Below are 56599 nucleotides of genomic sequence, written 5' to 3' on the forward strand. Positions count from 1 at the left end.
TTTCATCGCCATCGATCTGGTAGTGAAGCTTGACGTCTGCAAGTTCGGCAAATGGCATGGCGTGTCTCCAATCAGTTCTGCGCAATGGCCGAGCCGTGCTGCGCCAGCGCGGTGACCTTCATTTCCATATACGGATACAGCGGCAGCCCGGTCAGGATCGTGTGCAGTTCATCGGCGTCCTTCACGTCGAAGATGCTGACGTTGGCATACAGCCCTGCCACGCGCCACAGGTGGCGCCACTTGCCATCGCGCTGCAGTTGCTGCGAGTACGCCTTCTCGTCGGCCTTGATCTTGTCGGCCACTTGCGGATCGAGCGATTGGGGGATACGGACAGTCATTTCGACCATGAACAGCATGGCGGTCTCCTTGTGAATGGTGGGATTCGATTCGATTGCGTCAGACCGTGGCAACCGGCGTCACGGGCGATCCCATGGCGCCGGGCAGCCGCAGCGGCGGCGCCGACAGGAAGAAGTGGTGGCGACCCTCGGCATGCAGCCACGCCGCCAGGTCATGCAAATGCCAGAGTTCGCCGAGCGGCAGGCCGAGCTTGAACAGGCAGTGGTGGTGCAGCGGCAGCATCGCCACCGGGCCGCTATCGGCGGGCACTGCGCGTGCGGGATAGCGTTCGACGGCGTAGTTGTCCGCCGCGATGGCCGCGATGCCGCTATCGGTGATCCACTGCAGCAGCCGCTCGTCACGTCCGTCGAGCGCGCAGCAACTGTTGTGCAGCAGCGCTACGTCGGGCTGGCCCGCCATCTCCACGAGCATCTCGGCAAACCCGGTGCGCAGCACGAGGATGTCGCCCGGTTCCACCTTCACGCCGTCGGCATCGATTACCCGCATCAGGTCGTCGAAACCAACCGTGCGGCATTCCCGGCCATAGTGCCGCGCCAGATCCACCAGCACGCCGCGCGCCTGGATACCATGCTGGGCGAAGGTCTCGATGCCGAGCGCCTCGGCATGGCTGTGGTCGTGCCCGCACGGATGCGCCGCGAAATGATCCGCTTCCGCATAGTCCACGGGGCCTACCACGTCGGTGTTGGGACGGAAACCGTTGTAGTAGACACGCTCCGCCACGCCATCGCCATCCGCATCGAACAGTGCGCCGACGTGGGCGAGCGAATCCCACTGCGTCGAGTACTGCATCGAGAGCAGCACCTGGTCGTCGCTCAGCACATCCAGTGCGCGCGGATCGACCTTGGCCAGGGGAAAGTTCACGTAGGCCACATCGTCGCGGAACGTGGGCCGCAGCACCGGCGGATGCCTACGCGGGTTGAGCACGTTGCCACCGGGCAGATCCAGCGGCAGTGACAGGCAAAACGTGCGGCCAGTGCGGATTTCCTGCGCGGCCGCGCGCACGCGTTCGGCAGTGATCAGGTTCAGCCGGCCGAGTTGGTCGTCATCGCCGAAGTCGCCCCAGTTGGCGCCTTCGGGCCGTTGCTTCCATCGCTTCATGAGTGGGGCTACCTTCAGATGTGGCGCACGCCGTCCAGGTAAGCCTTGCGCCAGCGCACGATGTTCACGTCGCGGAACAGTCCAACCTTGAAGAACGGATCGGCTTCGATGAACGCCTGCGCGGCCTCGCGCGTGTCCACATCGACGATGTAGAGTCCGCCGCCGCCATCGCCGCCGTCATCGCTGAGCTTGGCACCGCATGCCAGCAGCAGCGCCTTGTTCTCTTCCAGGAATTCCAGGTGCGCGGGCCGGTTGGCCTGGCGCACGTGCTGGTGGTCGGGCTTGTCGAAGGTTTCGATCATGTACGGCATGCGATGTCTCCAGTCGGTTCAACGGTGGGTACGGCGGGTGTGGTCAGTGCGTCATGATGCCCCAGGCCAGCAGCGACACGATGTAGATCGCGCCCACCCAGAACATCATGATCACGGTGTAGCCCATCACGTCCTTGAGCTTGAGCTTCGAGAGCGCCAGCGCCGGCAGGATCCAGAACGGCTGCACCAGGTCATTCCACGCATTGCCGAGCATCACCGACATCGACGTCTGCGCCACCGAGCTGCCGATGGCCTTTGCCGCATCGATCATGAACGGACCCTGGATCACCCAGTGGCCGCCACCCGAAGGCGCGAAGAAGTTGATCACGAAGCTGCTCAGCAGACCCCAGAACGGCAGCGTCTGCGGCGTGGCGATTTCGACGAACGCGCGCGAGATGGTATCCACCAGCCCCGAGCCCGCCATGACCGCCATGATGCCTGCGTAGAACGGATACTGCAGGATGATGCCCGAAATCGTCTTGATACCTTCGTTCAGGCGCGCCACGTAATTGGCCGGCGTGCCCAGCAGCAGCACCCCGATGAACAGGATCAGGAAGTTGATCAGGTTCAGGTCCAGCGTACCGCCCTGCACAAAGTACAGCACGGCATAGGCCATGCCGCACAGGCCAATCACCAGGCTCAGCAGACGGCTGTTGTTCATGCGCGTGGCCAGCGTGTTCTCGATGCCCATGCTGTGACCGCCACCGGAAGCGCCTTCCGACGCCATGTTTTCTTCGCGGATCTCGACCACGTCCTTGGCATCGCGCGGATGCAGCATGGCGTTGAGCAGCGGCAGCGTGATGATCACGGCCAGGCTCGTCAGCAGCATCGGCACGGAGAAGATGGTGTCCTTCAGCGCGATGACACCCATCAGCTTTTCCATCGGATGCCCCGGCGTGGAGATCAGCACCGGGATGCTGGCCGACAGGCCCAGCCCGTACATCGTGAAGCCGCTATAGGCCGAAGCGATGATCAGCGGGTAGTGCACGCCCTTGACCTTGACCGCCAGCTTGCGCGCGATGATGCCGCCCACCACCAGACCGAAACCCCAGTTCAGGTAGCTGCCGATACCGCCCACCAGCGTGGCGACGATGATCGCGCCGCGCGGCGTGGCCACGCGCGCCACGATGCTGTTGAGGAAGCGGTCCACCAGCGGCGCGGTGGCCAGCACGTAGCCCATGGCCAGGATCACGGCCATCTGCGTGGTGAACGAGAGCAGGTTCCAGAACCCCTTGCCCCAATTGAGAATCACGGCGCTGGGGCCCTGCCCCTCTACGAGCATCGCCATCAGCATGCTGAGCAGCGTGAGGCCAATGGCGAATACAAACGGGTCCGGCAAATACCGGCGCATCAGTTCCGTAAAGAACCCGGCGACCTTGTTCAAGGCTTGTCTCCTGAAATCCGAAATGACCGCATATCGAACCAGCGTTCTATATGCGAACGTCTTCTACGTAAGCCGGCAGCGTATGACGCCGTCAGACGCAATGTCAAGGCAATGAAAGGATCGATTCAGACCGGGATGCGCAATGGTTCGATGTTGCGGCGCAGCGCAAAGATTACAGGGCCGTCATCTTCCAGGGCGTGCCGCAGCGCGGGCGGCTGGGAGATTTTGCAACGCACAAAACTGCGCGGGATACGCCGAAAATGTCGTCCGGTATCCGCACACTATGCGTGCCGTTGAAAGGTTGCCGCAGGAGTAGTATCGCGGCGTTGGCGTCTCTCGATGCCAGGCCACCCATTGGAAGGAGCTGTGATGACACGCGTGCGCGTTGAGGGATTCACCATTTCGCTCGACGGCTATGGAGCAGGTCCGGACCAGGATATCGACAATCCGCTCGGCATTTGCGGGACCGATCTGCACCAGTGGCTGATCCCCACCCGCACGTTCCAGCAAACCCTGTTCGGCAAGGATGGTGGCACCACCGGCATTGACGATGATTTCGCCGCGCGGGGTTTCAGAAATGTCGGCGCCTGGATTCTCGGGCGGAACATGTTCGGACCCATCCGTGGCGAGTGGCCGGACATGAACTGGCATGGCTGGTGGGGAGATCGTCCCCCGTATCAGGTGCCGGTCTTCATCCTGACGCACCATGCGCGACCTTCCATCGACATGGAGGGCGGCACCACGTTCCACTTCGTGACCGGCGGCATTCACGAGGCACTGGACCGGGCACGCGATGCGGCTGCGGGGAAGGACGTAAGAATCGGCGGCGGGGCGGCCACCATTCGGCAGTACCTGCGCGAAGGACTCATCGATGAGTTGCACATTGCCATCTCGCTAGTGCTACTCGGTCGGGGGGAATCACTGTTCAAGGACCTCGACTTGCGGTCCCTGGGTTATGAATGCGTGGAATCTGTCGCGTCGGAGAAGGCGACGCATGTGGTACTGAGGCGCGGGGCCATGTAGGCAGTTAACGCCCACGGTCGGAGACCTGTCGCAGCAATCCAGTCACTCGACTTCGCCCTTCCGCAATTGTTCGAGCGAACGCGCAAGATGCTCGGCATTGGCCGGTGAGTTGAGCAAATAGATGGTCTCCGCCCAACTGGTGTATTGCTCTTCGGACATGACTACAGCATTGGGAGCCCCCCACCGGGTTATAAGAACCGCCTCCTAATTTTCGACCATCTGGTCGATCACAGCCTCAAGGCTGTTACACGCATCAGAGTAATGAATAGTACGCATGGTAGAACCCGAGAATTCGTTCCACCAGTTGTACAACGGCAGCAATTTATAACGCCATCCCAAAATCTTTAACTTGCCCACGTTGCAATGCAGCACAAATAATGAATCGTTTGTGCCGCTTCTGACGCGCGCACTTTGCCGCACTCTCCTGGAGACGTGACCCATGGGCCTGCCCGGCATCGTCATTGCCCTTGGGGCGATGATCTGGATGGCATTTCGTGGCTGGAGCATCCTGCTGATTGCCCCGGCGGCGGCGCTTCTGGCGGCGGCCACGGCGGGCCAGCCGCTGCTCGCCAACTGGACGCAGGTTTTCATGGGCAGCGCGGCCGGCTTCGTCGCGCAGTTTTTCCCGCTGTTCCTGCTGGGGGCGCTGTTCGGCAAGCTGATGGATGACAGCGGTTCCGTCACCGCGATTGCCGACTGGATGACGCGCACGCTTGGCCCCCGCCGCGCGATGCTGGCCGTGGTGCTGGCCGGTGCGCTGCTGACCTACGGCGGTGTCAGCCTGTTCGTGGCGTTCTTCGTGCTCGCGCCGATGGCCCATGCGCTGTTCCGCGCCGCCGATATCCCCCATCGCCTGATGCCGGCGGCCATCGTGCTGGGTACGTCGACCTTTACGATGTCCGCGCTGCCGGGCACACCGGCCATCCAGAATGCGATCCCGATGCCGTTCTTCAGCACCACGCCCTTTGCGGCGCCTGGGCTCGGCATTGTGGCCAGCGCCATCATGCTGGCCTTCGGCATGTGGTGGCTCACGCGCTGCGAGGGCGCCGCGCGGCGTGCCGGTGAAGGCTATGGCGTGGGCACCGCGGATGCCCATGTGGACGAGGTAGCCGAGCGGCCCCTGATCCGTGAACGCGCCAGTACCGCGCGGGAATTCGATCCGGCCGAAACGTTGCACGGCCAACGCAGCATCGAAGCACCCCGCATTGTGGTGGCGCTGCTGCCACTGGCCGTGGTCATCGGCGTGAACCTTGTCATGAGTCTGGTGGTATTGCCGCGAATCGACGCGGCCTATCTAGGGCTGCCTGAGTGGGGCGCCACAAGTCTGCAGGCCGTGGGCGGCGTGTGGTCGGTCATCGTCGCGCTGACCGCCGCCATCGTCTGTCTGGCGCTGCTGAACCTGCGCCGGCTGCCAGCACTGCGCGACTCCATGGGCGCGGGCGTACACGCTGCCGCACTGCCCGTGCTCAGCGTAGCCAGTCTGGTGGGATTCGGTTCGGTGGTGGCGGCCCTGCCCGGCTTCGCGCTGGTGCGCGACTGGGTGCTGTCGATCGAGGGCGGGCCGCTGGTCTCGCTGGCCGTGGCGACCAACGTGCTCTCGGCGCTGACGGGCTCGGCATCGGGCGGCCTCACCATCGCGCTCGACGCACTCGGCGGCACCTACCTGACCCGCGCGCTGGAAATCGGACTCGATCCCGCCGTGCTGCACCGGGTTGCCGTGATGAGCGCCGGCACGCTCGACACGCTGCCGCACAACGGCGCGGTGGTCACGCTGCTGGCCGTCTGCGGCGCTACACATCGCCAAAGCTACGGCGGCATCGTGGTCGTCGGCATCATCGGACCGCTGCTGGCGCTGGCGGCCGTTATCGCGCTCGGCACGCTGGCGGGGTCGTTCTAACTCCGCCAGCGTATCGGACGATGGACCTTACGCCGACTGCACGCGATAGCGCTCCAGCCAGTGCGCGTACGGCGCAGGCAGCACCCACGACGGACGCTCCAGGCCCAGCTTCATCGCGGTCTGGTACGGCCAGTGCGGGTTCGCCAGCATGGCGCGACCCACCATCACCAGATCCATCTGACCGTCTTCGACCACGCGATTGGCCGCCACGGGATCATCGATGCCCCACGACGATGCCACCGGCAGGCCGGCTTCGCGACGCACGCGCTCGGACACCGGCGCCAGGAACGCCGACCCCCAGGGAATCTGCGCGTTCGGCGTAGAGAAGCCGACGCTGACATTGAGCATGTCGAGACCGCCCTCGCGCATCGCACGGGTCAGCTCGATGGCTTCGGCCAGCGTCTCTTCGTCACGGCCGTCGTACTCGATCACGCCGAAGCGCGCCGTCAGCGGCAGGTTGGCGGGCCACACTTCGCGCACGGCGGCCAGCGTTTCCAGCAGGAAGCGGCCACGGTTGGCAGCGTTGCCGCCATAGCCATCGGTCCGCGTATTGCCATGGACCGAGAAGAAGCTCTGCGCCAGATAGCCGTGCGCAAAATGCAGTTCGAGCCATTGGAAACCGGCATCACGGGCGCGGATTGCCGCAGCCACGAAATCGGCCTGTACGCGGTCGATGTCGGCCTGCGTCATCGCCTTGGGCATCTTGTTCAGGTTGGCACCGAACGGCACGGCCGACGGGGAAATCGTTTCCCAGCCGCGCGGATCATCCTCGGCAATATGGTCGTCGCCTTCCCACGGACGGTTGGCGCTGGCCTTGCGGCCCGCATGGGCGATCTGGATGCCGGGCACGGCACCGCCAGCCTTGATGGCTTCCGCGATGCGCGCCATGCCCACCGCCTGCTCGTCATTCCACAGGCCCGTGTCTCCCGGGGAAATGCGGCCCTCGGGGGAAACCGCCGTCGCCTCGACGATCACCAGCCCCGCACCCCCACGCGCCAGACCAGCGTAGTGGGAAAGATGCCAGTCCGTGGTGAAACCATCGACTGCGCTGTACTGGCACATCGGCGGCACGGCAATGCGGTTGCGCAGCGTGACATCCTTCAGCGTGAACGGAGTGAAAAGTGCAGGCGTAGTCATGATTGAAATCGGTTTCTGTTGCGATGCAGCGAATATAGTGGCGCGCGCCTATAATGAAAACCGCTTTCACGTTATCCCCTCGATAAGACTTTGTTATGTTGAATCCCCAATGGCTGCGGTCCTTCGCCATGCTGTCGCAATCCGGCAGTTTTACCGGCGCCGCGGACGAACTCGGATTGACCCAGGCCGCCGTCAGCCAGCACATCCGGCATCTGGAGGATGCGCTCGGTCCGCTGCTGATCCGTCGCCCCCGCGCGCTGGAACTCACGCCTGCGGGCAAGGCATTGCTCGAGTACTGTGCCGAGATGGAACGAGCCAACGAGCGCCTGCACGCCCGGCTGGCCGATGACGGCGAAGTCGGCACCGTCGGCCTGATCACGCCCGGCAGCATCGGCCTGTTTCTCTACCCCCGACTGCTTGACCTCCAGGGCCAACACCCGGGACTGGTAATCCGCCACCGCTTCGCACCCGATGCCGAAGTGCTCGAAGCCGTGCTGAACAACCGCTTCGAGATTGGCCTGGTCATGCTCAAGCCCGACGATTCCCGCCTGACCGCCACCGCGTTCAGCGAGGAGCCGCTCGAACTCGTCTATCCGGCCGGCGAAAAGGTAGGCAGTTGGGAAGATCTGGCGCGAATGGGCTTCATGGATCATCCCGACGGCAAGGCCATGGCCAGCCGCCTGCTGAGCCGCCACTTCCCCGGCAACCCCGGCGTGCAGACGCTGCCGTGCCGGGGTTTCAGCAACCAGGTAGGCCTGATGCTCGAACCCGTGGCGCGCGGCTTCGGCTTCACCGTCATCCCGCGCTACGCGCGGCAGGCATTCGCGGATCAGAAAGCCATCGAAGTGGTGCAATGCGAAGTGCCCGTGGTGGACACGCTCTGGCTGATCCACCGCGCCGAATGGCCGCTGTCACCGCGTGCGGCGCGGGTGGTGGAGTATTTGAGGCGGCAGGTGAAGGCGGTTTGAGGGGGCGTTGCAGGAATCGCCAAGACACCCGCACCTCGCCCCGGTAGCCTTCCGCTCCAACCTCCACCAGTCCGCCCAAGATTCGCCGCCCCATGTCCCGCCCCCTCCCCGCCTGGCTGCCCGTCGTAGCCTTTGTTCTGATCTGGTCCACTGGCTTCATCGTCGGCAAGGCCGTCGTGCCCGTGGCCGATACCAGCTTGTTCCTGCTGGCCCGCTTCGCGCTGGCAGCGCTGCTGTTCACTGCCACTGCGCTGGCGGCGAAGGTGGCGTGGCCGCCGCTGGCACAGGTGCCGAGGCATCTGCTGGCGGGGGCGCTCATGCAGGGCATTTACCTCTGCGCGGGATATGGCGCCGTGGCGCACGGGTTGTCGCCGTCGATCATGGCACTGCTGGGGGCGCTGCAGCCGCTGCTGACCGCGCTGTTCGCCATTCCGTTGCTGGGCGAGCGGCCTTCGGCACGTACCTGGCGCGGACTCGCGCTGGGCGCGCTGGGGGTGGGTCTGGTAGTCTTGCCCGCAATGCAGACCGGCGCGCCGCACGCGGTGTCGCCATGGATCATGTTGATCGGGCTGCTGGCGATACTCTCCATCACGATGGGCACCCTGCTCCAGAAGACCTCGATTGCGCGCGCGGATATCCGCGCCAGTTCGGCCTGGCAAAACGCCGGGGCGATGCTGGTGGCTGCTGTGGTCGTGGGTGCCACGTCGGTGACATCGGAAACGTCCGGCGCGCTGCGCTGGACGCCAGGCCCGACGCTGTGGATCAGCCTGGCCTGGGCCGCGCTGGTGCTCTCTGGGCTCGGCACCTGGCTGCTGCTCGGGCTGGTCCGGCGCGGACAAGCAGCGAACGCCGCCGCGCTGATGTTCCTCGCCCCGCCGCTTGCCGCCATACAGGCCGCGCTGCTATTTGGCGACCGGCTCGGTCCGGTGCAGTGGCTCGGCATGGCCGTGGCCGGCATCGGCGTGTGGCTGTGCCAGACTCGCGGCAACGCGCGCCATGCCGAAGCTCGTTGAACACGCCTCGCCGCTGGTCGAGCCGCGCCGCTATCCGCGCCAGCCGTTCGGTCACGCGCACGACTATCATCAGTTGCTGTTCGGCGTGGATGGCCAGATCGAACTCGAAATCGAAGGCCATGCCTACCGCGTGGATGCGGAAGTGGGACTCGTCATTCCGGCTGGCGCCCATCACCTCTGCGCCGGATTGACGGACAACCTGCAACTGGTGGCCGACTTCCCTGCGAGTTCGGTGGCCTTGCCCGCACGGCTGATGGCGCGGCCACGTACGTTCTCCATGGACGGCAACTTCGCGACGCGCGTCCGGGCGCTGGCCACGGCACGGGACGCAGATCGCGGCACTAACGTATCGAACCAGCACGCGTGGCAGCAGGCCACAGGACTGGCCAACGGCCTGTCCGCGATGCTCGGATTGCGCGATGCACCTGTTGACGCGGCACGCTTTCCCGTCACCGACATCGACCGCTATCTGCGGGCACACCTCGACTCGCCGCTACGCGTGGATGCCCTCGCCGCGCATGTGGGATGGGGCGCACGCCGTTTCCACACGCTGTTCTGCGAAGCCTTCGGCGACACACCCCACGGCTACCAGACCCGCCTACGTCTCGATCAGGCCGTGCAGTGGCTCATGGCCGGCACGATGCCGCTGGCCGATATCGCGCATGGCGTGGGCTACCCCGATCAAACCACATTTACGCGAGCCTTCGCGCGCCGCTTCGGCATGCCTCCCGGCGCCTGGCGTACGGCGGCCCGCTGACTGCAATATTTACAAAGGCAAGTAAGCAGCACACAGGGCAAACCACTTGCGGGACGGTCTGACGCGGCCAGGCGCCTCGGTACGAAAATTGCGCGGCGTACCCTTCGCCATGTCAAACACTGCCGACGCCCCCCTGCTTCGCCCTGGTCACAATTGCTGGCGCGTGGAGCCCTGCCACCGCTTCGCGATGCTGGTCGACGGCGACGCCTATTTCAGCGCGCTGCGCGAGGCCCTCACGCGCGCCGAGCACACGGTCTACATCCTCGGATGGGATATCGACAGCCGCATGCGGCTGCTGCCCGATGCCCCCAACGACGGCCTGCCGGCTGAATTGCGCGACTTCCTGAATGCGCTGTGCCGACGCCGCCGCAAACTGCGCGTATACGTGCTGAGTTGGGATTTCGCGATGGTGTTCGCGCTGGAGCGGGAGTTCCTGCCTTCGGCCCGTCAACACTGGCAGACCCACCGGCGCCTGTCCTTTCACCTCGACGGGAATCACCCGGCTGGCGCGTCGCATCATCAGAAGGTAGTGGTCATCGACAATCAACTGGCGTTCTGCGGCGGGCTCGACCTGACGATCCGGCGATGGGATTCGCATCACCATCTGGCCAACGAGCCGCGCCGCGTGGACCCCGAGGGCAAGCCGTATCCGCCGTTCCATGACGTGCAGTGCGTGGTCGATGGTGCCGCCGCCGCCGCGCTGGGCGATCTGGCCGCCGACCGATGGTTCTGCGCCACGGGCCGCCATCCGCGCACACCGAAGGCCAGCCAGATGCAGGGCGCCGACCGATGGCCGCAGCAAGTCATCCCCGATGTCACGGACCTGCGCGTGGGCATCAGCCGCACCTTCCCGCAACGCGACGACGCACCCGGCATCAACGAGATCCGCGCGCTCTACGTGGATGCCATCGCTGCCGCGCGCGAAAACATCTACCTTGAAAACCAGTACTTCAGTTCGGGCCTGATCGCCGAGGCATTCGAGACACGGCTGCGCGAACCGGATGGCCCCGACATCGCGCTGGTATCGCGCCGCACCGAAAGCGGCTGGCTGGAAGAAGCGAGCATGGGCGTGCTGCGTGCCCGGCTCTGCCGCGAGTTGCGCGACGCCGACCCCGAGGGCCGTTTCCAGCTGTACTGTCCGCACGTGCCGGACCTTGGCGACGCCTGCATGAACGTGCACAGCAAGGTGATGGCCGTGGACGACCATCTGCTGACTATCGGTTCCGCCAACCTGAGCAACCGCTCGTTCGGGCTCGACACCGAATGCAACGTGACCATCGAAGCCAACGGCGACGCGCGCATCGCGGCTGCCATCCGCTCGATGCGCGACCGCCTGCTCTGCGAACACCTCGCCGTCACCACGGAAGAACTGACGCAGGCGCTGGAGGGCAAACCACGTCTGAACCAGGCGCTGGCAATGCTGCACCGTCCTGAAGGCCGCACGTTGCAGCCCTTCACGCCCACGGTGCCGGAAGACGTCGACGCGGCCGTGCCCGATGCCGCGCTGCTCGACCCCATCGAGCCGATCGACACGGACCAGATCATGGCCGAGTTCGTGAGCAACGAGGTACGCCCGCAGGTGGCAAACCGTGTGGCGGTGCTGATGGCACTGGTGCTGGTGGTGGCTGGCGTGGCCTTCGCGTGGCGCTATACGCCACTGCGCGAATGGGCCGATTTCCGCTACGTGCTGGGCGTTGTGCAGGACATCGGCCGGATGCCGCTGGCCCCGCTGGCGATGGTGGCGATCTTCGTAGTGGGCGGGCTCATGATGATGCCGGTCACGGTGCTGATCGTGGTCACCATTGTCGTATTCGGGCCGCTGTATGGAGGCGCGGTGGCGCTGGCCGGCACCGTGATGAGCGCAGCCGCCACCTGCACGGCGGGACGGCTGCTTGGCCGGAATGCCGTGCAACGCTTCGGTGGCCAGCGGCTTAACCGCATCAGCCAGCAGGTGAGCCAGCACGGCCTGCTGGCGATGGTGGTGCTGCGGCTTGTGCCCGTGGCGCCGTTCACGCTGGTGAACCTTGTGGTGGGTGCCTCGCGCATCCGGCTGCGGGATTGCCTGCTCGGCACGGCCATTGGCATCACGCCGGGCATCGTGCTATCGGCATCGCTGGTGAATCGCATTGCGGCGGCGGCGCGCGATCCGAATGTCATGACCTTCGCCTTGCTGGCGCTGGTCCTGCTGATCCCGGCAGCCATCTGGTGGGGTCTGCGACGGCGGCGCCAGCGACGCAACCATCCGCCGATGGGCGGAATGCACGCCACGGGAGCCGCGCGGTGAACGCACCCCATGTGCCAAACGGCGCGCTGCATGCCGATATCGCCGTGGCGAGCTACAACATCCATGGCGGCGTCGGCACCGATGGGCACTTCGTGCCAAACCGCATCTGCGACGTGCTATGCGAACTGCGCGCCGACCTCATCGCGCTACAGGAGGTAGAGACGCGCGGCACCGGCTTCGACATGCTGCAGTTCCTCTCGCAACGTACCGGCCTGCATGCGATTCCCGGCCCGACACTCGTGCGCGACGATGGCGACTACGGCAACGCATTGCTCACGCGCTATCGGCCCCTGAGCGTGCGCCACATCGACCTCAGTGTGCGGCGGCGCGAGCCGCGCGGCGCCATCGACGCCCAGCTTGAATGCAATGCGATCGAATCGGGCACCTTTGCACTGCGCGTGATTGCCACGCACCTGGGGCTGCTGCCGAGCGAGCGGCGCTGGCAGGTGCGACGTCTGCTCACCGCGCTGGCCGAGGCGCCGGAGCAACCGACGATCCTGCTTGGCGATGTCAACGAGTGGTTCCTGTGGGGCCGTCCGTTGCGCTGGCTGCATGCCTATTTCGAGCGCACGCCGCATGTGTCCACATTCCCGTCACGCTGGCCGTTCCTGGCACTCGACCGCATCTGGACCTCGCCGCGCGCGCACCTGCTGGCGGTGGCCAGCCACCGTAGCGCGATGGCGAAACTGGCATCGGACCACCTGCCATTGCGCGCGCGGATGCGGCTGACTTCCGATCCATTGCATGCCTGAAGCACGGAACATGGCGCGGTGCGTCGCTGCTGCGTCGCAATACGCATCGCCCGCGCGCTGGCATCCACCTTGGCCCATACGGAATGCGGCGCAGCGGCAATACGGGTATTTCGCTAGGCGGATGCGCTAGATCGGGGCATCTTGGGTGCCTATACTGACTTCGCGCACCGTGCATCCCGTCGAGCGTGTACGTGTGCGTCCAATAACAAGGGACAGGCCAATGGCGTCCACGGGAGGACGCCGCACCATGGCTCGACAGCGCCTGCCCGTAAACAGGAAAGTGGAGATGGGCATGCCCAGCGAACAGTTCCTCGCCATCCAGGAAACCCGCCGCTCGGGGCTACGTGCCTTGCGCGCGGCGCTGCTCGAGGTGCACAAGGAAGTCATTGGCTACGATCGCGGCCAGTACGAACGGCTGCATGGTCCGATTCCCGCAGGCCAGTTTGTTCAGCTCATCACGGAGGAAGCATTTTTCCGCTGGCTCGATCCGCTGTCACGGCTGATCGTCGAGATCGACGAGGAACTCGATGGCGATGAACACCATGATGAGACCTGCCGCGCCGTGGCGGGCGCCACGCAGAAGATGTTCAGCGAACGCGGGGACGAAGCGTTTCGCAAGCGCTATCAGGAAGCCCTGCAGGATGAGGCGTCAGTCACCGTGGCGCATGGCCGGCTGATGTCCGTCATCGGCCAGCTGCGGCAATTGCCGTGACGCCTGTGTAGTGCCGGGCGGCTAGCGCCGACCCCGGCCGCCGCCACGGGAGCCTCCGTACCCGCCGCGATACCCTCCGACATATCCGCCGCGATACCCACCGTGGTAGCCGCCGCGATAGCCCCCGCCATATCCACCGTGGTATCCACCGCGATAACCGTAGTAGCCGCGATACCCATAGCCCCGGTAGCCGTAGTAGCCCCGATATCCGCAGCAACCGCTGCCGATCCATACACTGCCGTAGATGGGCGCGCCGTAATAGGCGTAGGGATAGCCGTACGGGTAGCCGCCATAGTAGTAGCTCGACGACCCCGCATATCCCCCATACCCGGTGTATCCCGAAGATCCCGAAGATCCCGAATATCCCGCGTAACCCGAATAGCTGCCATAGCCATATCCGGGGGCCACGTCGTAACCAGGGTAGGCCACGCATCCCGCCAGCAGGGCGGCGAGCGAAAACACTAGGCCCTTTCCGATCCCCGGCATCCTTCCTCGCATGCCTCGCATGTCCCGCTCCCCTCGTTGGCGGACCACACACGTGGCGCTCCGCAAACGTTAGACAGGTATCTGCGAAAGAAGTCCTCATTTAAGGGTTTTCCGATTTTTTTCTCAGAATCGTCTTAATAGACTCCACTTCGCCCATGCCATACGGGCATCCGAGATGGATTGCGGGGAACCCTTCCCCTGCAACTCCTGATTCCAATGCCACGTTGCTCCCCGCGCGTGGCATCTTTTTTTCGCTCCCTACTTTTCGCTCCCTTTTTTTCGCTCCCGTTTTTTCGCTCCCTTTCCTTCACACGGCCAGCAGCCCTTTCTCCACCATTTCCAGCAGGCGTGGGCCGAACTTTGCGGCGTTCTCGTTCGCGCCCTCGCGTAATGGCCCGTCGATCAGCATGATGGCCAGGCCGTGCACAGCCGCCCAGGCGATGTATTCGGCGCCGGGGCGGCGCGCAGCCGGGAGGATTCCGGCATCGACCCAACGGTCCAGCGACGCACCAAGCAATTCGAATGGATTCATGCCGCTGTTGCCGGCCTTGTCCGGATCGGTATCGTTCTCCACCTCGTCCGGCACCGAGAAGGCGGTCCGGAACAGTCCGGTTTCGGACAGTGCAAAGCGCAGGTACCCGGTGCCCACGGCGCGCAGGCTGCCCCGTGCACGCTCCACGGCAGATGCATCGGGCGGAATGGCGGCAAGTTCAGCTTCCATGGCCATGGCCAGGCTCGACAGCGCCGAGGCGCGTACCGCCTGCAACAGGTCCTGTCGATTGGCGAAGTGGCGATAGGCGGCGTTGGGCACCACGCCGGCGCGGCGCGTGGCCTCGCGCAACACGATGGCATCGGGACCACCGTGCCGGGCCAGGTCCACGCCCGCTTCCAGCAGCGCACGGCGCAGGTCGCCATGCCGATAAGTGGTTCGCGACGGCGGAATGCTGGCGGCTGCGCGGTTCATGCTTCCCCTCATGTGGACAGCGTCCATCTTGTTGGCATTAATAGTAGACAGTGTACACAAATAGTGCCAGTGCCCGATGCGACGCAGCACGCGCCGTGCGGCGCGTCAGAGAATCGGTGCAAACAGCTTGGCCACGTGCATGGCCACGCGCAACACGGCTGGGGATGCGAGAAAGTCGCTGGTATCGATCTCTCGCGCATGCGCGAAATCGGCCTCCAGCATCTTTTCCACATCTGCGGCAAAGGCGGAATCCGCCGTCATGATCATCAATTCGAAGTTCAGCCGGAACGAGCGGTTGTCCAGATTGGCCGTGCCCACCGCAGCCGCAATATCGTCGATCAGCACCACCTTCTGGTGCAGGAAGCCCGGCTCGTAGCGATAGACCTTCACGCCGGCAAGGATGGCCTGGTAGGCATATATCGTGGAAGCGCCGTAGACCACGAGGTGGTCGGGCCGGGACGGAATCAGGATGCGCACGTCCACGCCGCGCAGCACGGCGAGCCTCAGCATCGCGAACACAGCCTCATCGGGCACGAAGTACGGCGATGTCACCCACAACCGGTGTCTGGCCGACCGGATCGCTTCGACGAAGAACAGCGAGCAGGTTTCCTGCGCATCGGCCGGACCGGACGGCACCACCTGGACCGTCATCCCGCCCCCCTCCCCCTGGCCCACCTTGGGGTCCGGCGGCATCATCAGGTACGGCACCTCCTTCGCAGCCCAGTACCAGTCTTCGGCAAACGCCATCTGCAGTGTCAGCACCGCAGGACCACGGATTTCGATATGGGTGTCGCGCCATGGAGACAGCGGCGAACGTTTGCCAAGGTACTCGTTGCCAACGTTGTGGCCGCCCACGAAAGCGCGTCCGCCATCCACCACGACCAGTTTCCGATGATTGCGGAAGTTCAACTGGAAACGATTGACAAAGCCGGGATGCGTGGAAAAAGGCCGGGCCTGCACGCCCGCCGCGTGCAGCACGCGAACATACTCGCGGCCCAGCGCATGGCATCCGATACTGTCGTAGAGGAAATAGACCCTGACACCGGCCTGAGCCCGCTCGCACAATCGACGCTGCAACGCACGGCCAAGCTCGTCGTCATGCACGATGAAAAACTGCACGAGCACCTGCTCCTTCGCGGCGTCGATGGCCGCGAAGATCGCGTCGAACGTGGCATCGCCGTTGATCAGCAATCGCACATCGTTGTTGCCCATGCACGGAATGCCGGTGAGGGCCGGCAGTGCCCGCATGCATGCCTGCGCGGGCAAGTCCACCACGCTGGCCCTGAGCGCCTCGCGCTCGTGTGCGGTCATGCCCTGGCCGATCTCGCGCAGGCGGTCGTTGTTGAAACGTCGGGCGTTGACGTAACCGGCGAACCGGCTGCGCCCAAAGATCAGGTAAGGCACCAGTGTCAGGTACGGCATCATCACCAGCGATCCCGCCCACGCGATGGCGCCCGGCGCGGTACGCACCGTCATGACGGCGTGCAGGGCCGCCACGACCCCCACGGTGTGGAAGGCGACCACGATCACGGCAATCACGCTTGGACTCAGCATCGGCAACTGGCAGCCCGGAGGCTTCCCTGACCCAGAGGGCCCTATTCTGGCATGGCACGTCACATGCGCGCATCCACACCATGGTACAGGCCGGAGTTGCCCATTTTTTAATCACGCCGATGGGTTCCGCATGCGGACGGCGGGTCGACACCCGTTCGGGCGTGGTTATCCACAAGTTCTGTGGATAAGCAGCCGCCACCCGTAAACCCATACAAAACATCGGATTAGACGCCGCAGGCCAGCGTGCCTCGCCGCAAGCCGCGACACCTGTGACGCCACTGAAGCCTTTTTAAGGAAACCGCGATTGTTGCAGCGCTCCCTCGTCGATACGCTGCCACCAACGTTTTGTCCTTTTAATGTGTTTTGCAGGATCGATAGTGCCGTATGAATGAGCGTGCCAACATTGCGCTGCTGGGCAGCAGCGCCTCCCCCCTCCATCCCATGCAGGAATTGCTCTCCATTGCCGGGTTCCAGTGCAGTTACTTTCAGGCCGGCCGCGACCTGATCCACGGCCTGGGGCACGACAATTACGACATGCTCCTGATCGACCGTGAACTGCCCGATATCTCCGCCATCGATGTCATCCGCGCTGTGCGTGCCGTGCGCAACCGCGACGTGCCCATCGTGCTGATCGCCGGACAGGGCAGCGACGACGACGTCGTGGAGGCGCTCGATGCCGGCGCTGACGACTACGTGGTCCGTCCGCTCAGCGCCCGCGTGCTGCTGGCTCGGCTCAGCGCATTGCGCCGTCGCGTAGTGGATACTCGGCTGCGGACGCCCCTGCCCCTGCGCGCGGGCGGCTACGAGCTGAACAGTCCCGGCCGTTATGCCACGCTGCACGGCGTACGGATACCGATGACACCCAAGGAGTTCGACCTCGCCATGCTGATGTTCGCCAATGCCGGCCGTATCCTGGCCAGCCAGCGCATCGAGAATACGATCTGGGGCCACGACCTGCCGGGAGACTCCCGCGCGCTGGCCGGGCTGGTGTCTCGCATGCGGCGGACCCTCAATCTTTGCCCCGAGAACGGCGTTACCGTTTCCGTGGTCTATGCACAGGGCTACCGGCTCGATGTGCTCGACCACGCGGCGCGCGAAGAACTCACCGCGCATCGCGAGCACGATTCGCTGGCCCTCCACTACTGAGCCATGCGTCAGGGCGCTGCATCGGCAACGCGATGTAGCGCCCCTCTGACATCCCTCCTCCAATGACGCGGCGTCACGCCAACGTCACATGCGTCGCGGACCATCACACCGCGCCGCGGCGTCACGGGTTCCCTGGTTCCTTGCCAGACATCGAGAGACCCGGAAGCTGCCGCGCATGGGTCATGGCATGGCGGGGCATTGCCCCGGAGGAGTGTTTTTCGTGTTGCAAGCCATCAAGATCGGGCTGCCCGCCCGGCGCGGCCAATCCGTGTGGCAGGGATTGGCAAGACTGCCGCTGGTCCTGCGGCTTTCCGCCGCGTTCGCCCTCATCTACGCATTCGGTGCCATCGTCGGCCTGACCGGCATCGTCAACCTCATCGAACTCAAGCAGGACACCGACACGCTCTACCAGCGCGATATGCGCGGGGCCATTTCCGCCGAGCGCGCGCAAGCCTCGCTCGCCACGCTGGGACGCGCGCAACTGGCGTTGACGCTGGCCACATCGAGCGCGGAGCGGGACACGGCGACCAACGATATTGCCGCCGCCATGAAGAATCTGGCTACCGCCGTGGACGGCGTGCGTACCGCCGCGCCCCAGCAAGCGCAGGCGTTGCAGACGGAACGCGCCGCTGCGGGCGAATTGACGGACAAGTATGTCGATCTCATGCGCAAGCAGCCGCTCGATGCCTTGCAGTTCGATGCCTCGGTCTCCATCGAAAGCCATTTCCTGGGCCAGCAACTGCAGAAGCTCGGCGCGCTGATCGAAACCACGCGGACCGCGCTCGCCCAGCAGGCAGCCGACACGGTGGCCGGCGTGGCCGCCGCGCAGACGCGCGCGCAATGGGTCATGGCCGGCCTGCTGATGACCAGCCTGCTGGCCGCCGCGTGGCTGGCCTGGATCGCCGCACGCAGCCTGACGCGCGAGCTGGGTGGCGAACCACGCGATGCCGCAGCCGTGGCGAACAGTATCGCCGGTGGCGACCTGACCGCGCACGTCGCGCTGCGCAGCCACGACCGCAGCAGCCTGCTGTTTTTCCTGGCAGGCATGCGCGAGGAGCTGGCCGGCGTACTGGCCCGTATCCAGCAATGCGCGCATGAAATCTCCGACGCCAGCCACGGCATCACGCAGGGCAACGAGGAACTTGCCACGCGTACCGGTACGCAGGCCGCTGCGCTGGCCGATGCCGCCGCCAACGTGACGCGGCTCACCGCACTGGTCCAGCAGGCTCACCAGCAGGCGCAGGAGTCGAGCGACATGGCAAGCCGTGCGCGGCTGGCCACCGGCACCGGCATGGCTGCCGTACGGGATATGAGCGAAGCCATGGCCAACGTCCACGCCCAGTCGCGCAATATCTCGGACATCGTCGCCGTGATCGAGAGCATTGCGTTCCAGACCAATATCCTCGCGCTCAACGCTGCCGTGGAAGCGGCGCGCGCTGGCGAAGCCGGACGAGGCTTTGCCGTGGTGGCGCAGGAAGTGCGCGCGCTGGCGCAACGCAGCGCCACGGCCGCGCGGGAAATCAACACCATCATCGGCGCCGCCGCGCGCGAGATTGCACGCGGGGCGGAACTGAGCACGCACGTGGAAACTGCAATGTCCGGCATCGATTCCGCCGTGCACCACAGTCATACGCTGGCCTCTGAGCTTGGCAACCTGGCCAGCGAGCAGGCCGCCGGCATCCGCACGGTAACCGAGGCGCTGGCCCGTCTGGAACAGACCAGCGCCGACAACGCACGGCTCGTGGATAGCGTGACTGGCCAGGCAGCACGGCTGGACCTGCAGGCTGCGGCGCTCGAAAGCGATGTGGCACGCTTCCAGTTCTGAAGCTGTCCGCCAACGATATTGCCGCATCGCCGCAATGCCGCCCGGGGCCGCGCACCTTGCCGTCAGAGAAGGCGCGGCTTCAGGCTGCCCGCGTATTGCCGTAAATAGTGTTGATCCGATTTGCCGATGAAGGTGGCCGCGCTAGCATGGATGCCGGTGCCACTGCCCTTGGCGCAGTCGGCCCCGACCCATCAACGCAGACGCGCAAGTTGCGAAAAGGCAGGAACGACGCATGCTCCGCAAGGCCGCCCAGGACGATTCGTCATTCGAGGAAGACTTCGATCACGCCGGACGCGACTGGGCGCCCCGCCTCAAGCCCTGCGGCACCTGCCACGCCTGCGAGAAACCGGTTGGCGCGACGGACTTGTTCTGCGGCATTCCCTGCCAATACGCCTTCGAGCATTTCGAAATGCAATTGCTGCGCCGCCGCTAATGTCACCCATGTTGCGGCCGCGACCGATTGCCGTACATTTCCTTTCAAATTCCTGTCAACCGGCTGGCCCGACGGCCCGTTGAGGCGATCATTGGGTCAGCATCCGCAAGCCGTTTCGGGCTGCAATCCCAAGCCTGGTGCGGCAGTTGTGTCCGCAGGAAACAAATACGGGAACGGGGTAACCGGCATTTACGAGTGAACCGAGCAAGTTACACAACTGTTGCACTTATGCACATTTTGTGGCCGCTTTCTCGGCAAAAAGCCAGATACGCTAGACCCATCCCATCACGAGTGACCACGAATCATGTCTGAACGCCTCATCATGCTGGACGTACCCGGTGTCCTGTACTCGGACCGCTCCGCTGCCCGTCTGGGCGGTACGCCGAACACGGGGACTCTTCGGGATGTCAGGTTTTTCGATCCCATCGCCCTGGGTTTCCTGCGCCGGCTGTTCGGTATTGCTGGCGCCCGGGTGGTGGTCTCCGACGCATGGCGACGCGGCACGCCTGCCGCGATCTTCCAGCAACTGGACCTTCAGGTGGAAGGCATGACGCCGGCCGTGCATGGCGGCCACGCTGCGGAAATCGGCGCATGGTCTGCCCAGCACGCCATGCCGGGCGCCTGGGTGATCCTGTCCACGGCACCGGCCGCGTCGTTCAGTGCGGAGCAGCGCGCCCGCCTGGTCTGCGTGGACCCGGCCGAAGGGCTGACGGTCGACAACTTCCGACAGGCGCTCGACATTCTGGGTGTGGCCTGCCCGTCCACGGTCACCCCCGATTCGCGCGTCGAGCCGGGCCTGAAGGCCAAGCTGCGCCACCTGCAACGTCTGGCCCGTGAGGAACCGGAGCGCTTCATGCCCTCCCCGGCTGCCGATGGCGCGCGTGAGCAAGCCGTGGCCGTTGCCGTGGCCAGCCTGACCGGCAAGCAGTTCACTCCCTCGGTGATCCACGCCTGAGGCGTCGCACCATGGGACAAAAGCCGCTCCGAGGAGCGGCTTTTTTTACATCTGCGTCAGACCGGAATTAACGCGGATTGAGCTTCACCGCCGGAAAATCCACCGGCACGGCGAATGCCACGTTGATGTAGTTGGTGAACAGGTTCAGCGCAACATGGGCAACGATCTCGACGATTTCCTCGTCATTGAAACCGACTTCCCGCAGACGGGCGATATCGGCATCGCTGCTCTGGCCGCGCGACTCCACCAGTTGCAGCGCGAACGCCAGTGCCGCAGCGGTCTTCGGATCGGTCGATTCGCCACGCTGGGCGGCGGCCATCTGCTCGGCGCTGGCGCCCGCCTTGCGGCCTAGCGCCGTGTGCGCGGCCAGGCAATACTCGCAGCGGTTGCGGTCGGCCACTGCCACGGCGATCTGCTCGCCCAGCGCCGCGGGAATGACGCCGCCGCCGAGCGCACCGAAGGCGCCCCACATCGATTGCAGCGCGGCCGGCGAATTGGATACGGCGCGGAACATCTTGGGAACGACGCCGAAAGCGCCGTGGATCTGAGCAAGGGCGGCCTGGCTGCCAGCGGGGGCCGATTGCGTGTCGGGTACGGGGATACGTGCGGTCATGATGGACTCCTGATGCGGATGCGTGGTGGGTTCGTTACGTTCGGACTGGTGTGTCGCTGTCCTTGGGTTCCACTATGGCCGCTACCGCCGCACGTTGGGATACTATCCGTCCAGCAAACATACCCATTCGTCCAGACGCCATGGCAAGCCTCACCACTCCCGTTCTCGCTCCCATCGACCGGCTCTCGGCGTTGTTGGAGCGCTTCCGCATCCACGCGCACCTGTTCCATAGCGGCCCGCTGTGCGGCATTTCGCGCTTCAACGAGCCGGCGCGCGGTTTCCTGCACGTCATGCGCGACGGCGAGATGACTGTCACGCATCGCACAAAGGGACTGCCGAGGGAGTTGTCGATCCGCGAGCCATCGCTGCTGTTCTATCCGCGCCCGGCCATCCACACCTTCCACAATCCGCCCGCCGAGGGTTCGCAGTTTGCCTGCGCCACCCTCGAATTCGCGGGCGGCGTGCGCAATCCGCTGGCACGCGCGTTGCCGCCGCTGATCGTGCTGCCACTGGCGCAAGTCGAAGGGTTGGGCCCTGCCCTGTCACTGCTGTTCGCCGAGACCGAGCGCGTGCGCTGTGGCCAGCGGCTGCTGGCGGATCGGCTGTTCGAAGTGGTGCTGATTCAGCTACTGCGATGGATGCTCGATCATCCCGACGCAGCCGGCGTGCAGCCCGGATTGATCACGGGGCTGTCCGATGCACGGCTCGCGCGCGCACTGGTGGCGATGCACGAGGCACCGGGAGAAAGCTGGAATCTGGAGCAGATGGCGGCCTGCGCGGGCATGTCGCGCAGCGCGTTCGCCGAGGCGTTTCGCAATGTCGTCGGCCAGACACCGGCCGACTACCTGACCGACTGGCGCGTCAGCCTGGCGCAGTCGCGGCTGCGCGAAGGCGCGCCGCTGAAACTGCTGGCCGACGAATTGGGCTATGCCAACCCGTCGGCGCTATCACGTGTGTTCCTGGCCCGGGTGGGCCAGTCTCCGCGCGACTGGCTGCGCACGGAGCAAATGGCTGCAACGGCCGATCAATGATCAGTAGTCGACCGTCATCGAGAGCTTGAAGGTACGCGGCGCGCCAACGAACAGCACGTTGTTGGAAGTCGAAACACCTGCCCAGTAGTCCTTGTTGGCGATGTTCTCGACCGCAGCGCGCATTGTGTAGCGCATTTGCGAAGCCTTGAAGGTGTAACGAGCACCAAGATCGAAACGATTCCAGGATGGCAGGCTGATCGTGTTCGACGTGTTGGCCGCCTGACGTCCGGTCTGGATATAGCGGGCCGATACGGTCGAGCCCACCAGGAAGGGCAAATCGTACTCGCCGCTCAGCGTCACCGTGTAGTTAGGCACGCCAACGCCCTTCTTGCCGTCCAGCAGCGGATCGTTCTGGTACTTGGAGTCGATGTACGACACACCCCCAAGCAAGCGGAAGCCACGCAGCGGCTCGCCAAACACGCTCAGCTCCACGCCGCGGTTACGCAGTTCACGCAGGCCGAACACGCTGCCCGACAACGTCGTTCCCTGAGGCTGTTCGATCTGAAAGATCGCCAGCGTCGTGCCGAACTTGCCGGCGTCATACTTCACGCCCGCTTCCTGCTGCTTCGACTTTACCGGCGGGAAGATCTCGCCGCGGTTTACAGCGGTATTGCCAGCCGTGGGGCCCTGAGCCAAGCCCTCAATGTAGTTGTAATACACCGACACGTTCTGTAGCGGCTTCACCACGAGGCCGAACATTGGCGAGGTGGCAGAATCGTTGTAAGTGGATGTCTGCGCGCCATCGGCGGTGGCATAGCCACGCACATTGATCACTTGATGACGTACGCCACCAGTCAACAGCACACGGTCGTTCAAGAAGCTTAGCGTGTCGGAGAACGAAACGCCGTTCAGGTTCGTGCGGCCTGTGGTGTATGGGTCAGCAAAGTTGCCGGTGATGTTCGCTGTCGGATAGGCGACGGCCGGCGCATTGTAGAGGTTCGTCGGGAACGTACCGGAAGACCCAAATGCCGAAGCCTTTTCCTGCTTCAGGCCAGACCAACTGAGGTTGACCGTGTGTTTCACCGGGCCGGTGGCAAACTTGCCGCGCACACCCACTTCACCCGTGATCGTGTCCTGCTTGAAGGGCACAGAAAGGAGCGACGCCGTTCCGAAACCGCTATTACCGACGTTGGCGCCGCTGTAGTTACCAAATTCATTACTGTGGTGCGCACCAAAGGCGGCATAGGTCGTCCAGTCCTTCGTGATGTCGTACTCGGCGCGGATCGTCCCGTAGGTATCTTCCAGCTTCGAGTTCGTCCACTGCTGCGCCCAATTCGTTGTGGAAGACGGCACTGGCGGTAACGCCGTCGCAGTGTTGGCAAGATTAATCGTAGCGCGGCCCTGGAATACCGACTCCTTCTGGTAGCCAAAATCAGCGTTCACGCGGAACGCGTCGCCCTGATAGTCAAGGCCCAGCGTAAACAAGCGCTGCTGGCGGCTCTCGTTGTCGACCGCGGTATCGCCGCCACGCGCCATTGCATTGACGCGCACGCCGAACTGCTTCTTCTCGCCAAAGCGACGGCCAACGTCAATGTGGCCACCGACCTGGCCATCGCTCGTGTAGTCGATCGTGCCCTGCGTGATCGGCGCAGCCAGCGCGTACTTCGGCACCAGATTGATGGAACCCCCGATTGTCGTACCTGCCGGCGATACACCGTTCAGGAACGCGTTGGCGCCGCGGAACACTTCCACGCGCTCCAGGCCCTCGGGCGAAACCAACTGGCGCGGTGCGATGCCGTACAGGCCGTTGTAGCTGATGTCGTCGCCAGTCAGCGTGAAGCCGCGCACGACGAAGGCTTCGGAGAAATTGCCAAAGCCCGAGGTCACACGCACGGCGGGATCGTCAGCGAGCACGCCACCGAGCGTACGGGCCTGCTGGTTCTGGATCTGCTGGGAGGTGTACGACGTGATGCTGAATGGCACGTCCATGAAATCCTGGTTGCCGAGCACGCCGAGACGACCGCCCCGTGCCACTTGTCCGCCGGCATACGCCTCGGGCAACTGGTCGGGAGACGCTGCGCCCTTCACGGTCACGGCCGGCAACGTGGTAACGGGATTCTGCGCCGCCGCATCGGCGGCTGCCTCCTGTGCGAAGGCAAGCGTCGGCAGCAGGCCGGCAGCAGCCAGTGCGGTGACAAGGTGACGCAACGGGGTACGCGAGACGGACGCTCGCGATTGGTTCGTGAAAGACAAGGTGACACTCCCAAAAGAATAATTTTTGCGCCGCGCAATCCCTCCGCGCGGGCAGGCTTAACCCGATTCCAGAAAATGAAGGCAACGCTCTGGTGGCGTTGCTCGAAGACCATCCGACAGATGGCGAAGACTAGCCGTGGACTGGCGCCAGCAAGGGCGATAGCGTTGTTGCGAGAACCCCGACGATCACCGCCGTCCGCGCCACGCGTGGCGACGCGTGCGGTGCCCAGGAGAACGTTCCCGCCACGGTCAATGCACCCAGCGTGAGAAGCCCGCCCCAATACACCACGCCAAACGCCCAGCCCTCGGCCAGCACGCAAGCCGCAAGTGCCAGGGCCAGGGCAAACGCCCCCTGCCAGCGCAGGCGCCTGGCGCGTGCCGGTTCCGGCGACGTGCCGCGTCCGAACATGTCCGCGTGATGGCGATCCATTGCGGTCGCCAGCCACGTGAAACCGGCGACGGCGAACCCCAGGCCGGCCACGCAGGCAGGCCCGATCGGCAGCATCCCGACATCGCTCATTGCGGCACCTCGATACCCTTCACGTTGCTCGGGGTGGCCTTGGCCGTTTTCGGGGCCGCAGCCTTGCGCGGCGCCTTGCGTTTTCCGACGAGCCACGCGGCACTTCCCAAGCCAATACCCAGCGCGAGCACGGTCAGGTCGAAGCCCGCCACCACAGCCGGGCCGTGGAACAGCGTAACGCCGAGGTGCGTGGACGTGGTGAAGGCATTGAGCACCGGCAGCCCGGCAAACAGCGCCGCACCGATCCATAGCTGCACGCGCCACATGCCGCGCGTCGGCCGAATCTGCGCGAGCACCGCAGCAGCCGCCCAGGCGGCAAAGAATGCCTGGATCTCTGCGGCCGAGCGTTGCGGGATATCCACGGGCAGCAGGCGATTGGCCCAGAAGTACGTGGCGAAGGCGATCGGCAGACCGGCAATCGCACCCAGGTTCAGGGCCTCCACCAGCCGCAGGCCGAACGGCGTGCGTCCCGTGGCGGCAATGCGCTTGGCATGGTGCTGTCGTGTCTTGACGGCCCACATCACGGCACCCGTGGCAACCATCAGCGTGCCGGCGATGCCGGACAGGAAGAACAGCACGCGCAGCAATGTTGGCGCGAAGTGCGCCACATGCAGGCCCACCATCGTGAAGCGCGTGGCGCTGGCACCGGCCATTTCCTCGCCCAGCGTCGCCTTCAACTCGCCGGTGGGTCCGGTGAAGACCATCGATGGCGGCGTGGTCCGCATGCTGCGTTCATCGCGACGCGTGAGCGCCACGGTGGCGCTGGCGTTGTTGGGCTGTTCGACGGTGATGCGCTGGATGCCGCTATCGTTCCAGCGCGCATTGGCCTGCGCCATCATCGGCGCGATAGGCGCCAGTGGCGCGCTGTCCTTCGACGCCTTCAGGTTACGCGGCGCACGGGCGGCCAGTTCGGTGTTGAACGCGCGCTCGTCGCCCTTGTACACCGACTGGATCCCCCACGGCATGTACAAGAGCATCAGCGTGACCAGGCCCGTGTAGGTGATCATCAAGTGGAACGGCAGTGCCAGCACGGCCACGGCATTGTGCGCGTCGAGCCAGGAGCGCTGTCCCTTCCTGGCGCGGAACGTAAAGAAATCGGCAAAGATGCGCCGGTGCGTGATCACGCCGCTGATGATGGCCACCAGCATGAACATCGTGCAGAAGCCGATGATCCAGCGCGCCCATATCGCCGGCATGTAGTGCAGGTCGAAGTGCAGCCGATACAGGAAATCGCCGCCGCGGGTGTCGCGCGCACCGGCAATCGGCTCGCCGGTGGCCGGGTCGAGCGTTCGGGTTTCAAGCCGTGCGCGGTTGTTCTTGCCCTTGTCCTCGGCGGTCGGCTTGCGGAGCCAGAACAGCGAGATCGTGGGATTACGCTCGTCGGGCAACGAAATAAACCAGCGCTCCGCATTGGGCGCCTCACGCTGCAGGAAGGTGTAAGCGCGCTGCGCGGCATCCACCTCGGAGACCTTGCTGTTCAACGATGCATGCAACTCCGGCTTCATCCACACCGAAATCTCGTCGCGGTAATAGCTGGCCGTGCCGCCGCAGAACACGAGGAACAGGAACCAGCAGACCAGCAGGCCGGACCACGTATGGAGCCACGCCATGGCCTGGCGCAGCCCCTGACCTTTTCTGAGTTCAGTCATCACGCACCACCCAGGGCAAACCAGCCCAATGCCAGGACCGCAGCAGGAATTGCCAGACCGATCCACGCACGCAGCGCCGAATCGGCGGCAAACACCCAGATCACGGCCAGCGCAAACCAGAGGAACGACAACAGCGTGGCGGTCACCACAGCCTCGGCCCGCGCCATGCCCACCCACTGCGCCAGCACCAGCGACAGGCAGCCGGTAGCCAGCGCCGCAACGCCATAGCCACCCAGAATGGCCGCGATGGCGCGCGAGGCAATGCCTGCGCGGTATGCGACCGTAATCCCCTGCTTCATGTTTCTACGATGTCTCAAAAAGTAACGCACATGATAATCGTTCCCATCTCCGATGTCTGCCGCGTTATGTGACGAGTAGGGTTTGGGATGAGCAGACATTGGCAGACATGTCGCGATTTCCCACAAATCGCCGACCATCCGAGCGTGCCTGGCGATAGACACAGGACGGCGATATTCGCACAAAACTTGCCAGTTGATTCCGTCAGGCAGAACCATCATTCCGCCACGCGGTTGACGCCCGCAGGATTGGGATGGGACGATGCACCACATCGAATACCGGCGGACTCACGCCGGAGCCTTGCCTGGAGACAACATGAGCAGTACCGCCGCACCGGCGGGCCAGTCTGGCCCGGCGTCCGCCATTCCTGTATCGCACCCTCCCTTCCAGCCAGCATTCGCTCGCCTGCACCAGACCATGGCGCCATGGGTGGCCAGCCATCCCGACCGCATTGCCGTGATGGACGCACACCGCGCGTTGCGCTATGCGGAACTTGATGAAGCCGTCCGCGAGACCGCCCAGACCCTGACGCAACTCGGCGTGCGGGGCGGCGATCGCGTGGTGCTGGTGACCGAGAACAGCGTGGGATGCGCCGTGCTGCTGCTCGCGCTCAGCGCCATCGACGCGTGGTCCGTACCCGTCAACGCGCGGCTCTCGGCGCGTGAAATCGCTAACATCGTCGAGCACGCCGGCGCGCGGGTGACGCTCTATCTCGACAACGATTTCCCCGAAGCGCGCGAGCATGGCCTCGCCCGTGGTGCGCAGTGGGCCGAGTGGACCCATGTCGGACGCCTGCTGGTCAGCGCCGTCGATGACGCGGCGGTCACGGAGCCGGTGGAGGCCGACCCACGCCAGCAGGTGGCGGCGATGATCTACACCACGGGCACTACGGGCGCGTCGAAGGCTGTGATGCTGACGCATGCCAACCTGATGTTCATCGGCCATTCCAACCGGCTGCAGTCGCGCGTGGCACCCGGCGACCGCGTCTACGGCGTGCTGCCGATCTCGCATGTGTATGGCTTGTCGGTGTTGCTGGTCGGCCCGGTGTCGAACGGCGCCACGGTGTATTACGAGCCGCGCTTCCGTCCCGAGAAACTCGCTCGGGCACTCGTGGATCAACAACTGACGGTGCTACACGGCGTGCCCGCCATGTACGCCAAGGTCATCGAGTGGAGCCGTGCCAACGGCCAGTCCCTGTGCACGCCCGCGCTGCGGATGGCGCAGTCCGGCGGCGCACCGCTGACGGCCACGCTGAAGGCGGCCTTCGAAGAGGCATTCGGCATCGTGTTGCACAACGGCTATGGCATGACGGAGACATCGCCGACGGTCTGCCAGACGCGCGTGGAGACGCCGCGTAGCGATTGCTCCGTGGGCGCGGCCGTGCCCGACGTGGAGATCATGCTCGGCTCGCCCCTGCCCGACGGCAGCGGCGAGTTGCTGGTGCGCGGCCCGAACGTGATGAAGGGCTACTACAAGCGCCCCGACCTGACCGCGCAGACCATCGATACCGATGGCTGGCTGCATACCGGCGACCTCGCACGAATCGACGCCGATGGTGCAGTGTCCATCGTGGGCCGCTCGAAGGAAATCATCATTCACTCGGGCTTCAACGTGTATCCCGAGGAAGTCGAGCAATCGCTGAACGCATTCCCCGCCGTGCTGCAATCGGCAGTGGTAGGCCGGGCGATCGAGGGCAACGAGGAAGTCATCGCGTTCGTCGAGGTACGCGGTGGAATGACGCTCGACGAGGCCGCGCTGCGCGCCTTCCTGCGCGAGCGTCTCTCGCCGTACAAGATGCCCGCCGAAGTGCGCATCGTGACGCAACTGCCCGCCGCACCGTCCGGCAAGATTCTCAAGGCGAAGCTGCGCGAGCAGCTTGCAGCCGGCAACCTGTGAGCCACGCCATGGAACATATGAAACATATGGAACAGACACTGACCACTGCGCCGGACACTTTCGACACCACGCAGGCCGCCACCATCCCTGCCACGCCAGCGAAGAAGGAAAGCGTGCGCAAGGAAGACCGCCACTTCGTCACGGCCCTGGCGCGCGGCCTTGACGTGCTGGCCTGCTTCCGCGCCTTCGACAGCGAACTCGGCAATGCCGAACTGGCGCAGCGCTGCGGCCTGCCCAAGTCCACGATCTCGCGGCTCACGCACACGCTGACCGAACTCGGCTACCTGCAGGCATTGACCGATCCTGTGCGCTACCGCCTCGGCAGTTCGGCGCTCGCGCTGGCCCCAGCCGCGCAACAGGGCGCCGATGTGCTGGCCGTGGCGCGTCCGTTCATGCAGGAACTGGCCGATCTGTCGAAGGGTGTGGCCTCGCTCATCGTGCGCGATCGTGGCCGCATGCTGATTTTCGAGAACTGCCAGGCCGAGAGCTACCTGACGCTGCGCGTGCCCGTGGGCAGCCGCGTATCGGGGCTGACCACGGCGGCGGGCCGCGCCTACCTGCTGGCGCTGTCGAACACGGAGCAACGTCAGGCACTGGCAGCGTTCCGCACCGATGACAAGACGCCCGCGCCCACGGCCGAGAGCATGTTGATGCAATGCCGCGACGAGCATCGCCGGCTGGGCTGCACCACGTCGTTTGGCGAATGGCTGCCCGATATCAACTCGATTGCGCTGGCCTTCCGCCCCGGCCCGTCGCTGCCGCCCATGACGCTGAGCTGCAGCGGACCCAACGCGCTGGTGCCGCCGGCGCATTTGCTGGAGAAGGTCCGCCCGCTGCTGCAACAGCACGTCCGCAGGATCGAGGCCACGTTCGGCGTCACCGCCTGAGCGTTATTCCAGTACAGCAGGAACCCCGCGTTTGCCGTACGATGCGGGTTTTCTGCGCACTCACTCGACCCGATCCCATGCCCCACCTCATCGTCGAAATCACTGAAAACACCCGCCTGGCCCGCTCGAAGGAAGAACTGCTCGACGAGTGCAATGCCGCACTGCTCGCCAGCGGCCAGTTCGATGAACCGTCGATCAAGTCGCGCGTGATCATGCTCGACACATATCGCCGCGGGACCGAACAGGGTGATCGTGGCTTCGTGCACGCCACGCTCCAGATCCTCGACGGCCGCGATCAGGCCATCCGCAAGGATCTTGGCGAACGTGTTGCCAGCGCCATCGCAGAATGCGTGCGGCCCGGCACTGAAGGACAGTCCGTGCAAGTGACGGTGAATGTCGTGGAGATGGAACGCGCGACGTTCGCCAAGCAGGTGATTGGCGGCTGAATCGCCCCTGCTACCCCAGGCGCGAGACCTTCGCGCCTGCTTCCCTGATATGGGTGGCGAGGCTATCCAGACACGGGCCGAATGCTGCGGAAAAGCGGCGTTCGGCACGCAGCCCGCTCAGGTAGTCTTCGGCCATGCTATACGCACGCATCCAGATTGCATTCGGCACACTGGAGCGCAAGTTGGCCGGCAACAGCGTGTTAGACAAGGCGCCGCTCGCGCGCGGCGCGAATCCCATCGACAGCATGTCGTAGGCCGGTGCCAGCACGTAGGGACGCGCGTGCAGCGCATCGCCGTTGGTGAAGGACAAATTGCCGTTGTGCATATCGGTGTTCCCGATCAGCGTGCCGAACGCATAGAGCAATGCGGCGTTTTCTGCGGACTCCGGCGTGATATGTCGCTCGTTGGCAAGTTGCGCGGCAATCACCGGCCAGATGGCGCTGCCCTGACCGGCGAACTCCGCTTCGACAGATTCCAGCGAGAACAGCGCCCGACGTCCCAGCGGCCCGACCCGGTCGAATCGCTCCACCTCCAGGAATCGCTGCGAACCGTGATCGACGACGTGCGATCGTGCCGCGCGGATGCCTGACGCCACGAGTGTCTCCAGCGCGTGATGCTCCGTCAGCAGCAAATCGCGCCAGCGCTCGGTCATCGCGTTGTCTTCGGGGAGCGTGAACTTCACCAGCACATGCCGTGGCCCACGCGTCGTATCGACATAGGCCGTGAATTTGGGCTGCTCGCCACCCGCAGATGATCCCGGTAACTCACCCCGCGCAGCCTCTTGCGCCAGCCGCACGTAGACCGATCCCTTTCCGGCTTCCGCGAGCGGCTTCGGCACCTTGGCACTCAGGAAGCGGTCGCGCGCGAGGTCGCCCAGCAACAGATTGCCCACGGCGTCCTGGCCCTGCGCGATAAGACTTCGCATGATCTGGCTATCGTTCCACTCGGCCACATTGGCGGGCAGGCCCAGCCCCTGCGCATATCGCGCGGCATAGGCGCGACCGAGAAAACCCTGCGGCCGCATATCTAGCAGCCACCAGGGCAGGCTGTCGCTGAAACGGGTAACGCCCCCCTCCGCTTCGCGCATCACGAAGCCGTCCGCCCGCACGGGAATGAGATCGCCCAGCGCGCGGATCGTACCGTCCGAACACACGCGATAGACCGGCACTTCGCCAAACCCGCGAGCAGTGTCACGCAAGGCATATTGAATAGATCGGGCAGCGCCTAGTCGAACCAGTTCGCCATCCATGCCCTGGATGGCGCGCGACAGCGTTGGCTGACTAACTCCAAGGTTTTCAATGAGTTGGCGCGCCGTGGCCGGGCCACCGGCGAGCCGGAACCGGATCTGATCGGGGAGCGAAGCCATATCTGAATAGATTCTTGAATAGAATCATGAATAGATACTGGAATATACCATCGGTTGCGACGCATCGCGACCGGGCTTGCTTGAAGTGCCCTCAAAAGCACAAGAGCGATGTCGCGCTTACGCAGCGACATCGCTCTGTTTCTTATTGTTTGTTAATTAAGACCCCTCCCGCACTCCCCGATCAGGTCACCGGCGCCGGGTTGAACAGTGCCAGGGAGTTCTGCAGGCCATGGTGCTCGGCCCAGGTTTTCTTCCGGCCACTCGCCACCTCGATCATCAGGTTGAACAGTTCCCAGCCCACGTCCTCGATGGTGGCATCCCCCGTGGCGATGCTGCCCGCGTTGATGTCCATGAGGTCATGCCAGCGGCGTGCGAGGTCGCTGCGCGTGGCCACCTTGATGACCGGCACCTCGGCCAGTCCGTACGGCGTGCCACGGCCCGTGGTGAACACGTGCAGGTTCATACCGGCGGCCATTTGCAGCGTGCCGCAGATGAAATCGCTGGCAGGCGTGGCGGTGTAGTTCAGGCCGCGTGTCTTGACGCGCTCGCCCGGCGAGACCACACCGGCGATGGGTGCGCTACCGGACTTGACGATCGAGCCCATGGCTTTCTCGACGATGTTCGACAAGCCGCCCTTCTTGTTGCCTGGCGTGGTGTTGGCGCTGCGGTCCGCGCGGCCGCGGTCCAGGTATTTGTCGTACCAGTCCATCTCGCGGATCATCGCCTCGGCCACTTCGGGTGTAGCGGCGCGCGAGGTCAACTGGTCGATGCCGTCGCGCACTTCGGTCACCTCCGAGAACATCACGGTTGCGCCGGCGCGTACCAGCAGGTCGGTGGCGAAACCCACGGCCGGGTTGGCGGTCACGCCAGAGAACGCATCGCTGCCGCCGCACTGCACGCCCACCACGAGCTCGGAAACGGGCACCGTTTCGCGCTTGCGTGCATTGAGCGTCTTCAAGTGGCTCTCTGCCATCGCAACGATCGAATCGATCATCGACGCGAAGCCCACATGCTTGTCGTCCTGCAGGCAGACCACGCCCACCTGCACTTCGCCAGCGCCGGTCTGGATCGGGATGGTTCCCGGCGGCATCAGGCGATCCGGCTGCAGCTTTTCGCAGCCCAGGCTCACCATCATCGCGGTGCCGCCGAAATTGGGATTCAGCGCGATGTTGCGCAGCGTGCGGATCGGGATGATGGCGTCGGGCGCATCGATGGCCACGCCACAGCCGTAGGTGTGCTCCAGACCCACTACGTCATCGACGTTCGGGTATTTCGGCAGCAGTTCGGCCTTGATGCGTCGCACGGCAAAATCCACCACGCCGGACACACACTGCACGGTCTCCGTGATTGCCAGGATGTTGCGCGTACCCACCGAGCCATCCGGGTTGCGGAAACCCTCGAACGTATAGCCGTCGAGCGGCGGCAGCGGCTCGGGCAGGCGCGTGGAGATCGGCAGGTCGGTCAGGCCGGGCGCCACGGGCATCTCGATGACACGCTCGTTGACCCAGCTGCCGCGCGGCAGATCCTTGAGCGCGTAGCCGATGGTCACGTTGTAGCGCGTCACAGCATCGCCCTGCTTCAGGTCCACAAGCGCCACTTTGTGGCCCTGCGGCACATGTTCCACCAGGGTCAGGCCACACGGGAACACGGTGCCGGCGGGCTGCCCGCCGTCGTTGGCAACAATGGCCACGTTGTCATTCGCGTGGATGCGGATGTAGAGCGGCTTGGGCGCCGCCGCCACGTTCTGAACCGACAAGTCCGACATTTGGGGGATTCCTTCTTTATTGGGGGTGCTTCAGTTCCACGCGGCGAATGTCCTTGACGATCACCAGGTAGCTCAGCACACAGACCAGGGCGTTGATACCGACGAACACCAATGCGCCGTTGAACGAGCCCGTCGTGCTCAGGATATAGCCGATCACGATTGGCGTCACGATGCCGGCAATGTTGCCGAACGTGTTGAAAATGCTGCCGGCCATGCCGATGACTTCCTTGGGCGCCGTATCGGCCACCACGGCCCAGCCCAGCGCGCCGATGCCCTTGCCGAAGAACGCCAGCGCCATGATGGCCACGACCAGCCACTCGGCATCCACGTAGTTGCAGGCCACCATCGAGATCGACAGCGCCATGCCGGCGACGATCGGCACCTTGCGGGCCAGGGTCAGCGAATGGCCGCGACGCAGCAGCGCGTCGGAGATCACGCCGCCCAGTACACCGCCGAGGAAGCCGCAGATCGCGGGCAGCGAGGCCACGAAGCCTGCCTTCAGGATCGACATGCCGCGCGCTTGCACCAGGTACACGGGGAACCATGTCAGGAAGAAGTACGTCAGCACGTTGACGCAGTACTGGCCCAGATACACGCCCGCCAGCATGCGATTCGTCAGCAGTTGCTTCGCGTAGAACCAGCCGGTCGGGCTGGCTTCCTTCGCCTTGCCCTCGCCCTCGTTCATGTGGATCAGGCCGCCGCCCTGCTCGATGTGCGCAAGTTCGGCGGGATTCACGGCCGGATGCGTGGCCGGGCTGCGCATGACCTTGAGCCAGACCAGCGCCAGCAGCATGCCCATGATGCCCATCCACAGATAGACGTGGTGCCAGCCCCAGCTATGGACGATCCACGCCATCAGCGGCGTGAACACCACGGCAGCGAAATACTGGGCCGCATTGAAGATGGCCGATGCCGTGCCGCGTTCATCCGTGGGGAACCAGCTCGCCACAACCTTGGCATTGGCCGGGAACGCCGGCGACTCCGCGAGGCCCACCGCAAAGCGCAGCGCGAACAGCGCGGACAACGTGGCGCCAACCGTGCCGAAAATGCCGATCCAGCCTTGCAGCAGCGTGAACAGCGACCAGAAGAAGATGCTCACCGCGTAGATGCGGCGGGCGCCGAAACGGTCGAGCATCCAGCCGCCCGGAATCTGCGCCATCACGTAGGCCCAGCTGAACGCCGAGAAGATGTACCCCATCTGCACAGCCGTGAAGCCGAACTCCTCGCGCATGGCGGGGCCGGTGATGGATAGCGTGGCCCGGTCGGCGTAGTTGACCGTGGTCACGATGAAGATCAGGGCAAGGATCCAGTAGCGGACATTGGTGCGGCGGGCGCCGGAGGCGGCAGCTGCGCCGGTGGTGGGTGTTGCGGTCATCGGGTCTCCTCACAACCGGGGCCTGATGCAGGAATGCGTTGGGACCGGCTTGTGATATGTCGTCGTACGACCAGAATTATAGTGATCGGGTTCCCCCTGACACAGCGCGCGTTTACCCTGAGTCGGTGCACCGCGCCCTCATGCCGTGCATCGCGCCCAAAAACGGCTGCTTTCAATTAGCTTGCGGTCTGGCGGGTGATGCACCCCTTCCGGACGGTATGCCGAAATGGACCTGGCAAGGTGCCCGGATGACAGGTTAGCAGCAACCTGAACACGGGGTTTTCCCTCAAATCCGACCGTATTGCTTGCATGGTCAAGTTGATAGTTGTACGATGACTTATCTCGAAGCCATCGACACGGTGGAACGAGCTACAAGACGCCCTTGTTCCACCCCAACATCACTATTTCGCCATGTGGCGATCAGGAAGAGCGACATGACTACTCCGCAAGAACTCAAGCAGATCATCTCCGAGGGCCTGCTCTCGTTCCCCATTACCGATTTCGACAAGCAAGGCAACTTCCGCGCCGATACCTACGCAGAGCGCCTGGAATGGCTGGCCCCGTACGGCGCCACCGCCCTGTTTGCCGCTGGCGGCACGGGTGAGTTCTTCTCGCTGACGCAGCAGGATTACTCCAACGTGATCCGCACGGCGGTGGAAACCTGCCGTGGCAAGGTGCCCATCCTGGCCGGCGCCGGTGGCCCGACCCGCGTGGCCATCGAGTACGCGAAGGAAGCCGAGCGCCTGGGCGCCCACGGCATCCTGCTGATGCCGCATTACCTGACCGAAGCCAGCGAAGACGGCATCGCCAACCATATCGAAGAAGTCTGCAAGGCCACCAAGTGCGGCGTGATCGTGTACAACCGTGCCAACTCGCGCATCGGTGCGGATCTGCTGGCCAAGGTCGTGGACAAGTGCCCGAACCTGATCGGCTTCAAGGACGGCGTGGGTGACATCGAAGCGATGGTGCGCGTGCGCCGCAAGCTGGGCGATCGCCTGTCGTACCTGGGCGGCCTGCCCACCGCCGAAGTCTACGCCGCCGCCTACAAGGCACTGGGCGTGCCCGTGTACTCGTCGGCCGTGTTCAACTTCATCCCGAAGACCGCGATGGAGTTCTATCGCGCCATCGCCGCTGACGACCACGCCACGGTGGGTCGCCTGATCGACGACTTCTTCCTGCCGTACCTGGACATCCGCAACCGCAAGCATGGCTACGCCGTGTCGATCGTCAAGGCCGGCGCCAAGCTGGTGGGCCGCGACGCCGGTCCGGTGCGTGCACCGCTGACCGACCTGACCGAAGAAGAACACGGCATGCTGGACGCCCTGATCAAGAAGCTCGGACCGCAGTAAGCATCCTCGATTTGCGTTGAGTTGTAGTGTTGAAGTTTGAAAGCCGGCCTTGTGCCGGCTTTTTTTATTCGCTCGGCGCCTGGCCCTGGCCGAGCGAATCCATCGTCAGATCCACAAGGGCGCGCAAGCGGGCGAGCCGCCGCAGATCCTTGTGAAAGCCGAACCAGACATCGCGTCCGGGGGGCGCTTCGCCGAGATCGACGCGAACAAGATCCGGCATGACATCGCCCAGCGGACACGGCAGCACCGCGAAACCGCCGCCCTCGACACACATGCGCGCCTGTACACCCCGGTTGTTGCTGCGATACACGGTGCGCGCCTGCGGCAGCATCCGCCGCGCCCATGCCACGTCTGGCAGCGCATCGAAAGCCGTATCCATCGTGATGAGTGCCGCGCCCGTCCCGTCTCCTGCACGCGGCGCCACCAGTTCGCGGTGTCCATACAACGCATATTCCATGTGCATGAGCTTGCGCTGGATAACGTCGGCTTCCTCGAACGGCATGATGCGGAATGCCAGGTCGGCTTCGCGGCGGGCCAGGCTGTGCTGACGCGAATCCGTCACCAGTTCCAGTGACACCAGCGGATGTTGCCCAAGAAAACGTGCAAAGACCGGCGTCAGCACATACATGCCGAACCAGTCGGACGACGTAACGCGCAGCGGCCCCGCCAGCGCATTGCCGTGCCCAGCCAGTGCGCGTGCCAGCCCCAGCGCTTCCTCTTCCATGCGCTCGGCATACACCAGCACGGCGTTGCCCTCATCGGTCAACACCAGACCTTCGGTGGTGCGGTGGAACAGCAGTTGCCCCACTGCCTCCTCCAGTGTGCGCAAACGGCGTCCCATGGTCGGCTGTGTCTGGCCGATGAGCTTCGCAGCGCCGCCAAGCGTCCCGGCTCGTGCGATCGCCAGGAAAATGCGCAGATCACTCCACTCCAGCTTTAGCCCATGCATTTTCGATTGGGTGCCATTCGATATTGTTGATTTTCATGCGATTCCGCATGGCACATGATGAATGCCATGACACGCGGAATGCAAGACCGCATCGCGTGATGACCGAAAGGAAGGCAGAACATGACATCGACCATGCAAGCTCTGGTGCTGAATCAATACGGCGGCCCACTCGTATCCACCACGCTGCAGCGGCCCGAACCGGGTCCGGGACAGGTGCTGGTGCGCATCGCAGCGAGCGGCCTCAATCCGCTCGACACCAAGATCCGCGCTGGCGCCGCCGCGCACGCCCGGCATCCGTTGCCGCTCGTCCTCGGCATCGACATGGCGGGCACGGTAGAGGCAATCGGCGCAGGCGTGACCGCTTTCCAGCCGGGTGACGATGTCTATGGCATGACAGGCGGCGTGGGCGGCATCCAGGGTTCTCTTGCCCAGTACGCAGCCGTCGACGCCGCCCTGCTGGCCCGCAAGCCGCGCAACCTGTCGATGCGAGAGGCCGCCGCGTTGCCGCTGGCCTTCATCACAGCCTATGCGGGCATCGTCGATCGTGCACACCTTGGGGCCGGTCAGACCGTGCTCGTGCAGGGCGGTGCCGGCGGCGTCGGACATATCGCGGTGCAACTGGCGCGTGCTCTCGGTGCGTCGGTATTCGCCACTGCCAGTGCGAAGGATCTCGATCTGGTCGCCGAACTGGGCGCGACGCCCATCGACTATCGCGCGCAGACGGTTGAGCAGTACGTGGCCGAGTTGACCCAGGGCGAAGGATTCGATCTCGTTGTCGACACGGTCGGCGGCCCCACGCTCGATGCCTCATTCGCCGCTGTCAGACACTTCGGCCATGTGGTCAGCGCGCTGGGGTGGGGAACGCATGCGCTGGCGCCGCTGTCCTTCCGCGAAGCCACCTACTCCGGTGTGTTCACGCTGTATCCGCTATTGACCGGCAAGCTGCGTGCGCATCATGGCGAGATGTTGGCCGAGGCCACGCGTCTGGCGGAAAGCGGACAGTTGCGTCCCGTCGTGGATCCGCGGCGCTTCACGATGGTCCAGGCAGAGCAGGCTTACGAAGTCGTTGCGGGGGGCACGGCACGCGCCAAGATCGTGGTCGAACTGGATTGAAGGCGTCACGGTCAAGCATTGGCATGGCACCGATCCGGCCCATTCCAGCGCACCAACTTGCAACGTGCGATGCGTCATTCCGGTGAATTCAGCGTATGTGCCATTTGCCAGGACCGGCTTTACGCACCAAACCGGCTGGCCCGAAACCTGCTCAGTGCATAGCGAAGAGTAGAAGCGTTCAACCGCCCCATCCCTTCTTTCCGAAGGGCGGCAGGAAATTGCTCTTGATGTCCGCGCCACGGCGGAGATCGAGAGCCTTGTCCTGGCATCCCGCTCCCCCGTCGGCCGGCCCGTTCACCTTTCCTGAACCCGGAACGACATGACTGACACCACCCTCCCCCTTCACGAACTGGCCCGCGAATCGCGCATGGGCGCGCATGGCTTCGAGACCGATGCGCGCGAGATCCGGCGCATCGACCTGTCGGACTTCGACCAGCGCAAGGCGGAGATCAGCGACCAGCTCTGGCAGGCCGCCACCGATATCGGCTTCTTCCAGCTTGAAAACCACGGCATCGAACTGGCCGCCGCGCGTGAGGCCTTTGCGATGACCGAACGGTTCTTCGCGCTGCCCGATTCGGTAAAGGCCCAGTATCCGCTGCAGAAGGCCAACAACGCCGGATGGGAATCGCGCGCGCAGGTGCGTCCCTCCACGGGAACGCCGGACCAGAAAGAGTCATATCAAATTACGCGGCCGCATATGGCACCGCTATGGCCGACTGACGAAGAACTGGCAGGCTTCCAGGCCACGATGCTGGCCTTCGAGCGGCAAGCCTGGGAAGTGGGCATGAAGGTGCTGTCGTGCTTTGCGGACAAACTCGGCTTCGACAGCGACTTCTTCACGCGTGCGCATGACCCGTCCGCGCCCGACTACCAGAGCACGCTGCGCCTGCTCCACTACTACGCCATCCCGCCCGAAGCGCAGGACAAGCTCGAACTGTGGCGCGCTGGCGCGCACACCGATTTCGATTGCCTGACGCTGCTGTTCCAACGGCAGGGTCAAGGTGGCCTGCAGGTTTGCCCCGGCAAGGAAATGGAAGCGCAGGCATGGACCCCGATCCCGCCCGACGAGGACGTCATCACCTGCAACATCGGCGACATGCTGATGCGCTGGAGCGACGACCGCCTGCCTTCGAATTTCCATCGCGTACGCAATCCGGTACCGGGCGAATACATGGGACCGCGCTACAGCCTGGCGTTCTTCTGCCAGGCCAACCGCAACGCCATGATCGAAGGCCCGTCAAAGTTGTATCCGGCGATCACTGCGGGGGAGTTCCTGAAGCAACGGGTGGCGGCTAATTTCAAGGCTTATTGATTCAAGCACCGATGGGCTTGCTCCCCTCTCCCATGCAGTGGGAGAGGGGAGAAAAACAGGGCAAACACAAACCAAACCCCCAACAAAAAACCCCACGCTTTCTCAAGCGTGGGGTTTCAAGCCGTCCACCCGAAGGTGGACAGGCGACTACCAAAGGGATCGGGCTATCAGGCCGCAGCGTCCTTCAGCTTCTTCAGCGGACGGACCTTGACCTTGACGCTGGCCGGCTTGGCCGGGAACCAACGCTCTTCACCCGTGAACGGGTCCTTGCCGAAGCGCTTCTTCTTGGCCGGCACTTGTTGTGCGGTGACCTTCAGCAGGCCCGGCAGCGTGAATTCGCCAGCGCCCTTCTTGTTCAGCGCGCTAACGATGGTGTTTTCGAGATGGGCCAGAACCGTCTTCACGGCCTTGGCTTCGAGCTGGGTTTGCGCTACCAGGTGAGCGACCAGGCTCGACTTGTTGAAGGTGTCCTTCAGCGGCTTCGGAGTCGGAGCAGCGGCCGGAGCAGCCTTCTTGGCCGGAGCGGCGGCCTTCTTTGCGGCAGCCTTTACGGGTGCCTTGGTTGCTGCTGCCTTCTTGGCAGGAGCCTTGGTTGCAGTCTTCGCGGTCGGTTTCGCTTTGGTCGCCATGTCGATATACGAGAGTTGAAGATTGTCGTTCCGGCCGATTCGCAATCACTGCCTGACGCTAGTCGTTTGCAGAGTCGTGAACCATGCTGGCCGGCACGCACTGAATCATAGCGGAAACGGCCAGAAGTAAAGGGGTTTTCTCACATGCGGCAGGTCAAACCAAGTAAAAACCCCGTGTTTTGTCGCTGCTTTGCGTCAGGAAACTCTCTGCGGAGCGCTACGTACCCCCACTTTCGCGTCTGACAGACGCTGCAAACGCGCAAAAGTTTCCGCGAATCAATGCGCGTGCGCAGCCATCGCGTCGCGTGTTTCGTGCGCCAGGCCCAGTGCAAAAGCGGTTTCCGCCACGAGGAAAAGCGGGCCGACCAGCAACCCGACAAGGTCGTCGACGAAAGCCGGCTTGCGTCCCTCGTAGTAGTGCCCCACGAACTGGATGATCCAGCCGAGCACGAACAGACCGATGCCGCTGGCCAGCCATGCCGTCGTGGAAAACGCCGCGATCCACGCGCCTGCCCAGACGAACGCCGCGAGGATCACGGCCATCGCCACGCCGAATCCGAGCGACAGCCGCAGATAGAACAGGCAAGCGAGTGCGTAGACGACGATGGCCGGTGTCAGTGCCACGCCCCCCTCGCCCAGCGGCATTGCAGGGCGTCCCAGCAGCGCGGTCACGGCCAGCACGATCATCGGGATACCTACGAAGTGGGTGACGACGTTGCGTGAGTCGCGGTGATAGGCGGCGTACTGGGACAGATGATCGATCAGGGTTTTCACGTGGGGTCTCCTGGAATGTATGCCGGTCTCGAATGCTGCAACGTAGCGAAACCACGATGCCCGCCGGGTTTCGAGGTCGATTTATAGTAGTCACGCGAAAAGCGCTGCGGAATAGCAAAAACCCGGCGTTAACCCGCCGTTCGAGGCACTCCACTAATCTTCCTTCTCCCCTCGCCATGCTCGACGCCGACCAGATACCTGCCCTGACTGCCGATCAACGCGAAGCGTGGCTGCGGCGCATCGGCTTCGATCAGCCCACGCCACCGACGCTGGAAACCCTCGACGCGTTGATCGCCAGCCATCTGCGGCATCTGCCATTCGAGAACCTGAACTCGCTGACAGGTCGCCGCGTAGCCATCGACCTGCCGTCAGTCTTGGAGAAGCTCGTGTATCAGGGCCGCGGGGGCTACTGCTTCGAACTCAACACGCTTTTCTGCGCGGGCCTGAAATCGCTGGGTTTTTGCGTAACGCCGCTGGCCGCGCGCGTGCGCTGGAACATGCCGGCCTCGGCACGCACAGGCTTGACGCACATGCTGTTGCGCGTGGAAGTGGCCCACGAAAGCCATATTGCCGATGTCGGGTTCGGTGGTCCCACGCCCGCATTTGCGCTGCCGCTGTCTTCGCCGATCGCGCCGCAGAAGCTCCATCGGCTGCAACCTGTGCCACCTGCAGAGGCTGGCGGAGCCTTTCACCTGTACGACATGACCGTCGGCGATGGCGGGGAAACGGCGGAAGCGGACGCATGGCGCGTCATGTATCGCTTCGACCTGACACCGCAGCCGCAAATCGATTACGTGGCCCGCAACTGGTACGTGTCCACCCATCCGGAGAGCCACTTCACAACGACGCTGATGGCGGCCCGCATCGAGCCCGATGGCACACGGCTCGCATTGGCGAACGCCGATTTCACCGAGCGCCCCTCGGACGGACAGATACGCAAGCAGGTGCTGCCTTCCGCCGCGGCCGTGATCGAGTTGCTCACCGGGCGCTTCGGCATCCGCCTGGACGACGATCTTCGCGCTGCCCTGACGGCGCGCCTGCCCGAGATCCTCCTGGCATACCGCACAACCTGAACCGACGAACTGAAATTCTGCGCTGCAGGATATAGCCATGCATCGCGCGCATTGCCCGCAGAACATTTGCTGATAACGGGTCGGTCGCGGCCCTTGGCCGGTGGACTGAGCGGCGGGTGGTTGCCCATAATGTTCCGGCTCATTCACGAATCAGGTGGCGGCCAGGACCGCTGCCATCCATCAGGAGACATCCACCATGTCATTGTTCGATCTGTCGGGCAAGGTAGCTATCATCACGGGTTCTTCGCGCGGTATCGGCCGCGCCATTGCCGAGCAACTGGCCGTGCAGGGTGCCAAAGTCGTCATTTCCTCGCGCAAGATCGAAGGCTGCCAGGAAGTGGCCGACGCCATCAATGCGAAGCACGGCGCGGGCACTGCGCTGGCGGTTGCGGCCAATATCTCGTCGAAGGAAGCACTGCAGCATCTGGTGGACGAGACCAACCGCGTATTTGGCCGCGTGGACGTGCTGGTATGCAATGCGGCATCCAACCCCTACTACGGGCCGATGAGCGGCGTCACGGACGAGCAGTTCCGCAAGGTGCTCGACAACAACGTGATTTCCAATCACTGGCTGATCCAGATGGTGGCGCCGCAGATGATTGATCGAAAGGATGGTTCGATCATCATCGTGTCGTCGATTGGCGGCCTGCGTGGGTCGCCTACGATTGGCGTCTACAACGTCTCGAAGGCCGCCGACTTCCAACTTGCCCGCAACCTTGCCGTGGAGTTCGGGCCGCACAACGTGCGCGTGAACTGCATCGCTCCGGGGCTGATCAAGACGGACTTCGCGCGAGCCCTTTGGGAAGATCCGGTCCGCTACAAGCAATCGACGGAAAACGCCCCGCTGCGCCGCATTGGCGAGCCGGTGGAGATTGCCGGCGCTGCATGCTTCCTGGCATCGGCAGCCAGCACGTTCATGACCGGACAGGCGATGGTCGTGGACGGTGGCGTGACGATCTGAGTCGTTACCTGAGTGACCTGGGGAGGGCCGCCGCCCGGCTGCCCTCCTGCTCGTTCATGGGCAGTTTCTCGCGGGAGGCCATGCATGTCGCATCAACCGCAGCAACCGCAACACGCAACACCTGCCGGCCAGTGGCCGGTCATGTCGATTGCCGAGGCCCACGCCCGGCTCACTGCGCCTGGCGCGCCGTTCGAAACTGAAACACGCGTGATCCGGGGCGTGCCCACCACCGTGTGGAAGAACGCGCCACCCACGCTGCGCGACCTGTTCCTGGTAGCGGCCGCGTGGGGCGAGCGCACCTTCGTGGTCTATGAGGGGGAGCGCGTCAGCTATCGCGCGTTCGTGCTTGCCGCCACGGCGCTGGCGCATCAGCTTGTGCGCGACGGTGTGCACCGCGGCGATCGCGTGGCCGTGGCCATGCGCAACCTGCCTGAATGGCCCGTGGCCTTCTACGCAGGCCTGCTGACCGGCGCCATCGTCACGCCGCTCAATGCCTGGTGGACCGGCCCCGAACTGCAATATGGGCTGGCCGACTCGGGCAGCAAGATCGCCATCGTCGATTTCGAGCGGCTCGACCGCATTCTCGAACACCTGCCGCAATGCCCCGCGCTGGAACGCATCTATGTCTCGCGTGCGCCAGAGGATGCCAGCTTCGACGATCCACGCATCGTGCCGCTGGCTTCAGTGATTGGCGAATCCCGCACGTGGGGCACCCTGCCCTCGCAATCGCTGCCCATCGTCCCGCTCGACCCCGAGGACGATGCCACGATCTTCTACACGTCAGGCACCACCGGGAAGCCCAAGGGCGCCGTGGGAACCCATCGCAACGCGTGCTCGGTAGCGGTCTGCGGGCAGTTCAGCCCGCTGCGCAACCTGCTGCGGCGCGGCGAACCCGTGCCGGAACCGGACCCCAATGCGCCACAGAAAGCCGCGCTACTGGCCGTGCCGTTCTTCCACGTCACGGGCTGCATGTCGGTCCTGAATGGCGCGCTGGCCGTGGGCGGCAAGATCGTGCTGATGCATCGGTGGGACACGCTACGTGCCATGGGCCTGATCGAGACCGAGCGGTGCACTTCGGCAGGTGGTGTGCCTACCATCGCATGGCAGATCATCGAACATCCACAACGCGCAGCCTTTGACCTGTCGTCGCTGGAAAACATGCATTACGGTGGCGCGCCCGCTTCGCCGGAACTGGTGCGGCGCATCCAGGAAGCGTTTCCAAAAGCTGCGCCAGGCATTGGCTGGGGCATGACGGAAACGTCGGCCACGTTCACGAGCCACAGCGCCGAGGAATACGTGCATCGCGCAGATAGCAGCGGCCCGTCCCTGCCAATCGGCGAGATGAAGATCGATGACGGGTTCGGCAACGCGCTGCCCGTGGGCGAGATTGGCGAGTTGATGGTGCGCGGCGCCAATGTGGTCCACAGCTACTGGAACAAGCCCGAGGCCACGGCCAAGACGTTTTCCGACGGCTGGTTGCGCACTGGCGACGTGGCGCGTCTCGACGAAGACGGCTTCGTGTACATCGTGGATCGCATGAAGGACATGCTGATTCGCGGTGGCGAAAACATCTACTGCATCGAGGTGGAAAGCGCGCTGTATGCGCATCCGTCGATCATGGATGCCGCTGTGGTGGGCATCGCGCACCGGACGCTGGGAGAGGAACCGGCCGCGGTGGTGAGTCTCAAGCCGGGGATGGCGGCGAGCGAAACCGAGCTACAGGCGTTTGTGCGCGAGCGGATTGCGGGGTTCAAGGTGCCGGTGCGGATCATCGTGCTGGACGAGATGTTGCCGCGCAATCCGAACGGGAAGATCTTGAAGTCGAACCTGCGCAAGCTGTTCGATTAGGTCCAGCGGGTCGGGCGGGCTCTCGGGTCCGCCCTCATTCGACTCGCTTATTTCACCGGGATCGGCGTCCCCGCCGGCACCGGCACGGCCGTCACCGCATTCTGCGGGCTACCACTGACGATGCGGTCCGAATAGGTCAGGTAGACCAGCGTATTGCGCTTGCGGTCCACCGCACGCACCACGTGCAGCGTCTTGAACAGGATCGACATGCGCTCGGAGAACACGTCCTCCTGTGCCTTCAGCGGGCCCTTGAACGCGATGGTGCCCACCTGACGGCAGGCAATCGACGCCTCCGGCGGGTCCTCGGCCATACCGAGAGAGCCCTTGATACCACCGGTGCGCGCCCGCGAGACATAGCACGTCACGCCGTCCACTTGCGGGTCATCGTAGGCCTCAATGACGACCTTGTCGGAACCCGTCATGCGGAAATTCGTCGATACGCTGCCGATTTCCTCGGCATGGACGGCGGCTGCAAAGCACGCCACCATGACGCACAGCCCAGTCCTGACGACGTTCCTGACGCTCATTCCGATGTTGCTCCCTTGATCTCGTCGTGCCTGCGTTCCATTTCCTGGCGCAGCGCGCGGCGTTGCTTGGCGGCCTCGAAGCGCTGGCGCTCCACTTCGTCGCGCGGCTGCAGCGGCGGCACCTCGGCGGGCGCACCGTTGTCGTCCACGGCAACCATCGTGAAATAGCAGCTATTGGTGTGGCGCACAACCTTGCTGCGGATATTTTCCGTCACCACCTTGATTCCGATCTCCATCGAGCTGCGGCCCGTGAAGTTGACGGCGGCAAGGAACGTCACGAGTTCGCCTACGTGGATCGGCTGGCGGAACATCACCTGGTCCACCGAGAGCGTCACCACGTAGCGGCCGGCGTAGCGGCTGGCGCAGGCATACGCGACCATGTCCAGGTACTTCAGAATGGTGCCGCCGTGGACATTGCCGGAGAAATTGGCCATGTCCGGCGTCATCAGCACGGTCATGGAAAGCTGGTGGGACAAATCGTTCATCGCTGAAAATCCAGAATTCGAGCCTGAGGCGCGGGCAGTGTAACGCGACACGCCTCGCAATGGCACGAATAGAGATAGGAATTCCGCGAGAAGAGACCCGGCACAAAAAAGAAAAGCGGCCCCGCAGGCCGCTCTCTGTACTCCGCAGACGTGATGCGCTTACTTCTTCTTGTTCACGGCGTCCTTGAAACCTTGGCCGGCGGAGAACTTCACCGTCTTTGCTGCCGGGATCTTGATGGTTTCACCAGTACGCGGATTGCGACCGGTACGGGCGGCACGCTTGCCCGAGCTGAAGCTGCCAAAACCCACCAGCGTGACGGAGTCACCCTTGGCTACTGCCTTCTTGATACTGTCCAGCGCAGCGTTCAGCGCGCGCTCGGCGGCGGCATTGCTGAGTTCTGCTTCCGCGGCGATGGCCGATACCAGTTCACCTTTATTCATGGCTGTTTCCCTTGTTGGTCGTCGTCACCGGACTTATGCCAAGTGGCAAAAAGTCCGATCGGCGCAGTCTAATCTGCCCATTAAGGCTTGAGCAATCCCCAGTGGCACCAATGCAACGAAAACCGCCGCAAATCGTTCTGTGGCAACACTTAGCGGGCGTTTTACCCCTCTGTTTCCCAGATCGCGACATCACATTATTTGAATTTCATGTAAAGAACGGCGCACTTGGGTGAGAAACCGAGAATAGATCGAAAAAGTGGCGTGTCAGCAATAATATGCTCCCCCGCCTTCGATTATTCCGCCCAAGCGCAAAGCATCACGATGGTGCAGGAAATTTCCATGCACCTTTTCGGGTCTGCTGCATCGCCGCAAATGCGTCAATCTGGCGCATAAGGTCTCTCGCATTGCTGGATAACTACCTCCCTTTCCAGCGTCAGCGGCGCCGATGCCGTCCGGAAGCCCGGCTGAAGAGCGCCGTCCCAGTGCATTTCGCACCGTGTTTGCGCGAATTTCCCCGTTTTGCCGCCTTTTCAGGAACGCAAATTGCTTATCGCTGCTCCCATTTCGAGCATAAATCGGGCAAAGATAACGATGGATAACCTGAAGACTGGCACGGATGCGCTGTTCATCCTGCTCGGCGCAATCATGGTGCTGGCCATGCACGCCGGATTTGCGTTCCTGGAACTGGGCACCGTACGGAAGAAAAACCAGGTCAATGCACTGGTGAAAATACTGGTCGACTTTGCGGTCTCAACCCTGGCCTATTTCTTCATCGGTTATACGATCGCCTACGGCGTCCAGTTTTTCTCCGGTGCCGAAGTGCTTGCGGAGAAGAACGGCCACGAACTCGTGAAGTTCTTCTTCCTGGCCACCTTCGCAGCGGCCATCCCGGCGATCATCTCCGGCGGTATCGCCGAGCGCTCCAGGTTCAACCCGCAACTGGTGGCTACGTTCGTGCTGGTGGGATTTGTCTATCCGTTCTTCGAGGGTATCGTCTGGAACAACCGGTTCGGGCTGCAGGACTGGCTGGCCTCGGTGACTGGCGCGCCCTTCCATGACTTTGCCGGTTCGGTGGTCGTGCATGCGGTTGGCGGATGGATCGCCCTGCCCGCCGTGCTGCTGCTTGGCGCGCGGCGTGGCCGGTATCAGAAGGATGGCCGCATCAGCGCGCATCCGCCTTCGAACATTCCGTTCCTGGCGCTTGGGGCATGGGTGCTGGCCGTGGGCTGGTTCGGCTTCAACGTGATGAGCGCCCAGACCATCGACAAGATCAGCGGTCTGGTGGCCATCAACTCGCTGATGGCGATGGTCGGCGGCACACTGGCTGCGTGGGCGGCCGGGCGCAATGACCCTGGGTTCTCCTATAACGGCCCGCTGGCTGGTCTGGTGGCTGTCTGCGCGGGCTCGGACATCATGCATCCGCTTGGCGCGCTCGTCACCGGCGCGGTGGCCGGACTGCTGTTCGTCTATCTGTTTACGCTGGCGCAGAACAAGTGGCATATCGACGATGTGCTCGGCGTCTGGCCGCTGCACGGCCTCTGCGGCGCGTGGGGCGGCATCGCGGCGGGCATCTTCGGCACGCGCATGCTGGGCGGCATGGGCGGCGTATCGTTGGTGTCGCAGATCACCGGCACGCTGGCGGGCATCATCGTGGCAGTTGTCGGCGGCACGCTGGTCTATGGCGCGCTGAAGAAGTTCGTCGGCATTCGTCTCGATGCCGAGGAAGAATTCAACGGCGCCGACCTGACCCTGCACCGCATCTCGGCCACGCCAGAGCGGGAGACGAACTGGTAAGACGGTTCCGATGACACGCGCGACCGGCACATCGCGCTGAACGCCGGTCGCGCAGCAACGCCGACATCACAAAGTTTGACTTGAACTTTCGGGCCCGCGCGTCCAATAATGCCCTTGCCCCTCCCCAAACGCCGCAACAGGCGTGTCTCGCAATCCTGACATTCCCGACAGCGTTTTCTCTTTCGCCGTCCCTGGTTTTTTCCTGCCCGTCAAAACTGGAGCGTGTCTCATGGATACCACCTCGCTGCAAAGCATCCGCGACATCATTTACGGCTACGCCACAGTATTCGGGGTCAAGATTCTCGCTGCCCTGGCATTCTGGGTCGTGGGCCGCTGGCTGATTCATTTCGTGGTGCGGCTGGTGCAGAAATCGCTGGCCAAACAGAGCGTCGATCCCACCCTGCTGCGCTATGTCGGATCGATTGTCACCGTCACGCTGAACGTGGTGCTGGTAATTGGCATCCTCGGTTACTTCGGCATCCAGACCACCACGTTTGCGGCACTGATTGCTGCGGCGGGCGTCGCCATCGGCATGGCATGGTCAGGGCTGATGGCGAACTTCGCAGCAGGCGCGTTTCTGGTGGTACTGCGGCCGTTCAAGGTCGGCGACTTCGTCACCATCGGCGGCGTCACCGGCACGGTGGTAGAAATCGGACTGTTCGCCACCTCGATGAATACCCCCGACAACGTCATGACCGTGGTCGGCAACAACAAGATTTTCTCGGACACGATCCAGAACTTCACGGCCAATGCGTTCCGGCGCGTGGAATTGAAAGCGCAACTGGCCGGCTCCACCGATGTGGCAGCGGCCACCGCGCTGCTCAAGGAAAAGATTGCCGCGATTCCCAACGTGCTGCCTGACCCAGCCGTGGAAGTCGAGATCCTTGAATTCACGCTCGTGGGGCCGGTGCTGGCCGTCCGGCCGTTCTGCCATAACGATCACTACTGGCAGGTCTATTTCGATACCAACCGCACGATTCGCGACACCTTTGGCCAGGCCGGATTTGCCGCGCCGATGCCGGCACAGGTCGTGGTCATGCAGAACTCGCCAGCCGTGCCGATGGCGCCTGCGCAACCCGCCAACCAGGCGGCCTGAATCCCGCCCGAAGTCGTCAGTGAGGTTGCGGCTGCAGGCCAGCTCGCCCATACAGGCGCAGCAGGACGGCGCCGCTTCCACAGATCGCCATCACGACGGCCAGCGGCAACGCCGTGCCGTCGTGCCAGACGCTGACTGCCGCGCCCGCTATCGTGCCGAAGCCGAATTGCAGCGTACCCATCAGCGCCGAGGCCGTGCCTGCGCGATGGCTCTGACGCGACAGCGCCAATGCCGAAGCATTGGGCGTGATGCAGCCGAGTCCGGCGAGAAACACGAAGAAGCAGCACAGCAGCACCGGCAATGAAGCGAGGCCGAGCAGCGCCGTCGCGGCCAGCACCAGGCCCGCGATGCACGGCGCAAACAGGGCCGTACGCAATATGTCATCGAGCGCGCGTGCACGCACCAGTCGTGCATTGACCTGCGACATCGCGATCAGGCCGAACGCATTCGCGCCAAAGACAAAGCCGTAGTGGGAGGGATCGATGCCATGCAGTTCGATCAGCACAAACGGCGAGCCAGCAATATAGGCGAACATGCCGCCCTGCACGCAGCCAGCCGACAGCGAATAGCCCAGGAATTCCCGATCGCGCAGCAGTTCCCAGTAACCGCGCAGCACCGTACCGGGATGCAGCGTGCGGCGCCGTTGCGGATCGAGCGACTCTTCCATGCGCGAATGGACGAACCACAGCAGCAGGACAGCAGCGCCGCAATGGATCCAGAAAATCGCGCGCCAGCCGGCCGCCGCGAGCACTGCCCCGCCGATCAGCGGTGCCAGGATAGGCGCCAGCCCCATCACCAGCATCAGCGACGAGAACGCGCGCGCCGACTCGCGGGCTTCCAGCCGGTCGCGGATCACTGCACGCGACACCACCAGCCCGGTGCATCCGCCGAGCGCCTGCAAGAAGCGCCACAGCATCAGAGACTCCACGCTCGATGCCAGCGCACAACCTGCAGCGGCCAGGCCGTAGAGCGTCAAGCCAACATAGAGCGGCGCCTTGCGACCGTAGCGATCGCTGATCGGCCCATAGAACGCCTGCCCGATGGCCAGCCCCACCAGGAACGTGCCGAGCGTGAGTTGCACCTGTCCGATATCGGTACGCAGGTCTGCCGCCAGTGCCGGGAAGGCCGGCAGGTACATGTCGATGGAAAGCGGTGCGATGGCTGTCAGCGACGCGCAGATCAGCAGCCAGAGCGGAAAGCGCGCCGAAGAAGGCGCGCTCGTATGGAACGTCATGAAAGGATTCCGGAAAGTCTGGGCGCAATTGTTGCACAGCGCGGGAACGTGTAGCGGTCCATCCGTCAAGCCGCTGCAAGTACCGTGGAAATTCCGCCTCAACCATTCCAACCATGCAAATCCATGTGTGGCGCGGCTTTCACGTGTGCCAAGGTGGAGGGTACAATGCCTGCCTGTCGGTACGGATGTTATCCAGACCAAGCAGTCAGACGCATCGCGGAAGACGGATCACGGGACCCGTCCCCGGCACCGTTATCCTGCATGACCATACGATCCAAGCCGTTTATAGCCTCGCTCAGCCTGGTTGCCTTAGCAGCCTTGCCGCCGCTGCCCGCATGGGCCGCGCCTGGCCGGCCCGCAGCCGTGGCACCCGCCTCGTCACCCGCGCCCGTGGTGGTTGACGAAGCCGAAGCACTCTCACGCATGCTCAAGGGCGCCGCCACCGGCCAGAACACCGGTGCGGCCGGTGTGCCCGAATTGCTGCGCAGCACGAATCGTCCTGACAGCGTCCTGGCGCGCGCCTGCCGGCAGCTCAATGACGCGTTGCCCATCGAGATCGACGGCGAAACGCGGCTGCGCCGCTGCCAGTCCATTCCGGGCAAGCACGTGCTGTTCCAACTGGAGCTGACCAACTATCGCGGGCCGATGCTGGACCTCGCCAGCTTCGAGGTGAACTACGCCGCCCCGCTCCAGCGCAACATCTGCGCGAACCGCGACGTGGAAATCCTGACCAAGATCGGCGTGAGCATGATGTTCCGCTACATGACGCGGAACGACCGCGGCGAACGCCGTGTGGGCGACGTCTACATCAACGCGCCGATCTGCGTGTCCGCGCTGCGTTAGCGCCCCTGCGTCAGGCGTTTAAAACGCGTCCGTCAATCCCCACGCACCCATAAAAAACGGCAGGCCACTGGCCTGCCGCTCTTCTTGTGGACACCCGCGTCAGAGCGGGCGTGGCCGTAGCGGCAGCACGTTCGGCGCGCGGCGCAACAGTACCCGGGTCTCCTTCCACGCGCTGTCCGCGAGCGGCGATCCCCATACGAGTTCGTGCAGCTTCGACAGCGCAAACGGATCGCCCAGCAACACATGCTTCTGGGCCGGCGACAGCGATCCCGGGCCATTGGTCAACGCATGCTGCACCAGCGAGGCATGCTGCAATCGGGCCGGCTCGGGCTGGATCGTCCGCGCGGTGGCCGTGGCGCACATCAGCGCATTGGTCACGGGGTCCACCACGGCATCGACAAACCCCGGCGTGTGCTGCGCGCTTTCCACATGCTGCTGCGTCTCGACGATCTCGCGCGGCACCAGCGTTTCTTCCGGGATCATGAACAGCCCCGCACGGCGTGCTGCACGGCCCAGTGGCACGCGTGACAGCATGACCGACAAGGGAATCGACAACGCCAGCGACCCGACGATCGGCAGCAGCCACCAGATGAAGCCCGGGCTCAGCCAGTACACGCCGGCGCCCCAGACAATGCCCAGCACCGTGTGCCAGCCGTGTCGGCGGAACGCCTCGCCCCAATGGGTCTCGGCATCCTCGCGCGGCGGCGATTTCCATGAGATGCCCCACCCGCTGTAGGCCGCGATCACGAACTTCGTATGGAACAGCATGCGCGTGGGCGCCAGCAGTGCCGACAGCGCCATCTCGATCAACATGCTGAGGAACAAGCGCACCGGACCCCCGTACTGCTTCGCATCCTTGAGCAACAGAATCACGCTGAACAGTTTCGGCAGGAACAGCAATGTCGCCGTGGCCGAGAACAGCGCCAACGCCTTCTCGGGATGCCATTCGGGCCAGGTCGGGAACAACTGGTAAGGCTTGGTGAAATACTCCGGCGGCACCAGCGCATGCTTGGCCAGCGCAGCCGTGGACAGCAGCAGGAACAGGAACCAGAGCGGCGCCGAGACATAGGCCATGATGCCCGTCAGGAACACGGCGCGGTGCACGGCATGGAAGCCCTGTTTCATCCACAGCCGGAAGTTCATCAGGTTGCCCTGGCACCAGCGGCGATCCCGTTTCACCTCATCGAGCAGGTTCGGCGGCAGTTCTTCGAACGAACCTGGCAGGTCGTAGGCAATCCACACGCCCCACCCTGCGCGACGCATCATCGCGGCTTCCACGAAATCGTGCGACAGGATTTCGCCCGAGAGCGGCCCCTTGCCCGGCAGTGGCGCCAGTCCGCAATGCTCCATGAACGGCTTGATACGGATGATGGCGTTGTGGCCCCAATAGTGCGACTCACCAAGTTGCCAGTAGTGCAGCCCCGCCGTGAACAACGGACCGTAGACGCGCGTCGAGAACTGCTGCACGCGTGCGTAGAGCGTATCGCGCCCCACGGCCAGCGGTGCGGTCTGGATGATGCCGGCGCCCGGATTGGCTTCCATCAGGCGCGTCAGCGTAGCCAGGCAGTCGCCGCTCATGACGCTGTCTGCATCGAGCACGATCATGTAGCGATACTTGCTGCCCCAGCGACGGCAGAAGTCCGCCACGTTGCCGGTCTTGCGCTTCACGCGATGCCGGCGCCAGCGATAGAACACGCGCCCGAAACCGCCCACGGCGCGGCACAGTTCCATCCACGCATCGTGCTCGGCCGTGCGCAGGTCAGGATTGCCGCTATCGGACAGTACGAAGAAATCGAAATGCTGCAGTTCGCCGGTCCGTTCGAGCGATTCGTACGTGGCGCGCAACCCTGCGAACACACGCGTCACATCCTCGTTCGCGATCGGCATGATGATGGCCGTGCGCGCGGATGGATCGATTGGCGCATCGGTCGCGGCGGTGCGCGAGATCAGATGCTTGTCGCCACCCTTTGCCAGGACGAGGAAGCCCATCATGGCGGTCCAGAAACCGGCGGACACCCAGGCGAACAGAATGGCGAACAAGGTGAGGATCGCCACTTCGAGCGGATCGGCGCCGTGGTACGGCAGCACATTCGACATGAAGTAGGTGGCGGTGATGGTCTGGATCACCACCAGCACGAGCAGCACCCAGCGGCGATGCGAGCCGGCGGGATGCCACTTGCCCTCGGCATCGGGACCATCATGCAGCGTGTCCCAGGTCTCCGGCACCGGCGAGCGGCCCATCAGCTTTCGCCAGCCATTGCGGATGCCGCCCCATACGATATGCGGCGGCCATTGGCGGGGCACCATCGATGCACGCTCGGGTTCCGGCCCCGTATGGACACGCACGGTGCCGTCGTCGTGACGTTCGAGCAGCGGTTCGCCATCGATCTGGGGGTTGCCATAGGCCATCGAGAAACGACGGCCGACCGAAGCGTAGGTGCTCCCACCCGGGGTACTGCGCGCATCCAATTCGGTAGCGTCCTTGTCCTTCGGGTCGCGGCCAGCGAGCCGCGCCTGCAATTCCATCATGGCCGAGGGCACTTCGATGCCTTCGGCAGGCACGGTCGAGATGACGTGCTTCGGGGTGTCGGCCAGCAGTTCGCCACGGAGTTCCGGCGAGACCGGCAAGCGATCGACATAGCGCTCGCATGCCGCGGCCGCCTGAGCCGGGCGCTGCTTCAGCCTGGAGGTAGGATGTAGCTCCATGTCTCGGATAGGGTTGTATTGCCGTTGCGAAGGTAGCCGCGCAACTCAACCGGCTTGCTCTCGTCCTTGCGCCGCATGAACATCGTCATGCGCCAGCCACCCGTGGCTTCGTTACGCTGAACTATTGTTTTCAGTAGCTCGCCGTTGGCATCCGCGGACACCACCGGATTGAGCCGTACATCGTCGGCCAGCTTCTTGAAAGCCGGTCCTTCGAAATCCACCACCAGCGAGAAGCTGGTGTCGTCCTGCTTGCGCGTGAGGCCCTGGCCCCGACGCGTCTGTGTCACCCACGACAGCGGCGGCAGGTTCTCGCCGTCCTTCTGCCATTTGAGGCGGTACTCGTAATCGAATGCCTGCTTCGGCTTGGGCGGATTCTCGGGCACCCAGAACGCCACGATGTTGTCGTTGGTCTCGTCCGGCGTGGGAATCTGCACCAGCTCGACGCGGCCCGCACCCCAGTTGCCCTTTGGCTCCACCCACGCGCTCGGCCGGCGCTCGTACCACGAGCCGATTTCCTGATAGCTGTCGAAGCTGCGATCGCGCTGCATCAGGCCGTAACCCTGCGGATTGGTGGCACCGAACGAGGTCACCAGCAGCCGCTTGGGATTGACCAGCGGGCGCCAGATCCACTCGCCCGTACCCAGTTGCACCGACAGGCCATCGGAGTCATGCACCTCGGGGCGGAAGTCGGCGCTGCCCGACGGCTGGTTCTCGCCGAACAGGTACATGCTGGTCAACGGAGCCAGACCCAGCTTGGTGACATGCTCGCGCAGGAACAGGCGCGACTTCACTTCCATCACGGTCTCGTCGCCAGGTTTGATGACAAACCGGTAGGCACCGCTGATGCGTCGCGAATCCATCAGCGCGTAGATCGTCAACTGCTTGTCGTTGGCCGAAGGACGTTCGATCCAGTATTCGACAAAGCGCGGAAACTCCTCGCCGGAATTAAGTGCGGTATCCACGGCCACGCCGCGTGCCGACAACCCGTACCATTGGTCCTTGCCCAGTGCGCGGAAGTAGCTCGCACCGAGGAACGATGCAAGTTCGTCCTTGCGCTTGCCCTGGTTCAGCGGATACATCAGCCGGAAGCCAGCAAAGCCCAGCCCCTTGAGCTTGGCCGGGTCTACCTTGTGCGAACCGTAGTTGAACGCGGCCGGATCGAAGCGAAACTCGCGCACGCTGCCGCTCACCACCTCGTTGATCTTCACGGGCTGGTCGAACACCATGCCCTCATGGAAGAACGAAATCTCGAAGGGCAATCGCGCACCGCGCCATGCAAACCGCTCGGGCTTGTACTCGATCTCGCGGTAGCGCTCGTAGGACAGCTCCTTCAACTCGCGCGGCAGTTCCTGTGCCTTGGCGGGCTTGTACGGCGAGGCCGAGAGTTGCCGTGCACGCGCCGCCACCGTCTCGAAGTCGAAGGCGTGCGCGGTCAGGGCCATCACGGCCAGCATGCCGCCACCAATCCATCGCCCCAGTGCTCCCCCTCTGCCGGATGAACGGCGCGCGGGCGCTACCGTCTGGCGTTGGGCGGAATGGAACGACGTGGGATGTGCGGTCATGAAGGCCGGTGATCGGGTTAGCGGGGAAACAGGCAGCCGGACGACGCGGCCGCACCGGAATGCGTCAGGAAACTTCAACGTGGATACAACGATGACGACAAGCGATGGTTCAGCGACAACTTTTAGCAAGAGACGGACCAGCACCTGATCTGTTGCGCTACGCATCATCCAAGGTTAGGCCATGGAAGACGGACGACAACGTCGCGGTGACTTGTCCGGATTGTTGCAATGCGAGCCGGAACCTTAACAATTCGAGCCTTAAAAGTCACGTTTCGGCGCCGCAACGTTTGCAACAAAATGTCTCACCAGTGGGGTGAAAGCCGCTCGCCATATGGCTTTGGCGGCAAAAGACACGCATGGAGCATGCACGCCGCGGGGGATTTCGAGCATGTTCCGATGGCAGGCGAGGTCAAGGCTGTGCGCTGGAATCCACCGCACGCCGCGACAGGCGTCTACAATCGCCAGCGTCAGTTGTCGACTTCCATCACCAACAAGGAAACCGTCATGAACGTTCGCCGACCCCGTGGCATCGCCGTAGCCGCCAGCCTTGCCGCCCTGCTCGTGGCCGCTTCACCGTCCGCGTTCGCGTATTTCGAGAATTATCTGTCTGGGAGCATTATCGGCACGCTCACGCAGAAGGAAGCGGCATCGTTGCAGAAGTCCGTGCGCACCGCGCTGGTGGATACCGAGGACAACAAGGCCGTGGAGTGGCACTACCCGGCCGAGAACCGCCGCCAGGCGGTGGATGGCACGATCAGCCCCGTGGAAACGCGCACCGACAAGGGCCAGACGTGCCGCCGGCTGAAGTC

The 56599-nt window shown here is 64.0% G+C and carries 53 protein-coding genes (2 of these 53 only partly in view); 26 read left to right on the top strand and 27 right to left on the bottom strand.

Going from position 1 to position 56599, the window contains the following annotated elements:
• The 5 genes in view from pcaD to GA566_RS20855 are tightly spaced (at most 43 nt apart) and all read right to left on the bottom strand, a layout consistent with a single transcriptional unit that may run on beyond the window.
• Positions 1-58: the 5' portion of a 3-oxoadipate enol-lactonase gene (gene pcaD / locus GA566_RS20835; RefSeq protein ID WP_160473910.1), read on the bottom strand. The gene continues 722 nt to the left of window position 1, outside the view; 58 of the gene's 780 nt are visible here — the first part of the coding sequence; the start codon lies at positions 56-58; the stop codon falls past the left edge of the window.
• Positions 59-71: 13 nt separating this feature from the next.
• Positions 72-356 carry a muconolactone Delta-isomerase gene (catC, locus tag GA566_RS20840; protein ID WP_137927442.1) on the bottom strand — a complete coding sequence of 95 codons (285 nt, stop codon included), beginning with the start codon at positions 354-356 and terminating at the stop codon, positions 72-74.
• Between the two features lie 40 nt (positions 357-396).
• Positions 397-1455 carry a cyclase family protein gene (locus GA566_RS20845; protein ID WP_160473911.1) on the bottom strand — a complete coding sequence of 353 codons (1059 nt, stop codon included), beginning with the start codon at positions 1453-1455 and terminating at the stop codon, positions 397-399.
• 14 nt (positions 1456-1469) lie between these two features.
• Positions 1470-1766: a YciI family protein gene (locus tag GA566_RS20850; protein WP_160473912.1), complete on the bottom strand. Its 297-nt coding sequence runs from the start codon at positions 1764-1766 to the stop codon at positions 1470-1472.
• 43 nt (positions 1767-1809) lie between these two features.
• Positions 1810-3150 (bottom strand): short-chain fatty acid transporter, encoded by a 1341-nt coding sequence (locus GA566_RS20855; protein ID WP_160473913.1) that lies wholly within the window; start codon positions 3148-3150, stop codon positions 1810-1812.
• Positions 3151-3519: 369 nt separating this feature from the next.
• Here GA566_RS20855 and GA566_RS20860 point away from each other — a divergent pair, with 369 nt between their 5' ends.
• Positions 3520-4173, top strand: coding sequence for a dihydrofolate reductase family protein (locus tag GA566_RS20860; RefSeq protein ID WP_160473914.1), 654 nt, complete (start codon positions 3520-3522; stop codon positions 4171-4173).
• Between the two features lie 42 nt (positions 4174-4215).
• Here GA566_RS20860 and GA566_RS33705 read toward each other — a convergent pair whose 3' ends face one another.
• On the bottom strand, positions 4216-4365 hold the full coding sequence (locus tag GA566_RS33705) for a type II toxin-antitoxin system Phd/YefM family antitoxin (protein WP_370459365.1): 150 nt from the start codon (positions 4363-4365) through the stop codon (positions 4216-4218).
• A 247-nt stretch (positions 4366-4612) separates the two neighbouring features.
• Between GA566_RS33705 and GA566_RS20870 the strand changes: the two genes are divergently transcribed.
• The gene (locus GA566_RS20870; protein ID WP_160473915.1) at positions 4613-6070 is read left to right on the top strand and encodes a GntP family permease; all 1458 of its coding nucleotides are present in this window, start codon (positions 4613-4615) and stop codon (positions 6068-6070) included.
• A 27-nt stretch (positions 6071-6097) separates the two neighbouring features.
• Here the strand turns inward: GA566_RS20870 and GA566_RS20875 are convergent, their stop codons facing one another.
• Positions 6098-7207 carry an NADH:flavin oxidoreductase/NADH oxidase gene (locus tag GA566_RS20875; RefSeq protein ID WP_160473916.1) on the bottom strand — a complete coding sequence of 370 codons (1110 nt, stop codon included), beginning with the start codon at positions 7205-7207 and terminating at the stop codon, positions 6098-6100.
• A 95-nt stretch (positions 7208-7302) separates the two neighbouring features.
• On the opposite strand from GA566_RS20875, the gene GA566_RS20880 reads away from it, so the two are divergent.
• The 6 genes from GA566_RS20880 (at position 7303) to GA566_RS20905 (ending at position 13693) form a co-directional block, all read left to right on the top strand.
• The gene (locus GA566_RS20880) at positions 7303-8175 is read left to right on the top strand and encodes a LysR family transcriptional regulator (protein WP_160473917.1); all 873 of its coding nucleotides are present in this window, start codon (positions 7303-7305) and stop codon (positions 8173-8175) included.
• Positions 8176-8267: 92 nt separating this feature from the next.
• A complete protein-coding gene (locus tag GA566_RS20885; RefSeq protein ID WP_160473918.1) occupies positions 8268-9188 on the top strand; it encodes a DMT family transporter in 921 nt (306 codons plus the stop codon).
• Positions 9172-9945, top strand: coding sequence for an AraC family transcriptional regulator (locus GA566_RS20890; RefSeq protein WP_160473919.1), 774 nt, complete (start codon positions 9172-9174; stop codon positions 9943-9945). Before GA566_RS20885 ends, GA566_RS20890 begins: the two co-directional genes overlap by 17 nt.
• A gap of 109 nt (positions 9946-10054) precedes the next feature.
• Positions 10055-12229 (top strand): VTT domain-containing protein, encoded by a 2175-nt coding sequence (locus GA566_RS20895; protein WP_160473920.1) that lies wholly within the window; start codon positions 10055-10057, stop codon positions 12227-12229.
• Positions 12226-12981 carry an endonuclease/exonuclease/phosphatase family protein gene (locus tag GA566_RS20900; RefSeq protein WP_249359119.1) on the top strand — a complete coding sequence of 252 codons (756 nt, stop codon included), beginning with the start codon at positions 12226-12228 and terminating at the stop codon, positions 12979-12981. Before GA566_RS20895 ends, GA566_RS20900 begins: the two co-directional genes overlap by 4 nt.
• A 286-nt stretch (positions 12982-13267) precedes the next feature.
• Complete coding sequence (locus GA566_RS20905; RefSeq protein WP_137923675.1) at positions 13268-13693, top strand: hypothetical protein; 426 nt, start codon at positions 13268-13270, stop codon at positions 13691-13693.
• Positions 13694-13714: 21 nt separating this feature from the next.
• Here the strand turns inward: GA566_RS20905 and GA566_RS20910 are convergent, their stop codons facing one another.
• The 3 genes from GA566_RS20910 to cls form a co-directional block, all read right to left on the bottom strand.
• On the bottom strand, positions 13715-14179 hold the full coding sequence (locus GA566_RS20910) for a hypothetical protein (protein WP_160473922.1): 465 nt from the start codon (positions 14177-14179) through the stop codon (positions 13715-13717).
• A 307-nt stretch (positions 14180-14486) separates the two neighbouring features.
• Positions 14487-15143: a TetR/AcrR family transcriptional regulator gene (locus GA566_RS20915; protein ID WP_160473923.1), complete on the bottom strand. Its 657-nt coding sequence runs from the start codon at positions 15141-15143 to the stop codon at positions 14487-14489.
• Between the two features lie 105 nt (positions 15144-15248).
• Entirely contained in the window at positions 15249-16697 is a 1449-nt protein-coding gene (gene cls / locus GA566_RS20920) for a cardiolipin synthase (protein ID WP_137923678.1), read from the bottom strand.
• Between the two features lie 384 nt (positions 16698-17081).
• Between cls and GA566_RS20925 the strand changes: the two genes are divergently transcribed.
• The 4 genes from GA566_RS20925 (at position 17082) to GA566_RS20940 (ending at position 21056) form a co-directional block, all read left to right on the top strand.
• Positions 17082-17843 (top strand): response regulator transcription factor, encoded by a 762-nt coding sequence (locus GA566_RS20925; protein ID WP_137923679.1) that lies wholly within the window; start codon positions 17082-17084, stop codon positions 17841-17843.
• Positions 17844-18063: 220 nt separating this feature from the next.
• Entirely contained in the window at positions 18064-19668 is a 1605-nt protein-coding gene (locus tag GA566_RS20930) for a methyl-accepting chemotaxis protein (RefSeq protein WP_212745210.1), read from the top strand.
• Between the two features lie 232 nt (positions 19669-19900).
• Entirely contained in the window at positions 19901-20101 is a 201-nt protein-coding gene (locus tag GA566_RS20935) for a hypothetical protein (protein WP_137923680.1), read from the top strand.
• A 304-nt stretch (positions 20102-20405) separates the two neighbouring features.
• A complete protein-coding gene (locus GA566_RS20940; protein ID WP_137923681.1) occupies positions 20406-21056 on the top strand; it encodes an HAD domain-containing protein in 651 nt (216 codons plus the stop codon).
• Between the two features lie 67 nt (positions 21057-21123).
• On the opposite strand, the gene GA566_RS20945 is transcribed toward GA566_RS20940, so the two are convergent.
• The gene (locus tag GA566_RS20945; RefSeq protein ID WP_137923682.1) at positions 21124-21669 is read right to left on the bottom strand and encodes a carboxymuconolactone decarboxylase family protein; all 546 of its coding nucleotides are present in this window, start codon (positions 21667-21669) and stop codon (positions 21124-21126) included.
• 140 nt (positions 21670-21809) lie between these two features.
• On the opposite strand from GA566_RS20945, the gene GA566_RS20950 reads away from it, so the two are divergent.
• The gene (locus GA566_RS20950; protein WP_160473925.1) at positions 21810-22700 is read left to right on the top strand and encodes an AraC family transcriptional regulator; all 891 of its coding nucleotides are present in this window, start codon (positions 21810-21812) and stop codon (positions 22698-22700) included.
• Here GA566_RS20950 and GA566_RS20955 read toward each other — a convergent pair whose 3' ends face one another.
• The 4 genes from GA566_RS20955 to GA566_RS20970 form a co-directional block, all read right to left on the bottom strand.
• The gene (locus tag GA566_RS20955) at positions 22701-24893 is read right to left on the bottom strand and encodes a TonB-dependent siderophore receptor (protein WP_237380551.1); all 2193 of its coding nucleotides are present in this window, start codon (positions 24891-24893) and stop codon (positions 22701-22703) included.
• Between the two features lie 130 nt (positions 24894-25023).
• Complete coding sequence (locus tag GA566_RS20960) at positions 25024-25413, bottom strand: DUF3325 domain-containing protein (RefSeq protein WP_237380552.1); 390 nt, start codon at positions 25411-25413, stop codon at positions 25024-25026.
• Positions 25410-27062, bottom strand: a complete 1653-nt coding sequence (locus GA566_RS20965; RefSeq protein WP_137923684.1) for a PepSY domain-containing protein — start codon at positions 27060-27062, stop codon at positions 25410-25412. Before GA566_RS20965 ends, GA566_RS20960 begins: the two co-directional genes overlap by 4 nt.
• On the bottom strand, positions 27062-27361 hold the full coding sequence (locus tag GA566_RS20970) for a DUF3649 domain-containing protein (RefSeq protein WP_137923685.1): 300 nt from the start codon (positions 27359-27361) through the stop codon (positions 27062-27064). Before GA566_RS20970 ends, GA566_RS20965 begins: the two co-directional genes overlap by 1 nt.
• 313 nt (positions 27362-27674) lie before the next feature.
• Between GA566_RS20970 and GA566_RS20975 the strand changes: the two genes are divergently transcribed.
• The 3 genes from GA566_RS20975 to GA566_RS20985 all read left to right on the top strand — a co-directional run bounded on the left by GA566_RS20975 (position 27675) and on the right by GA566_RS20985 (position 30588).
• Positions 27675-29255: a class I adenylate-forming enzyme family protein gene (locus GA566_RS20975; RefSeq protein WP_160473926.1), complete on the top strand. Its 1581-nt coding sequence runs from the start codon at positions 27675-27677 to the stop codon at positions 29253-29255.
• Positions 29256-29263: 8 nt separating this feature from the next.
• A complete protein-coding gene (locus tag GA566_RS20980) occupies positions 29264-30142 on the top strand; it encodes an IclR family transcriptional regulator (protein WP_237380555.1) in 879 nt (292 codons plus the stop codon).
• Between the two features lie 77 nt (positions 30143-30219).
• Positions 30220-30588 carry a 5-carboxymethyl-2-hydroxymuconate Delta-isomerase gene (locus tag GA566_RS20985; RefSeq protein ID WP_160473927.1) on the top strand — a complete coding sequence of 123 codons (369 nt, stop codon included), beginning with the start codon at positions 30220-30222 and terminating at the stop codon, positions 30586-30588.
• Between the two features lie 10 nt (positions 30589-30598).
• On the opposite strand, the gene yjjJ is transcribed toward GA566_RS20985, so the two are convergent.
• The 3 genes from yjjJ to GA566_RS21000 all read right to left on the bottom strand — a co-directional run bounded on the left by yjjJ (position 30599) and on the right by GA566_RS21000 (position 35094).
• On the bottom strand, positions 30599-31954 hold the full coding sequence (gene yjjJ / locus GA566_RS20990; RefSeq protein WP_160473928.1) for a type II toxin-antitoxin system HipA family toxin YjjJ: 1356 nt from the start codon (positions 31952-31954) through the stop codon (positions 30599-30601).
• Positions 31955-32135: 181 nt separating this feature from the next.
• On the bottom strand, positions 32136-33719 hold the full coding sequence (gene garD, locus GA566_RS20995) for a galactarate dehydratase (RefSeq protein WP_160473929.1): 1584 nt from the start codon (positions 33717-33719) through the stop codon (positions 32136-32138).
• A 16-nt stretch (positions 33720-33735) separates the two neighbouring features.
• Positions 33736-35094, bottom strand: a complete 1359-nt coding sequence (locus GA566_RS21000; RefSeq protein ID WP_137923690.1) for an MFS transporter — start codon at positions 35092-35094, stop codon at positions 33736-33738.
• Positions 35095-35528: 434 nt separating this feature from the next.
• Between GA566_RS21000 and kdgD the strand changes: the two genes are divergently transcribed.
• Entirely contained in the window at positions 35529-36443 is a 915-nt protein-coding gene (gene kdgD, locus GA566_RS21005; protein WP_137923691.1) for a 5-dehydro-4-deoxyglucarate dehydratase, read from the top strand.
• A gap of 64 nt (positions 36444-36507) precedes the next feature.
• Here the strand turns inward: kdgD and GA566_RS21010 are convergent, their stop codons facing one another.
• A complete protein-coding gene (locus GA566_RS21010; protein ID WP_160473930.1) occupies positions 36508-37392 on the bottom strand; it encodes a LysR family transcriptional regulator in 885 nt (294 codons plus the stop codon).
• A gap of 120 nt (positions 37393-37512) precedes the next feature.
• Between GA566_RS21010 and GA566_RS21015 the strand changes: the two genes are divergently transcribed.
• Positions 37513-38505, top strand: a complete 993-nt coding sequence (locus GA566_RS21015) for a zinc-dependent alcohol dehydrogenase family protein (protein WP_160473931.1) — start codon at positions 37513-37515, stop codon at positions 38503-38505.
• Between the two features lie 319 nt (positions 38506-38824).
• A complete protein-coding gene (locus tag GA566_RS21020; protein WP_137923694.1) occupies positions 38825-39817 on the top strand; it encodes an isopenicillin N synthase family oxygenase in 993 nt (330 codons plus the stop codon).
• A gap of 167 nt (positions 39818-39984) precedes the next feature.
• Here the strand turns inward: GA566_RS21020 and GA566_RS21025 are convergent, their stop codons facing one another.
• Together GA566_RS21025 and GA566_RS21030 are read right to left on the bottom strand one after the other, a co-directional pair.
• Positions 39985-40446, bottom strand: a complete 462-nt coding sequence (locus tag GA566_RS21025; protein ID WP_137923695.1) for an HU family DNA-binding protein — start codon at positions 40444-40446, stop codon at positions 39985-39987.
• A 276-nt stretch (positions 40447-40722) separates the two neighbouring features.
• The gene (locus GA566_RS21030; protein WP_160473932.1) at positions 40723-41220 is read right to left on the bottom strand and encodes an Mpo1-like protein; all 498 of its coding nucleotides are present in this window, start codon (positions 41218-41220) and stop codon (positions 40723-40725) included.
• Positions 41221-41396: 176 nt separating this feature from the next.
• Between GA566_RS21030 and GA566_RS21035 the strand changes: the two genes are divergently transcribed.
• From GA566_RS21035 to GA566_RS21045, 3 genes are all read left to right on the top strand, one after another.
• Positions 41397-42293 (top strand): arylamine N-acetyltransferase, encoded by an 897-nt coding sequence (locus tag GA566_RS21035; protein ID WP_160473933.1) that lies wholly within the window; start codon positions 41397-41399, stop codon positions 42291-42293.
• A gap of 196 nt (positions 42294-42489) precedes the next feature.
• Entirely contained in the window at positions 42490-43254 is a 765-nt protein-coding gene (locus GA566_RS21040) for an SDR family oxidoreductase (protein WP_137923698.1), read from the top strand.
• An 84-nt stretch (positions 43255-43338) separates the two neighbouring features.
• Positions 43339-45102 carry a class I adenylate-forming enzyme family protein gene (locus tag GA566_RS21045; RefSeq protein WP_137923699.1) on the top strand — a complete coding sequence of 588 codons (1764 nt, stop codon included), beginning with the start codon at positions 43339-43341 and terminating at the stop codon, positions 45100-45102.
• A gap of 47 nt (positions 45103-45149) precedes the next feature.
• On the opposite strand, the gene GA566_RS21050 is transcribed toward GA566_RS21045, so the two are convergent.
• From GA566_RS21050 to GA566_RS21060, 3 genes are all read right to left on the bottom strand, one after another.
• Complete coding sequence (locus tag GA566_RS21050) at positions 45150-45629, bottom strand: CreA family protein (protein ID WP_370459336.1); 480 nt, start codon at positions 45627-45629, stop codon at positions 45150-45152.
• Positions 45626-46114 carry an acyl-CoA thioesterase gene (locus GA566_RS21055; RefSeq protein WP_137923700.1) on the bottom strand — a complete coding sequence of 163 codons (489 nt, stop codon included), beginning with the start codon at positions 46112-46114 and terminating at the stop codon, positions 45626-45628. Before GA566_RS21055 ends, GA566_RS21050 begins: the two co-directional genes overlap by 4 nt.
• 159 nt (positions 46115-46273) lie before the next feature.
• Positions 46274-46555, bottom strand: coding sequence for an HU family DNA-binding protein (locus GA566_RS21060; protein ID WP_008651272.1), 282 nt, complete (start codon positions 46553-46555; stop codon positions 46274-46276).
• A gap of 591 nt (positions 46556-47146) precedes the next feature.
• On the opposite strand from GA566_RS21060, the gene GA566_RS21065 reads away from it, so the two are divergent.
• Both GA566_RS21065 and GA566_RS21070 read left to right on the top strand, forming a co-directional pair.
• On the top strand, positions 47147-48349 hold the full coding sequence (locus GA566_RS21065; RefSeq protein ID WP_137923701.1) for an ammonium transporter: 1203 nt from the start codon (positions 47147-47149) through the stop codon (positions 48347-48349).
• Between the two features lie 229 nt (positions 48350-48578).
• Positions 48579-49445: a mechanosensitive ion channel family protein gene (locus GA566_RS21070; RefSeq protein ID WP_137923702.1), complete on the top strand. Its 867-nt coding sequence runs from the start codon at positions 48579-48581 to the stop codon at positions 49443-49445.
• Between the two features lie 16 nt (positions 49446-49461).
• On the opposite strand, the gene GA566_RS21075 is transcribed toward GA566_RS21070, so the two are convergent.
• Positions 49462-50679, bottom strand: a complete 1218-nt coding sequence (locus GA566_RS21075; RefSeq protein ID WP_137923703.1) for a Bcr/CflA family multidrug efflux MFS transporter — start codon at positions 50677-50679, stop codon at positions 49462-49464.
• A 261-nt stretch (positions 50680-50940) separates the two neighbouring features.
• On the opposite strand from GA566_RS21075, the gene GA566_RS21080 reads away from it, so the two are divergent.
• Entirely contained in the window at positions 50941-51522 is a 582-nt protein-coding gene (locus tag GA566_RS21080) for a hypothetical protein (protein ID WP_137923704.1), read from the top strand.
• Positions 51523-51621: 99 nt separating this feature from the next.
• Here the strand turns inward: GA566_RS21080 and mdoH are convergent, their stop codons facing one another.
• Positions 51622-54228 (bottom strand): glucans biosynthesis glucosyltransferase MdoH, encoded by a 2607-nt coding sequence (gene mdoH / locus GA566_RS21085; RefSeq protein ID WP_160473934.1) that lies wholly within the window; start codon positions 54226-54228, stop codon positions 51622-51624.
• Positions 54201-55790 carry a glucan biosynthesis protein G gene (locus GA566_RS21090; protein WP_160473935.1) on the bottom strand — a complete coding sequence of 530 codons (1590 nt, stop codon included), beginning with the start codon at positions 55788-55790 and terminating at the stop codon, positions 54201-54203. Before GA566_RS21090 ends, mdoH begins: the two co-directional genes overlap by 28 nt.
• Positions 55791-56294: 504 nt before the next feature.
• On the opposite strand from GA566_RS21090, the gene GA566_RS21095 reads away from it, so the two are divergent.
• Positions 56295-56599, top strand: the 5' portion of a protein-coding gene (locus tag GA566_RS21095) for an RT0821/Lpp0805 family surface protein (RefSeq protein ID WP_160474693.1). The gene runs 94 nt beyond the window's last position; only the first 305 of its 399 coding nucleotides appear in the window; the start codon lies at positions 56295-56297; its stop codon lies off the right edge, out of view.

It is taken from the genome of Cupriavidus sp. SW-Y-13, from assembly GCF_009793345.1.
Lineage (GTDB): Bacteria > Pseudomonadota > Gammaproteobacteria > Burkholderiales > Burkholderiaceae > Cupriavidus.

Coding starts and splice junctions, on each gene's coding strand:
- GA566_RS20870 (WP_160473915.1), top strand. CDS start 4,613: ATGGGCCTGCCCGGCATCGTCATTGCCCTTGGGGCGATGATCTGGATG.
- GA566_RS20960 (WP_237380552.1), bottom strand. CDS start 25,413: ATGAGCGATGTCGGGATGCTGCCGATCGGGCCTGCCTGCGTGGCCGGC.
- yjjJ (WP_160473928.1), bottom strand. CDS start 31,954: ATGGCTTCGCTCCCCGATCAGATCCGGTTCCGGCTCGCCGGTGGCCCG.
- GA566_RS20885 (WP_160473918.1), top strand. CDS start 8,268: ATGTCCCGCCCCCTCCCCGCCTGGCTGCCCGTCGTAGCCTTTGTTCTG.
- GA566_RS20895 (WP_160473920.1), top strand. CDS start 10,055: ATGTCAAACACTGCCGACGCCCCCCTGCTTCGCCCTGGTCACAATTGC.
- GA566_RS20875 (WP_160473916.1), bottom strand. CDS start 7,207: ATGACTACGCCTGCACTTTTCACTCCGTTCACGCTGAAGGATGTCACG.
- GA566_RS20965 (WP_137923684.1), bottom strand. CDS start 27,062: ATGACTGAACTCAGAAAAGGTCAGGGGCTGCGCCAGGCCATGGCGTGG.
- GA566_RS20915 (WP_160473923.1), bottom strand. CDS start 15,143: ATGAACCGCGCAGCCGCCAGCATTCCGCCGTCGCGAACCACTTATCGG.
- GA566_RS20910 (WP_160473922.1), bottom strand. CDS start 14,179: ATGCCGGGGATCGGAAAGGGCCTAGTGTTTTCGCTCGCCGCCCTGCTG.
- GA566_RS21020 (WP_137923694.1), top strand. CDS start 38,825: ATGACTGACACCACCCTCCCCCTTCACGAACTGGCCCGCGAATCGCGC.
- mdoH (WP_160473934.1), bottom strand. CDS start 54,228: ATGGAGCTACATCCTACCTCCAGGCTGAAGCAGCGCCCGGCTCAGGCG.
- GA566_RS21040 (WP_137923698.1), top strand. CDS start 42,490: ATGTCATTGTTCGATCTGTCGGGCAAGGTAGCTATCATCACGGGTTCT.
- GA566_RS21060 (WP_008651272.1), bottom strand. CDS start 46,555: ATGAATAAAGGTGAACTGGTATCGGCCATCGCCGCGGAAGCAGAACTC.
- GA566_RS21075 (WP_137923703.1), bottom strand. CDS start 50,679: ATGACGTTCCATACGAGCGCGCCTTCTTCGGCGCGCTTTCCGCTCTGG.
- catC (WP_137927442.1), bottom strand. CDS start 356: ATGCTGTTCATGGTCGAAATGACTGTCCGTATCCCCCAATCGCTCGAT.
- GA566_RS20985 (WP_160473927.1), top strand. CDS start 30,220: ATGCCCCACCTCATCGTCGAAATCACTGAAAACACCCGCCTGGCCCGC.
- GA566_RS20970 (WP_137923685.1), bottom strand. CDS start 27,361: ATGAAGCAGGGGATTACGGTCGCATACCGCGCAGGCATTGCCTCGCGC.
- GA566_RS20860 (WP_160473914.1), top strand. CDS start 3,520: ATGACACGCGTGCGCGTTGAGGGATTCACCATTTCGCTCGACGGCTAT.
- garD (WP_160473929.1), bottom strand. CDS start 33,719: ATGTCGGACTTGTCGGTTCAGAACGTGGCGGCGGCGCCCAAGCCGCTC.
- GA566_RS21050 (WP_370459336.1), bottom strand. CDS start 45,629: ATGAGCGTCAGGAACGTCGTCAGGACTGGGCTGTGCGTCATGGTGGCG.
- GA566_RS20925 (WP_137923679.1), top strand. CDS start 17,082: ATGAATGAGCGTGCCAACATTGCGCTGCTGGGCAGCAGCGCCTCCCCC.
- GA566_RS20945 (WP_137923682.1), bottom strand. CDS start 21,669: ATGACCGCACGTATCCCCGTACCCGACACGCAATCGGCCCCCGCTGGC.
- GA566_RS21065 (WP_137923701.1), top strand. CDS start 47,147: ATGGATAACCTGAAGACTGGCACGGATGCGCTGTTCATCCTGCTCGGC.
- GA566_RS21055 (WP_137923700.1), bottom strand. CDS start 46,114: ATGAACGATTTGTCCCACCAGCTTTCCATGACCGTGCTGATGACGCCG.
- GA566_RS21045 (WP_137923699.1), top strand. CDS start 43,339: ATGTCGCATCAACCGCAGCAACCGCAACACGCAACACCTGCCGGCCAG.
- GA566_RS21010 (WP_160473930.1), bottom strand. CDS start 37,392: ATGCATGGGCTAAAGCTGGAGTGGAGTGATCTGCGCATTTTCCTGGCG.
- GA566_RS21090 (WP_160473935.1), bottom strand. CDS start 55,790: ATGACCGCACATCCCACGTCGTTCCATTCCGCCCAACGCCAGACGGTA.
- GA566_RS21000 (WP_137923690.1), bottom strand. CDS start 35,094: ATGACCGCAACACCCACCACCGGCGCAGCTGCCGCCTCCGGCGCCCGC.
- GA566_RS20845 (WP_160473911.1), bottom strand. CDS start 1,455: ATGAAGCGATGGAAGCAACGGCCCGAAGGCGCCAACTGGGGCGACTTC.
- cls (WP_137923678.1), bottom strand. CDS start 16,697: ATGCTGAGTCCAAGCGTGATTGCCGTGATCGTGGTCGCCTTCCACACC.
- GA566_RS21080 (WP_137923704.1), top strand. CDS start 50,941: ATGACCATACGATCCAAGCCGTTTATAGCCTCGCTCAGCCTGGTTGCC.
- GA566_RS20975 (WP_160473926.1), top strand. CDS start 27,675: ATGAGCAGTACCGCCGCACCGGCGGGCCAGTCTGGCCCGGCGTCCGCC.
- GA566_RS21015 (WP_160473931.1), top strand. CDS start 37,513: ATGACATCGACCATGCAAGCTCTGGTGCTGAATCAATACGGCGGCCCA.
- GA566_RS21025 (WP_137923695.1), bottom strand. CDS start 40,446: ATGGCGACCAAAGCGAAACCGACCGCGAAGACTGCAACCAAGGCTCCT.
- GA566_RS20880 (WP_160473917.1), top strand. CDS start 7,303: ATGTTGAATCCCCAATGGCTGCGGTCCTTCGCCATGCTGTCGCAATCC.
- kdgD (WP_137923691.1), top strand. CDS start 35,529: ATGACTACTCCGCAAGAACTCAAGCAGATCATCTCCGAGGGCCTGCTC.
- GA566_RS20935 (WP_137923680.1), top strand. CDS start 19,901: ATGCTCCGCAAGGCCGCCCAGGACGATTCGTCATTCGAGGAAGACTTC.
- GA566_RS20850 (WP_160473912.1), bottom strand. CDS start 1,766: ATGCCGTACATGATCGAAACCTTCGACAAGCCCGACCACCAGCACGTG.
- GA566_RS20950 (WP_160473925.1), top strand. CDS start 21,810: ATGGCAAGCCTCACCACTCCCGTTCTCGCTCCCATCGACCGGCTCTCG.
- GA566_RS21035 (WP_160473933.1), top strand. CDS start 41,397: ATGCTCGACGCCGACCAGATACCTGCCCTGACTGCCGATCAACGCGAA.
- GA566_RS20890 (WP_160473919.1), top strand. CDS start 9,172: ATGCCGAAGCTCGTTGAACACGCCTCGCCGCTGGTCGAGCCGCGCCGC.
- GA566_RS20980 (WP_237380555.1), top strand. CDS start 29,264: ATGGAACATATGAAACATATGGAACAGACACTGACCACTGCGCCGGAC.
- GA566_RS21070 (WP_137923702.1), top strand. CDS start 48,579: ATGGATACCACCTCGCTGCAAAGCATCCGCGACATCATTTACGGCTAC.
- GA566_RS20905 (WP_137923675.1), top strand. CDS start 13,268: ATGGGCATGCCCAGCGAACAGTTCCTCGCCATCCAGGAAACCCGCCGC.
- GA566_RS20940 (WP_137923681.1), top strand. CDS start 20,406: ATGTCTGAACGCCTCATCATGCTGGACGTACCCGGTGTCCTGTACTCG.